This window comes from Acinetobacter sp. V102_4 (assembly GCF_031799005.1).
Taxonomy (GTDB): Bacteria; Pseudomonadota; Gammaproteobacteria; order Pseudomonadales; family Moraxellaceae; genus Acinetobacter; species Acinetobacter calcoaceticus.
On the sequence record NZ_JAVQNR010000032.1, the window covers coordinates 1 to 56,233 of the forward strand.

Here is a 56,233-nt window from a genome sequence, read left to right on the forward strand (position 1 = left end):
GGTGGCGAGACCCAGGATCGAACTGGGGACACACGGATTTTCAATCCGTTGCTCTACCTACTGAGCTATCACGCCGATGGCCTGTATTAAGCCGTATCTCAGAACAATAGTCAACTATTATCCTGAGTTTTTGATTTAAATGAGTATTTTTTATACTCAAAAAAAATCCCTGATGGGATCAGGGATTGAAAACACATATAATGGTGGCGAGACCCAGGATCGAACTGGGGACACACGGATTTTCAATCCGTTGCTCTACCTACTGAGCTATCACGCCGAAGTGGGCGTATTAAACAATGTTTATATGATCACGTCAAGCAACTTCCGCGTTTTTTGTAACAAGTGATTATTTTTAAATCACCATTACATACGAACTGGACTTTTAATGATGTAATTTACCAATATGAGCCAAACAACGATGAATAGCGCCACAACCCGGCTCAAAAATTTTCACGCCTTTTGACTCTTCTATACGACAAGCTTCTTCAACTAAACGCTCTGCTACCCCACGCCCCCGGTTGGCAGGGTGCACAACAATATATTCAAGAACCTTGCTTTCGCCTTGTCCTGAAGACCACATTGCCCCTATAATTTTGGTGTTAAATTCGGCAGTGTATAGCGTGGTATACTGTTGTAAATCTTGTTCAAGTTGTTCAATCGCATCGTGCCCGTCACCAAACTCCGGACTTGTATCATACAGTCGCTCAAGCTGATCGCGAATCTCTGAATTATCTAGAGAACTATAAGCATGTACGGTAATAGGCATTGATTAACCCTCCTGAGCAAACTATGATGCTGTCACGAATTCGTCACAGCGAAATTATCGTTACATCCAATCATTTTTGACGTTTTTTGAGGAACGTGTCCATGACGCAACGTATCAGTGAAGTGGTTAGAAATACCAATGAAACCAAAATTCGAGTTCGATTAAATCTCGACGGTACTGGTCAAGGCACACTAAACACTGGAGTTCCATTTTTAGACCATATGATTGATCAAATCAAGCGACATGGCTTATTTGATATCGATATTCATTGTGACGGAGACCTCGATATTGACGATCACCACACCGTAGAAGACTGTGGAATCACGCTTGGACAAGCTTTTGCACAAGCTTTAGGCGATAAAAAAGGTTTAAAACGCTATGGTCATTTTTATGCACCATTAGACGAAGCTTTGTCTCGTGTTGTTGTAGATTTATCTGGTCGTCCGGGTTTATTTATGGATATTCCATTTACCCGCGCACGTATCGGTACGTTTGATGTCGATTTATTTTCTGAGTTTTTCCAAGGTTTCGTAAACCATGCGCTTATGACCTTACACATCGATAATTTGAAAGGTAAAAATAGCCATCATCAAATTGAAAGTGTGTTCAAAGCGCTAGCTCGTGCTTTACGTATGGCATGTGAAGTTGATCCACGTGCCGAAAACACGATTGCATCGACAAAAGGTAGCCTCTAATGACACGTATCGCGTTACTTGATTATGGCATGGGCAATCTACACTCAGCAGCTAAAGCACTTGAGTATGTGGGCGCTACAGTCGATGTGACCAATGATCCAAAATTAATTGCACAAGCCGACAAAATTGTTTTTCCAGGTGTTGGGGCAATGCGCGACTGTATGCAAGGCATGCGCGAAGCAGGCATTGATGAAGTCGTACGTAAAGCTGCTTTTAATAAACCTGTTCTTGCAATTTGTGTCGGCATGCAAGCATTACTACAAAGTTCTGAAGAAAATGGCGGTGTAGACGCACTAGGTATTTTTGACGGCGTAGTAAAACACTTCCCTCAAATGGAAGGGTTAAAAGTGCCTCATATGGGTTGGAATCAGGTTCATCAATTGGACCCAAGCCACCCAATGTGGAACAACATCGAACAAGATGCACGTTTCTACTTTGTACATAGTTATTATGTCGAGCCAAAAGATGAAAGCGTTGTGGCTGCGACCTGTGACTATGGTGTGAACTTCTGCACAGCAATTCACAAAGATAATTTATTTGCGACTCAATTCCACCCAGAGAAAAGTCATACTGCCGGTTTGCAGTTACTTAAAAACTTTGTGGAATGGAATATTTAATTTCCTTTAAAAAATAAAATAGATCAGGTCGAGATGGCCTGATCTATTTTTTTATTTATAATAACAACCAATCATTTACAGAATTATATTTTATTCAACAAAATATTGAATATTTATACTTTTAAATAAAACCAAATGATCAGGAAAACAAAATGAATTCCCCTTTTGAAAATCAGCCACTTCAACAAGATTCACCCTTTAAAGCTAGTGGTCGTTTTGGACGACTCTCTTATGCAGCATGGTTACTGCTTTATGCTATTATTTTCACTAGTGCTTTTGCAGTGATTGGTATGTCTGCTGGTCTGGTAGCTGAACCCAGCAGTAATGTACCTGTCACGGTTGGGTTCATTTTATTATTTATTCTTTATATCGCATATTTCTATTCTACTTTTATACTTATGATTCGTCGTTTACATGATCGAAATCATAGTGGTTGGCTGTCACTACTTCTACTCGTACCCTTGGTAAATATTGGCCTTATGATTTATCTTTTTGCAGCTAAAGGCGATGAAGGTACTAACGACTACGGTCCAGCGCGGGCAACGCCAAGTTGGGAGCGTATATTGGGTTGGATTTATATTGTCATTATTCCAATCCTCTTTATTGTTGCCATTATTGCAATAGCAGTCCCAAGCTATCAAACTTACATTGAAAAAAGTCAACAAATTAAAATTAGCTCAACAACCCAACCATAAACATTGTTAAATCATTGATAAAGCCTAGTTCTCTAGGCTTTATTCATATATAAAGCTAATAGCTCAATTCTTTTGTATGCTGTTAAATATGTCCGAAGCCTCTCCCCTTCTTGATAAAGCCTCTATTCAGCAGCTCCCTCCTTTTGAAAATCTTAATCATCAAAATATTGTGGTGATTGAAAATATTGAGCAATGCAAAACTATTGAAGAAGAATTAAAAAACGCTGAAATTTTGGGATTTGATTCCGAATCAAAACCCACGTTTCGAGTGGGCGAAGTCTCGACAGGCCCACATCTGATTCAGTTAGCGACTGAACAAAAAGCATATCTGTTTCATGTAAATTCATTCACTTTAAAATTTCTGCTGCCCATTTTATCTAACCCCAAACAAATTAAAGTCGGTTTTGGCCTCAAAAACGATAAGCATATTTTTCATAAAAAAGGGATTGAACTCGAAGGTTGTGTCGACCTCGCAAAAGGCTTTAGCCATTTTGGTTTTAAACAGCAACTGGGGGTACAAAAAGCAGTGGCGCTGTTATTTGAGCAATATCTTGCAAAGTCGAAAAAAATCGGAACGTCAAACTGGGCACGAAAGCCACTTAGCTCTCAGCAAATCAGTTACGCTGCTGCCGATGCATATGCTGCTTTATTGGTATTTCAAGAGCTCAGAAAACAAAAACTATTACCCGCTCACATTTCTCAAACTATTCAAACCGCACTTCAAGCGTAAAGTTATAAAAGTCTTTTCTAAGGCTTAGCGATTGATCAATACTTTGCTAAGATGTGCACAATTTCATAATCATGATGAAGCAAGGAGCGGAAGCATGCTAATCATTCCTGCAATTGACCTGAAAGATGGTAAATGTGTGCGTTTAAAACAAGGGCGTATGGAAGACGATACAGTTTTCTCTGACGATCCAGTTGCAACTGCCCAGCATTGGGTAAATGAAGGCGCACGTCGTTTGCATTTGGTCGATTTGAATGGCGCTTTCGCAGGCACTCCAATTCATAAACCTATTGTTGAAGCAATTGCTAAAGCTCAGCCAGAATTACCAATTCAAATTGGTGGTGGTATTCGCTCTTTAGAAACAATTGAGCACTATTTAGAAGCTGGCGTGACTTTTGTCATTATTGGCACTAAAGCAGTTCAAGAGCCTGAATTTGTAGAAGAAGCTTGTAAGCGCTTTGCTGGCCACATCATTGTTGGTATTGATGCCATGAATGGCATGGTTGCTACTGACGGTTGGGCTAATGTAACTGACGTTAAAGCAACTGATTTAGCAAAACGTTTTGCTGATGCAGGCGTGTCTAGCATTGTCTATACCGATATTGCTCGTGATGGCATGATGCAAGGTGTAAACGTTGAGCAAACTGTAAACTTGGCTCAATACTCAGGCTTACCAGTAATTGCTTCAGGTGGTGTAACTAACCTTGATGACGTTCGCAACTTAATAGGCCAACCGGGCATTTTAGGTGCGATTACAGGCCGTGCAATTTATGAAGGCACACTGAGCCTTCGTGAAGCTCAGCTTTTGTTAGATGAAAATCGTCTTTAATTTTTTAAGATCTAAAAAAGAGCCTGTTTAGGCTCTTTTTTTATTTTTTGATTATCTTTAGTTTAATAACTTTTCTAAATCTATTACCTCATCTGCAAGCTCCATTGCGTAGGGTGAATGTGTAATCATAATTACGGATGGAACGACTTGCTGAATATATTCAAGTATATTTTTTGCAGTATCTACATCCAAGGCGGCAGTCGGTTCGTCTAGGATGATGAGTTGAGGGCGAGCTAAAAGTCCTCTAAGAATGCAAATTCTTTGCTTTTCTCCTCCTGAAAAATTCTTATAAATTTCAGTTAAATCATCATCAAGTGTCAGTTGATGCTTTTTCAAAATATGTAACAGGTTAAATTGATCAAGCATCTGAAGTAAGTAAGAATCCTCATATATATGCGAGGAGTTATAAACTAAATTATCTCTAAGGGAATAAGGGAAAATAACTGGTTGCTGTGCAACGTAAACAACCTCATCAAAAATATGCTTAGAAAAATTTTGGCTAATATCAATATTTTTATACAAAAGCTGTCCTGATTGAATCTGATATACCCCCATTAAATAATTCATCAGAGAAGTTTTACCCAAACCTGTTGGGCCAATCACGACATACGTTTTATTGGCTCGTATTGTTAAATTAAAATGATCTACTGCTCTTTTTCCTAATAAAAATTTAGCATTTATAAATTGGAAGAGATCTTCAGAATGTTGAATGGCAGAAGACGTATATTGTTCTTTCTTTAGATTAAAGTACTGCCGATATTTTGCTAACGCGACAAAATTTCCATTTAAACGCATCAAGCTTTGGGAAACTGCCAGAAATGGATTGGTGAGTTGAATAATATAGGTACTTATCAATACAAAAGCACCCGGTGTAAGCTGCTTTTCAGTTGAAAGAAACACTGTAAATAACATAAAAACGAGTAAAAATAGAAAGATCAGGAACAATTGAGAAATCATCAATAACCCTATTTTCTTGTTCCTATCTTTAGCTGTTGTAATGGATAAATTGAGTGTTTCATTAAATTTTGATAACTGAAACGGTACTGCATTCTTTACTTTAATTTCATATGAATTTGAAATCTGATGTATCAAATGACTATTCGCCTGATTATCTTTTTGATACATCGCATCGAATAGTGAACTACTTGTTTTATTTATATGAAAGGAAACTAAAAAAATAATGATAGCTATTAATAAAAAGCTAATACTAAAGACTAGGCTAATGGTCGTAAATAGAACTGCAAAAATCATCGCCAATTGAAAAATAATTGGCCCCAAATGAAGAAGTAACGTTAAATTAATCTCACCAAAAGCAGAACTTCCTCTTGCAAGATCACTGATTACTGTTCCAGCTTCAATTTGATCTTGTTCATCTTTTTTAAGATTTAAATAATTTTTTAAGCCTGCAAAAATTAATGCTCCTTTGAAATCAACCATCAAATAAGCACTAAAAATATTTTGCGTCCAATGACATAACTCATTCACCAACCATGCAGTCGCGTAGGCAAGTACAAGTAGATATAAAAAATTAAATGGGAGTTGAATATTGAGGAAAAAGTTATATTCGTGTGCAGAGTAATCAATAATAATTTTCAGCAGGTATGGCAACAATGTTGTAAAGAATGCTGAAAACATCACTAATAAAAACATGAGAAACATACTACCCTTCTGTTTCTTATAATTTTCTTTAGAAACTTTCCATAAAAATTTATAGTTTTGAATATCTTGCGAACTTAATAAAAACTTCATTTCTGTATCTTTTTTCTATTAAAACAATTTAAAAATAATTTCATTACACAAGAAATATTATAACTTGCCTTATTTATTATTATTCATGTTTTTTTAATTAAAATTACAAGTTTTTAAATAATAAAAATTCTATATATAAAACTTAATAACTCATGTGATTTTAAAAAGACTTTAAAGTTAATACACCACATTTCGAATAAATTTAAGCACTTGTTTACCACTATTGATATAGGTATAAGTCACTGAACTTTCAAAACTAAAAGATGAACCAGCAGGAATAATTTTAATGCTGTCGGTAAATTGTATGGTCAACTCACCTTCTAATACATAAATCAATTCTTGCCATCCTTCCGCATCTGCTTCAGCAATATAAGATTCACCCACAGCCAATGACCATGTCCACAGCTCAACTTGAGACCGAGACGGAACTGAAGCCAGTAAAGTTGCTTTGCTTTCTTCTTTGTCTCCCTGCCAAGCAAGTACATTCACTAAGGCTTGTTCTTTGAGCTCAGGTGCACTCACAATCGTTCTAAAATCTACGCCCAAAACTACCGCAATTGCGTCGAGTTTAGCCAAGCTAATATTGACTTGCCCCGTTTCTAAAGCAGCGATTGTCCGTCTACTCACACCAGCCTGATCGGCTAAATCCTGCTGGCTTAAACCTCGCTCATCTCTTAATGAACGAATATTTGTGCCGACGTGCTGTAAAACGGTGCTGGACTGGGTCATAAAATAAATAGCAAAGAAAATATGAGCAATATATTGCACAAAACATAGGAATACTGCAATATGTGCAGTATATTGCACAATTTCTCCTGATCAGATATGTCACCAATTTCTCTGAGCTCAAGCAAAGCCCCACTGTTAGCTCTTATCCTAATTACCATTATTTGGGGTGGAACATTCCTTACTGTGCAGTATGCACTGAATTTTTCGTCACCTATGTTTTTTGTGGGCTGTCGCTTTGCTGTAGCAGCGCTTACTTTACTGCTTATTTCATTAAAGAGTATGAATGGCATAACGTTAAAAGATTTAGGTGCAGGGAGTGCGATTGGCCTTGTAATTGCGGCAGGCTATGGTACACAGACGATTGGTCTTCAAACTATTCCAAGTAGTGAATCCGCGTTTTTAACATCACTTTATGTGCCGCTTGTCCCTCTTTTAATGTGGCTTATCTTTAGAAAAGTTCCACACATCATGACTTGGGTGGGAGCAGCTCTGGCTTTCGCTGGTCTTGTTTTGTTGACAGGCAATGGTTTTAAGCAGATTTCATTAAGTTTTGGACAGCTTTTAACAGTGCTTGGCGCATTTGCGATTGCTTTAGAGATTATTTTTATTAGCTACTTTGCTGGAAAAGTAAATTTACGCCGTGTCACTATCATTCAACTCGGGGTTGCCTCTCTAATTTCTTTTGCCATTATGCCTGTGGTTGGCGAGCATGCGATTCCAGCATTCTCATGGCCTCTTGTGATGATTGCTGTTGCATTAGGCTTAGCCAGTGCACTCATTCAATTTGTGATGAACTGGGCTCAACGTGTGGTTGACCCTTCACGGGCTGCAATTATTTATGCAGGAGAACCCGTTTGGGCGGGCATTATTGGTCGAATTGCTGGTGAGCGTTTACCAGTCATTGCTCTTTTGGGTGGTGCTTTAGTGGTATTAGGTGTTTTAGTGAGTGAGTTAAAAATTAAGCTTCCAACCAAAAAAATCAAAGGAATTCGAGAATAAAAAAGAGAGCGTAATGCTCTCTTTTTTATCTATTATTTTTTCTTTAATAGCATGCAGGGTTGATAATACTCAACTGTCGGCATTGGATCATAAAATGGATGGAGCAATGCCTTCCACTCCTGATAAGCCTCAGACTTTCTAAACCCTTCGGTATGATTTTCAATCTCATCCCAAAAAATAATTAAAATATAATGATGTGGGTCAGTTGCATGCCTAATGAGTTGGACAGCATTAAAGCCTTCCATTGGATAGACAATATGTTTGGCCTGCTCGAATGCCTCAAGAAACGCCTCACTTTGCCCAGCCTTTATACTCAAATGCACATGTTCAATAATCATGGTTTATTGATACATCGGGCGATTATCATTTAAAGCAATCAAGCCACGAATTGCACGATATACAATCCAAATCCACGCAGCAGCAATTACGCCTACGCAGAATACGGTCGATGAGACTGCAACCCCTGCAAACAGATCAGGATTTTCACCCGTAAAGAACAAGAAAATAAACGGCAAAAAGGCGATAATATTCCAAGCCAGATACCACCAGAATGTTCTGATTTGCCATGTAAAGTGGCTCTCAAAAATTGAACCTTGTACATCAGAACGTTTCACGTAGTTAATAATTAGAGCAATAACCGCAAGTAAGCCACCTGTAAAAATGGCAACAATATAAAGTACATATAAAATAAGCGTTAAAGTACGATTTGAATCTTGGTCGATAGAACTATTCATTTTTATACCTCTCGAGTTTAATAAAACGATTTACTTTTATGAACCCCGCAATACGTTTAAGGGAGAAATTAGCCACAAAATCAAAAGTAAATGAAGGAATATGGTACAAAAATAAATCTTACGAAAGGGTTGTTTTTGTGTTTTATGTCTCAGTTTTTGTTGTGCCCACCATGCAGCAGGCCAGCCCCCTAAAAAGCTGACAATATGCAATGTTTGTTCAGGCACACGGCGATTACCCAATTGTGCCGCTTCTTTGTCTTGTGAATAGAGCCAATAACTCAGCACATTCATCATTAAAACAAACAACAAGGCGTAAGCTGGCAAAGTATGCATAAAGCTCATAATGCCCATTAAAACAAAATAAAATACGATCCCCATTTGCATGGCAGACCATGGTTTGGTTTGAAAAGAAGATTCTGTTTTTGCTGGCTTTGGAGCTTTACGAGTTTGAGATGCCTTTAAATAGGTCACCTGCTGGGCACGAAAGCGACCACGTTCATCAAGGATAATCAGATATTCCAGTGCACAGCCAATAATTGGCCGAGGACCGGGGCGTGCAAAATCTTTGATATGCAAAAAGACTCGCTCTTTTTCAGCATCATCTGGCTGAATAAAGCCATAACCTTTTTCGTCGAACCATTCGACTAATCGCCCCTGATCTCGCATCTTTATTCCTTATCCTTTTACATGGCTTAAACGGTCTTGCATCATTGCTCGCATTTCTTGCGGATCTTTTTGCAAAATGTCGTCGCCTGTACGTCCTTCTTCTTTATTTTTTTGAGCAACTTGCAAACGCATCGACCAAAAACGGCACGCTGCCATTGCTAAGAATACATCTAAACATTCAAGTTCATCTGAAGTAAGCGCACGAACTTTTTGGTATGCCTCTAAGTAAGCCGCTACTTTGTCTGAGTTTAAATGCGCTGCTGGATATTCGGTACAAAAATCATTGATGGTAATCGCAATATCAAACAGTAACTCGTCTTGATTGAGCTCGTAAAAATCTAAAATACCTTGTAATTGCTCGCCTTCAAACAAGGTATTGTCGCGGAACAAATCTGAGTGAATAAAACCTGTTGGTCGATTTGAATACTGCGCTGTTTTAGCATTAAAAGCTTGATAGACCTGTTCAAGTAAATTTTGGTCATCTTGAGACATGTTTGGTTTAAGCTGCTCTGCAACACCTGTCCAATATTGATGATCACGTCTATATTCACGCTCAAGCGGAAAATCTTGTAAAGCAACATGCAGTTTCGCCTGTGCGTCCGCAATCGCGGCAACTTGCGCTACTGTCGTTTGCATGGGATGGTGACCCATAAGACGTGGTGCAATCTGTGCAGGTTTTTCTGCAATAACATGAACCGCTTGTCCGCTATGTTTTAACGGCACAGCAACGGGTACATCATGAGTCCCCAATTGTTCAAGAACAGGAATCAGCTCGCCTGCTCCTTGTGCATCTAACTCTTCAAATACGGTGAGTACATATTGTTTACGGTTTACATCAACCAGAAAATAATTGGTGTTTTGAATACCTCCCTGAATTGGGTTCAGCTCCAACACCTCTAATCCATAAGGTGCAGCAAAGGCGCGAACTTCATCTAAACTCAACGGGGTATAAACCGACATGGAAAACCTGCAAAAAACATCTGTGAAGTTTGATAGAATACCTCTTCCCTTCATGAAGGTGTAGCGCCTGTGTAGGAACTTTCACCAACGGCGATTATTTTTGGAAAAAGCTATGCTTGCTAAACGTATTATTCCTTGCCTAGACGTTGATAACGGACGCGTAGTTAAAGGCGTTCAATTCCTCGATATTCGTGATGCTGGCGACCCTGTTGAAGTGGCACGTCGCTATAACGAACAAGGTGCAGATGAAATTACTTTCTTAGACATTACCGCTACACATCATGGACGCGATACCACTTACCGTACTGTTGAGCGTATGGCCGAGACTGTATTTGTGCCATTAACTGTCGGTGGTGGTGTACGTAAAGTTGAAGATATCCGTTCGTTATTAAATGCAGGTGCGGATAAAGTGAGTATTAACTCAGCAGCCGTATTTAATCCTGAATTTGTTCAAGAAGCTTCACAGCACTTTGGCGCGCAATGTATTGTGGTTGCGATTGATGCCAAAAAGACTGGCGACAACAAATGGGAAATCTTTACCCACGGTGGCCGTAAACCAACCGGTATCGATGCGATTGAATGGGCTGTAAAAATGGCTGACTTCGGTGCGGGTGAGTTACTCATTACCAGTATGGATGCCGACGGTACTAAAGCAGGTTACGATATTGCTTTAATGCGCGCTATTAATGACCGCGTTACCGTTCCAACAATTGCTTCAGGCGGTGTAGGTAACTTACAACACCTTGCAGACGGTATTTTACAAGGTGGCGCCGATGCAGTATTGGCAGCAAGTATTTTCCACTTTGGGCAATATACAATTCCAGAAGCTAAACAATATTTAGCTGAACAAGGCATCGAAATGCGCTTGTAAGTTTATTGATATTTAAAGGGGCGATATGCCCCTTTATTTTTTATGCCGCACCGTCTACAACATTCAGATCACCGATGAGTTTAGGCTTTTCTTTTTTCTCGACCCATTTTGCAGGAAAGATTTTTTCTATAGCTTGAGATAAAGGTTTAGCAATCACTGTCGGTAACCGTATGCCCAAAGGATTTTGTTCTTTTAAATCTGCCGAAGACACCACACGTGTTCCCATCACATAATCAAACCAAGGCTTGGTCACACACCAATTGGCATCTTGATTAGAGTTCATGTGGTGGTCGTAATGCCACGGAATTTTACGCTTTGCCCATTCAGGCTCCAGATGTGCACGGCGATGAATATAATAATAATTTCCAGCACTGTACCAAGCTGCGAGTGCCATACCTTTTGAAAACGGGTAAAAAATAGCGCTTGAAACAGTTGCCACCACTGCTAGTGAAATTAACTCATTTTTAGTCCGCCAATTTCCAACACCTTCCACATAACAATCATCATGAAATTGCTGTTTGCGTACTTCACGATGATGTGCCCAATGTGACTCCATGCTTTTTGGCACAGGGCTATATCTCGGTTGTCCAGCACGATGTACCCCATGCAAAATATATTTATGAGCTACCCATTCAAATGCGTTGGCAACTGCAATTCCGGCAATAAACCCTTTTAACATCGCTTTACTCCTTTTTCTTTTTATTCAGAATATAAAATTCGATATGCTATGTATTGACCAGAATTTATGGTTTCATTGACAAATCACGACAAGAAAGAGGTGGTCAGGGATGCCACAACTAAAAAATTATACGGGTTCAGTCTATGGAGGACTCGGACACCTACTAAAAGCTTACTGCGAAGCCAATCAGTTAGCTATTCCTGAGCAATTAGAACAAATTCAAAATCTGGAACGCTTTGACTATGTGATTTGGCGCGACCTATTAGAAGTGATTTATAAATTAAACCCCAAGCCGGGTTTAGGTCTAGAAATTGCCAAATATGTACAACCCAAACACTTAGGAATTATTGCCTACCTTGCACTCTCTTGCGATAACTTAGGTGAAGCGTTAATTCGCTATCATGATTTTCACCGCCTAATTTATGACGGAAGTCCTTTAGTGGTTGAGCTATATGGGCAATATGCTTCTATTCGCTGGGAAGCTACAGAACTGCATCCCACCCAACTTACCGATGAAATTGCCATTGCTCTGGTGATCCAATTTTTACGCCTTTTTATGTCTCACCAAGATGTGCATTTGCATGAAGTACATTTTTTAAATGCCCCACCTAAAAACATCAGGGTCTATGAACAATACTTTCAATGTCCGGTTCGTTTTAGCCAGCCCCGTACCCAATTACTCATTCCAATTACTGAAATTAATAAGCCTCTGAGCAGTGCTGACCACACTTTACAACAATTACTGGTTCAACAAGCCCAAGCACTTTTAGAACAATTACCAAATTCGACACAACTTGATCAACGCTTACAACACTCAATTTTGACTGGGCTACAAAAGAATCAATATCAAATTGAATATATTGCAGCTCAACTAGGCCTTTCTGTTCGACAGCTTCAGCGCCACTTACAACAACAAAACACCACATTTCAGGAACGTGTTCAGCAAGTACGGTTTATGCTCGCAACCGAGTATTTAAAAGATCCGCATTTAAGCTTACAAGAGATTGCTCTTTTGCTTTGTTATTCAGAACAAAGTGCTTTTCAAAGAGCATTTAAACATTGGACCAATCAAACACCACAACAATGGCGAGATCAATTTTTAGACAAAGAATAACCAACCAAAACTTACAAATCTTTTCTTGATTAAAACAACACTGAAAACAAAAATTTCATATAGTCACATGCTTCAAATTTATGTGACGTAATTCACATTAATTAAAATAGATTAAATAAATGAGTAATCAGAATGAATAAATATTTTGCTGAATTTCTAGGTACGTTTTGGCTAGTCTTTGGTGGTTGTGGTAGCGCAGTATTAGCCGCAGCTTTCCCTGAACTTGGTATTGGCTTTGCAGGTGTAGCCCTTGCCTTTGGTTTAACCGTACTCACAGGTGCTTATGCTCTAGGGCATATCTCAGGTGGACATTTTAACCCCGCGGTAAGTGTTGGCCTTTGGGTCGGCGGCCGCTTCGATGTTAAAGATCTCATTCCCTATATTGTTGCTCAAGTGGTCGGTGCGACTGCTGCTGCATTTGTTCTCTACATTATTGCTCAAGGCCAAGCGGGCTTTAGCGGTGTTGGTGGTTTTGCTTCAAATGGTTTCGGTGATTTATCACCAAACAAGTTTGGCTTAGGTTCTGCTTTCATTATTGAAGTGGTACTTACAGCTTTCTTCTTAATCATTATTTTAGGCGCAACTGACCGCCGCGCACCTGCCGGCTTCGCCCCTATTGCGATTGGTTTAGGCTTAACGCTCATTCACTTAATCAGTATTCCAGTCACGAACACTTCTGTGAACCCTGCACGTAGTACAGGTGTCGCGTTCTTTGCTGAAACTGCTGCTTTAAGTCAGTTGTGGTTGTTCTGGGTGGCGCCGATTTTGGGTGCTGTGATTGGTGCGCTTATTTATAAGGTGGTTGCTGGGGATAAGGATTAACACGATGAAGCTCTACTTCGTAAAATCGAAAGTAATCAGCTAATTCTCATTACTTTTGTTTCGGCAAAAGTAACCAAAACCATTGCCATTCACAAAACCTGTTCTCTGGGATCATTTATCTGATCCCACACAGTAACAATCCTGATCTTAAAATGGGCAGGTTGTGAATGGCTTTATCACGAATCAGATTTCACGCATTATTCAATAACCATAGAACTTTGACCAGATCAAACTCTATTAATGAATCATCTATAAAAACGGATTATTAATTTCTTGTTCAGCTGGACGTTCAATTTTCTCAGGCAATTCTTCTTTTTCCAAAGCCGCAACTACATCGTTTAAAAAGCTCTGTAAAGCCTTCGCTTGTTCTAACCCGACCTTGTCTTTAGTGATTTGTAAGTTGCCATAAATGCTGACGCAATCGACATCATTTTCTAATGTTAAATCTTCAATTGATGAAGACTCTGTACCCTTTTCAAATGGCTTAAACATAGGTGTTATCTCGTTGTTATATCTTCACAGTGTAATACGACCAATTTAAAAAAAATCAATCAAAATTAAAAGTGCCGATAAAATTAAAAAGGCTCCCATCAGGATATTAAAATATTTCAAACGGTTGCCTTGGTTAAGTACCACCGAAAATTTATCGCCACATAGCCCCCAAAAGAACAAACACGCATAGCAAGTGAAAAAATAAATAATGATAAAGATGGGTAAAGACTGCGGATTTTCAATGCTTGTAAACATGGTAATACCAGACACACAAGCCAACCATGCTTTCGGATTGAGCCACTGTAACAAGAAACCATCTTTAAAATTGGGAATAATCATCTGTTCTACAGGAGCACTTGAAATAGAAATGTTGGTAGCCGAGAGAATAATTTTTATACCGATATAACAAACAAATAACGTTCCACAAATCGCAAGAATTTTTAATACAACAGGAAACTGAGTTAATAAACTCTGAAGCCCAAATGCCATAAAAATCAAAAGTAAGGTAAAACCAATCGTGGCGCCTGAAATATAGGGAAGCGATCTTTTTAAACCATGATTTAAACTGGTCGATAAAATTACGGTATTTACGGGACCGGGGGTAATAGACATTGCAAATGAAAAAAGAAACATCGAGGCAAACATTGTTATTGTCCTTATTAAAATAGAATCCATAGACAGATCTGTCTATGGATTCTATTTTAAATAATTACGGTGTTGCAATAACAATCAAAAAAACTGCTTATTTCATTATTTGCAAGAAATAGTTCACCAATGCTTCAACCAGTTGCTTCACAATGGCTTGGCGTGTTTCTTCATCAATGCTTGGAACTTTTGCTTCCATCGCTTCTGAAGAGCCACTTTTTTGCTTTTTAAACTGGTCTTGTAACACGTTAATTTGATCAGCATTTAAGTCCTGCTCACATTGGCTTTCCCCATCCCAATGTAAATAGTCTAGCTTCTGATTTGGCTTAACCGAGGCTGCCGTTAAAGGTAGACGATAGACATTACGCTTTTGCTGCTCAGTTAACTGTGGAAACAGGTTAACACCTAAGCGTTCCTCAAGGTAACAAACACTCACCACTTTCACTTGCAGAGAGTTATTGTTAGGTGCGTAGTAAGCCCCAATAGCGCCAGTTTTTGGCATATACACCGCTTTATAAATTGCGGTTGGAACGATTACACCTTTCCCAATAGTTTTAAGGCGTTTGCCCTCAAAAACAGGGCCAGTAACAACATATACATCTTGTTTTTGCTTGGTCGCAATGGCGCGTGTGGCTTCTTCGAGTTTACGCCAAACTTCCTGATTATTTTTAGGGGCTTGCGGCACCATATTGCTTAACGAGAAGCTATCAGACTGTGAGTTTTTATTTGGCATATCGCCATTCGGTGCCATATGACCACGGTCATAACCTGAACCACGATAGTCACTTAACAGTGCCCGATGCTTTTGATCAACACGAGTTTCTTCATGAAAGTTATCTTCACGCTTAATTTTGACACTCAAACGTTCTGCATTTAAATGCTCAGCCGACCATAACGGCGTTTTAGAGATTCCTGAATACAAAACGTTAAAGCCATTAAAGCACAGCGGATAACTGTCTTTTTTTAAGCTTTCTTTATTTAAAGCAGGAGGAACTTCACGATAGAACTGATTTAAACAAGTCGAGTTAGTACTTAAAGGCGAAAACCACTGCGAAATCTTTTCACTACCAAAAGCAATTGCAAAACTTCCCGCAGCAATACAAGCAAGAATAATCTTGCCAAAATGCTCACTTAGAGAAAAAGAGTTTGTACCTTTACTACGTTTTTTACTTGCCATGTTTCTATCAATACCACTGTCCACACGCAGCTTAACAACCCTGCTTTTTTAAGTATATCTCTTATCTTTCAAATGGTTAAAACATGGTCATCTTTTTTGTAACTCCACTCCCCATTACGTAACAATCTGTTGGAATTATGAGAGGCTTTGGCTATTGAATTACGTCAATTGCGTATCTTTCGTTGAAAAACACTGATTGCTTATGACATGGTTAGCTCCACAAATTTGGATAAAAATATAATCGGAGTCCACTTAATGATCCATTCAAAGATTATTGGTATTGGCGTAATCACAGGATTGTGTAGTATGGCAGCTTTGGCTGAACCAGCAGTCCAGCCAGGAGATACTTTAGAAAGTTTGTCTAAAGTAAAAGTTACTACAACGGTAAATGGCCAACCTGGTTCTATTAGCGATTTAGTCAATAGCGGACAAGTACAACAAGTTTCTGCTGCACCGACAAATGCTGCTCCTACAGGCGCTCCTATTCCGGCAGACGTTCCACCAGCACCTCCAGCAGGCGGTGAAATGGCACCTCCGGCTGCACCAACTGATACAATACCACCTGCACCAGACCAAGCGTCTCCAGCGCCACAAGATCCGAATGCTGCACCATCTGCGGCAGATTCAAGTCAGTCGGCAGACCCGATGGCAAAAGATGGTGCTTTGCCAGCAGATGCACCTGTTCAAGCTCAATAATTTGAGCCATAAAAAAACCAAGACATTTGTCTTGGTTTTTTTATACATCAATATTTTATATCTCGATTTGACTACCTAACTCAACCACACGGTTGGTTGGAATTTGATAGAAATCACTCACCGGACTGGTATTACGCTGCATAGAGATAAACAGTTTCTCTCTCCATGGAGACATACCGTCGCCCACCGAATGAACAATACGATCGCGGGAAATAAAGAAGCTAATATGCATTAAGTCATATTCAAGACCTAACTGCTCGTAAGCTTGCATGAGTGCTTTTGGTACATTCATTTCATCTTTAAAGCCGTAGAAAATCTTAATACGGAAGAAATGTTCAGCTAAAGTTTCTGTTGAAATACGATCTTCTGGTTCAACAAAAGGTACATCTTCAATCACTACAGTAACCAAGATATTGCGCTGATGCAGCACTTTATTGTGCTTGATGTTATGCAGCATGGCATGTGGTACAACGTTCGGTGTACCTGTCATAAAGACGGCATCACCCGGAACCCAGTGCACGCTATTACCAATACTTTTCACAAACAAATCGAGTGATAACGTATCGTGTTCGAGCTTGGCAAAAGTGAGCTCACGACCACGTTTCCATGTCATTAAGATAGTCACTGCAATCGCACCAATCAGTAATGGCACCCAACCGCCCGACAAGATTTTAAGTGAAGTTGCACCCACCAATACCGACTCTAAAACAAAGAATGGAATAATGAGGAGTAGCACTTTTGGCATGCTCCACTTCCAAGCTGAATAGATGAACACAGCAACCAAAATCGTGTCACATAGCATCGTCAAGGTTACAGCGAGACCATAAGCACTTGCCAAGTTTGAGCTGGTTTTGAAAATCAAAATTAAGATAATAATTGCGATTAAAAGCAACCAGTTTAAGAAAGGAACATAAATCTGGCCTTCTTCAGACTCAGAGGTATGTTTAATACTTAAACGCGGTAAATAACCCAATTGAATCGCTTGACGTGCAAGTGAAAACACCCCAGAAATTACGGCTTGAGAGGCAATTACGGTTGCCATGGTCGCCATAATAATCATTGGGTAAAGTGCCCACTGTGGCACCAATAAATAGAACGGGTTTTGAATCGCCGCTGGGTCTCTGAGCAACAATGCACCCTGTCCTGCGTAGTTTAAAACCAAACACGGCAACACCACAAAGAACCATGCTAGACGAATCGGAATTGGTCCGAAATGTCCCATATCGGCATAAAGCGCTTCACCACCAGTAACTGTTAACACCACAGCACCCATCACGAAAAAGGTCATTAGGGGTTGGTGGTAGATAAACTGAATCGCCCAATGCGGACTAAACATGCCTAACACCACAGGGGTTTGAATGACGCTGTGAAGACCTAATAATCCTAAAGATAAGAACCACACCATCGTAATCGGGCCAAAAAACTTACCGACAAAGGCCGTACCGTGTTTTTGTACCAAAAACAACGCGATGATAATGGTAATCGCAATTGGCATGATGAACGGGTCAAACACATCGGTTGCAATAGACAAACCTTCGACTGCCGAGAGTACCGAAATGGCTGGGGTAATAATACCGTCACCAAAAAACAGCGATGCACCAATAAAGCCAATGGCAATCATGTAGATTTTTTTGTTATCGGCAATTTTGGCTTTACGTAAGTTCAATGCGAGTAAGGCCATAATTCCGCCTTCGCCATTGTTGTCTGCACGCATGACGATGGCGACATACTTAATACTGATGATCAGCATTAAGCACCAAAAAATAATGGATAAAATTCCTAATACGTTTTCAGGCTTAATTCCCAACCCATGCGCTGCATGGAAGGACTCTTTTAAGGCGTAGAGTGGACTTGTTCCAATATCTCCAAAGACCACCCCAAGAGCTGCCAAAGCCGTGGCAGGCAAGGTTGCTTTTTTGGCCGTATTTTGCATTGTGTAATTAAACCAACATGATTTTTATCGCAATCTTATCACCTCTATTATTTTTTTTCTGTAAAGCTCATCTTAAATCTTGGCAGAACAAGATTTTTTAGTTACTATCGCACGCCTTGGTGAGGTGTCCGAGTGGCTTAAGGAGCACGCCTGGAAAGTGTGTATACGTTTGCGCGTATCGAGGGTTCGAATCCCTCTCTCACCGCCAGAATTGAAATTTAAAGAGGCTTAAATCTAATGGGTTTAAGCTTTTTTATTAGCCAAAATATTAAAAAACAGTCAGAAAAGCCGATAATTTTCTCACCTTATTTAAGCCCCAGATTAAATTAAATATTTCAACTCAATGAAAAATCTCACTTCTTTAGCTAAGAAAGCAATTCACTCCCATAACAATTTAAATTTACCCTTTTCAATTTATTCAGCTTATAAAGAACAAAAAATTAGAAATGTTCCAATTACGAAACCGTTATTCATCGCTATTTTAAGTGGCATTAAAGAGTTAGGGAAAACTGAAAACATTGTATGTGGAACTGGTTCTTTTATATTTTTATCAAATAGTGCCAGCATTGATATGCGCAATATTCCAAATCAAGAAGAATATTTTGCGCTCCTCATCGAGTTCGACTTTGATGACTTTAAAGACCTCCCTACCTCTTCAGGAACTCCTAAAAAGTTTGTACAAGGCCAACTCAACTCCTTACTCGAAAATGCACTTTCTCAATTTATAGATTTTTCTCTCATTGCCCCGTCTTCTGTTTTTAAATTTAGAAGAAGAGAACTTTTAGAGCTTATTTATCATTCTGGTTATACCGATATCTCTAGCCTAAATATGACTACAAGCTTGAGTGAAAAAGTTCAGGCATTAATTTCTGATCATTTATCTACAGAACTCACAGCTGAATTTATTGCTTCCCAACTTTTCATGAGTTCATCGACGTTAAGAAGAAAGCTAAAAAGTGAGGGAAACCGTATTCAAGACATTCGTAATAGAGTAAGACTGGGGCATGGATTGCACTTAATTCAAACCACCAATAACAGCATTGGAAATATTGCATTTGAGTGTGGCTATCAATCTCAATCTAGATTTACTGAACAGTTTAAAAATTTGTTTGGGATCACCCCTCGTGAACTACGCAAAACCAAAATGCTTACTTGAGGCGAAATTATGGCAAATCTGCGTATAAAAAAATTTAAGAAGAAAACTTAAGATCTTTTGCACACTAAAATAGGGTCTTAAGAAAGCAGATGAAAAAAGTAGCGGTGATTTTATCGGGTTGTGGTTATTTAGATGGTTCTGAAATTAGAGAATCTGTTTTAACCCTCTTAGCTTTAGACACAGCAAATATTGAATATCAAATTTTTGCACCCGATGAGCCTTTGTTTCATGTCATCGACCATGTGAGTGGAGAAATAAGCGAAGGTGAAAGCAGAAATATTTTACAAGAAGCAGGACGAATTGCCCGAGGTAAAATTTTCACACTCGATAAACTTGATGAAAATGAATTTGATGGACTTATTATTCCCGGTGGGTTTGGCGTCGCAAAAAATTTATCAACTTTTGCCTTTAAAGGAGCAGAAGCAAGCGTACATTCTACAGTCACCTCAATTCTAAAAGCGTTTCATCAAAGTAAGAAACCAATCGGGGCAATTTGCATCTCCCCTGCACTATTGGCACTGACTTTTGGAGACTTACACCCAAATATCACTTTAGGCTCTGACACCAACATTGCTAAGGAAATTGAAAAAACTGGTGCGATTCATCATGTCTGCCAAACTTCAGAGATCGCGGTAGATAACCAGAATTTATTTGTTACTACGCCTGCCTATATGGATGACCAAGCTGGTTTAAAGGATATCTTTTTAGGAATTACAAGTTTAATTACTGCCATGACAATTTTGGCAAATTAAAATGTTTTATGAGGGATAGAGATTACTATCCCCCTATTTGATTGTCTTCATTCATTGTTCCTAGGTAATCCGCACTAGTGATGGGCCTTTACAGTGACAGAGAAAACTAGCTGAGGTACTTTCCCCTTTCAATTCTAAAGACTATTGGTCTTTGTTTTATTAATGTTATAGCTTAAAAGTTAGTAATAATATGTGAATGTTACAGTATTAAAATAATTATAATATGTGACTGCTGAATTAATTTGAGATGGATTTAATACTTAATATGTTTTGAGTATTTTACTCTATGTCAAATTGCTAAAAGCAACATTACTATCTTGTGCTATTAAAAAACCAACTACTAATTTCTACTTTATAAAAAAGGTGCCATTATGGGTTATCTGCGTAAAAAAAGTTTCATGTTCTTTCTTGATGCTGACGCTCCAGCAACAAATAAAACGTTAAGCAAAAATGAAATTGAAGAGATTGAGTTAAAACATAACGAAAATAAGACGCAAAGGATTGAAAATCTGATCAAATCCTATGCACAACAGCTTGGGCAGACAAATGAAGACCGGCTTCGAGAAGTGGCGAATATAGTGAAGGAGTTAGACAATAATACAAACGTACTCCATGAGTACATTCGTGAAACCTTCCGTTCAACAAATGAAATGCCCTGGCGTACATTCTGTCATGAAATTCACAAAATTGCGCACTCGCAAGCCGAGTTACCAGATAACAGCTATAAACCTAGCCGCTCTAGTGGAGATACTGTCCGTTTCAGACAAGATGGATATCTGGGTGTCGACGTTGCACCGGCAGGTACCAGTTATGATTCAAAGAAGGGTGAATATTATGATAACGGTGAAAGAAGTGCTTCTCTGTGGGTAACCGTCGATGAAGGGTGGGAAAAAGACGGTAACTGGGGAGGTTATCTTCGAATCACATGTGCCACGCACAAAAATAAATACATAGATTCCAAGGATGGATGGGTATTACCTGTCTCTTCGAAGGCTGATAAGGTTACATTTTACGATATGGGTAACTACTACGAAATCTGGCAGAAAGATCGTGATTCGGGGCGCCCACTGACAGTAGAAGGCAATACCTTACGATTCGGAGACAGAGCCAATCCAGGGAAGTGGAATATTCAGGATGCAACTTGGGACTAATTAACCTGAACATCTGATTTAACTCACATGCGACCCGGTGACATTAGTATCGCCGGGTTTTTCTGGATAAATGAGTCCACTATCCCAATATGTTTAAGCCTCTATCCCTTATCCCTCTTTATTATGTTCTTTGTATGGATCTAATCAACGATAAGTAACTTCGCACCATTCAGGCTAAAAGACTGATGTGGTTCTGAATTATCCCCTACCTGATAACTCATTCCCGAAGTTAAAATAAATGTTCGCCCATCCTTCAATCTACTTTCTAGCTCGCCTTCTAGGCAAAATAATATGTGACCTTTTTCACACCAATGGTCTGCCAAGTAGTTTGCTGAGTACTCGACATGTCTCACTCTAATTTTATTTTTTTCTTCACCAAAAAAATTGAGTTTTCCAATAAGCTTTTCCAGTTTCACCGCTATATTCAGTGACTTCAATTTCTGCCCAATTTGTAATTTGAAATGGAAAAGGCGCGATATTCATAATTTTTCCAAAGACGTATTATTGTATTTTCAACTTATAGACAAATTTGATTTTTGCAAATGATTTAAAAATATTATTTCTCAAGCCCCACTGCCCAGCTCAGTAACGAGCCAATTAGATTTTGGATCCTTTTTTACAACAGTTACAAACACAATATAGGTTCCAGCAGGGTTACCAGCAAGATCCGCATGTACTGTTTTTATCTTTATGACGAGTAAAATCATTTTATAAAATTGTTGATAATAATCAGGTCTATTTTTTGCTGATTCGTAACGAACTTTTAGCACTTCTAGAACTTTTGAATCTTTATAAATTTGGGGTATTTCAGCATTTCGAATATTTAAGTTCTCGCCTAACCAAACATATTTATATGCTGTAGCTGCGTCTCCATTAGAAAGTGAATTAAAAAAGGAAATAGCAGCTCGACTTGCTTGTTCTTTTTCAACGTTAGCGTTTTTCTCGTATGATTTAAAGGCTGCAAACAAACATAATCCAGCAAGAAGTAGTCCGATAGTTATAAAAATTCTAGACTTTGGCATTTGGCTTCCTTTCTAATTTTTTAAAATGTCATGTTAAAAAATAGTCAGATCAAAATTAAGTTATAGAAAGACCCAAATCGTTTTGATTTAGGCCTTTTTTATTTGAAATAAAATTTAGACTTCTCTAAACCACCTTAATCTAAAATGAACATTTCTAATGACTCTACATAAGGCAAAATAAGATATTCATGCTTAGATAAATGCTGTTCTAATTGGGTATGAGTCGATTGATTGAATTGATAAAATTCACTCAATTCTTTAAACAATTGAGTAGTTTTATTTGCATCGAATTTTGGCGTTTTAATGAAGAATAATAAGCTTGCACCTAAACCAACATACTCTAAGCCATAGTTCTGATCTAAATGCTGAATTAAGCTAAAAGACTCAAACGGATTTAAATCACAAGTAAAATATCCATTGAGGCATGCTGCAAATTTTCGAGTTTCACTTTCACTGTTTACTAACTTTACTTGAATAACTTCATCTAAAATTTTTTCGGGTTCAGCATTGATCTGTAGCAGAGTCGCTTGGTCTTCATCACAATACTCAAGTTTTTTAGGTAAGTTATTAAAGTCTATATAATTTTCTGGCTTTAATAATTGTTCAATATGATGTTGAAGTTCTAAAGGTCGAGTATTATCCCAACTTGCTTCACTGTCATCGTCAACGAGTTCTGAAGTATCGAAGTAAAGCCCATCTCCCATTGAAGCATGCATGGAAGTGTATTGGCATTGTCCAATATCTTCTAAAAGTAATAATACTTTTTTAGGTAAATGCTTCTGCTTAATTTCTGAATATAGGTTAACAACATCCTTCCATGAGTTTACTTTACTCATTGTTGCGTAGCATATTAATTCATGAGCATCATCAGTTATAAGGGAATTTTCTTTTTCTTTAATACGAAGAATAGTCATAAGTTTTTAAATTAGATCTATATTTAGCCAATATTTATATCATAAATAAATCGTATATTTAACTTAAAAACCCTAACCCAAATCTTTAAAAAATATTCAATATTAAAGACCCAAACTCTCACGTTCAGGCCTCCCTCTTTTTAAACTTACTCAGACAACGCTAACAACTTCTGAACATACTGAATCGCATTATTGTCTATGTCTTGGTGAGTCGGAACATCATCGTCTTCTGAAGGGTTTGTGTCTAAACCATAAAATGCATGAAGCGGTTGATAGACTGCCCCAACATATAAAGCTGTTAGTTCAAATGGTGTAAAAATCTTCTCTAAAGAAATTTGATAATCACCATTTTCTGAATAAACTTGTTCTTGCCCACCAGCAGATAAAGCCAGCATAAACTTTTTATTTTTGAGCTTGTCGCCTGTTGAGCCGTAAGCCCATCCATACGCCAAAACTTCATCTAACCATTGTTTTAATAGCGGTGGGCAGTTAAACCAATACACAGGAAATTGAAAGACTAAATTTTCATGTTCTTCGACAAGTGCTTGCTCTTTGGCAACATCAATCACCCCGTCTGGATAAGCTTGATAAATTTGGTGAACCGTAAATTGATCGGGATGCTTTTCTAGTTCCTCAATCCATCTTTTATTTACAACAGACTGGTCTATGTGGGGATGAGTAACAATGACTAATGTCTTTTTCATTATGAAAACACTCTTATCGAAAAGTAGATAAATCGATTATAGAAGTGTGCTTTCCTAAATATAAGTACGGTAATTTATGTTATATACTATACTAAAAGATAGTATGGATTTTAAAAATGGACGACTGCATTCCAACTTATACGCCATTAGAAGACACGGGTTTTGGCTACACCCTTTCTTTGATTAACGGCAAATATAAGATGATTATTATGTATTGGCTTTATGGAAAAACCGTCATGCGTTTTAACGAGCTACAACGCTGCATTGGCAATATTTCGTTTAGAACACTTAGCAATACACTCAAAGAATTAGAAAGAGATGGACTGATTCATCGTAAGGAATATCCTCAAATTCCACCAAAAGTTGAGTACCGTCTTTCAGAAAGAGGACAGTCTTTGATTCCTTTGTTAGATATGATGTGTGCTTGGGGCGAGCACAATAAGCCGTCTTAGTTTTATAGACTTGAAGTGATACTAAATATGAGAAATGAATTAAGAGAAATTTTTATTAAGGGATGCGACGATAAAATTGAAAAGAAGGGAGACAATGTCGGTCTATCTTTTTATGCTTTTTTTAAAAATAAGAATGATAACCCTGAGCTACTTATGGAAGCAGCGCATTGGTGGATTATGGAGCATAAGCTAGATCACTTTGAGAAGGCAGTTAAGATTAAAGAGTTAGTCTTAAGTAAGCAGTAAAATTAGAGTTATTCGAAAAGGCTTAAATTTAAGCCTTTTCATTATTTTAAAATTAGAAATTAATTATTTAACATATGGCCAAACATCAGGATCTGTATATTCCTCATCAATATGATAGCCTTCAGCCTTAGCTTTTATCTCTTCCTTTTCCCTATATTTTTTATTTTCAATTAATCTCTTTTTAAACGCTTGCTCGAATTCACTAGGTGTCATTTTATCAGAGTCAGGAATTGAGTCTCTTTCATTGTATCGGACACTCTGAAAGCTAAATCTAAGCATATATTGTTCTTCATTCCGCTCATTCTTAGCTGTTCTTTTTAAACTGATATCTAAAATAACCCCATTAGCATATAACCTATAACCCAATGATTTTGTAGGGCTATTGTTTATTATATTTTTCCACTCTTCAAAACTAAAAATATAACTTGGGTCAATGACATCACGACTTTTCGATAGATGTTTAATATTATCTTCTTTAGCTATACGCGGAGCATCTGTGAAGAAATAGTTTTTCCAGCCAGCCTGATTAATACGTTTCATTAAAGCTACATAGCTTTGATAAACCTGCTCTGGGGTAGCAAATTCTTCTTTTGTGAGGCCAGCATCAATATCTAAAACTTGGATCCCTTCATTTTTATCATATTGAGTTCCTAATACAGAGAAAACATGCTCAATCGATAAACTGTTAGGACCATTATCTATAGTTAATTTTCCTAAGTTAGGAGGAGAAAATTGAAGTTCTCTAAAGCTAACGCCAGCTGGATGATTATCGACATTGCCATCACTATATTTTGAAAAATCTTGAATACCTTGTTCACCCATATGCAAAGTGTAGGCTTGCTGATTCAGACTCAAATTCTCATTATGCTTTGCAGTTGGCTGACAAGCGGCAAGTAGTAATCCAAAAATAAAAATTAAGAAATATTGTCTAAATTTTACCGTCATTACTAACTTCTCTACTTTGCTATTTCCCGACTCTGCGATAATTTTTAATCTTGGACAATAAAGCTATATGTCTTGTCAATTTCAGCACCACCACCTGCATAGAAATCAGCTCTTATATGGATTCTATATTCTCCTTTGTGCTTAGGAGTGCCTTTGATTTGTATAACATTGTAGCCATCTGAATCATTAACAGGTTTAACTGTCACACCTAAGGCTTCTGGAATATTTGTTTCTAATTCAGCATATTTATCAATAACTTTTCCACCAGAGATCTTAATAATTTGTTGATATTCTTGATTAATATGGGCAACTGGCAAGTCCTCTGGAGTAATCTTATATTTTTTACCGCAACCTGTAATTATGAGAATAATGGAGAAAATAAATATTAATTTATGCTTCATTAGAACCTTTACTTATCGGGGAATAAGACTAAAAATATTTTGCATCTATTTTAAAATACATTAGAAATTTCATATTTCTAATGCTAAATCTTTCGAATATTTGAACAGCTGTTCCAAAGTGACCGTTGCCCCTCCACACACGATAACTAAAACATTATCAGTAGGAGAAAAGGATAATTTTTTATTGTACAAAGTGGATAAAGTCGCACCGCAAGCTGGCTCAACTAATGTTCTATGATCATCTAAAAAATTAAAACAAGCTGCTAGAGCTTCTTCATCAGAAACAGTCAAACTAATAACCTGTTCAGCCTGCGAAACTCTAAAAGCATTTTCACATACTTGTTTAGCAGCGAGTGTTGTGGCAATTCCAGTTACTTCATCCAACTTCGCATGCTGACCAGTCTTTATAGAAGTATTTAGAGAAGCTGTTCCCTCTGTTTCTACAGCATAGATAGGAATATTAAGTAAATTTTTTATTAAACCTTGGCTAATTCCTGAGAGTAAACTTCCACCGCCAACAGATAAAATGACAGCATCTGGTCTCACCCCATCTGAAATTACTTCATCAATAATATGAGCAACACCGTCCCATAAATATTGGTCATCAAAAGGATGAATGTATACAGCTTCCGAATTAACATAAGTTAGAGCAAGATCATTAGCTTCAACCCAAGATTTCCCATAAACAATAACCTCTGCATTTTCTTGCTGCATCAGATTTATGGCTTGTGATGAAGTTGTCTCAGGAACAACAACAGTTACAGGAATACTTAATTTATTTCCCATGTAAGCAGCTGAAATCCCAGCATTCCCCCCAGAAGAACTAATAAATTTTTTTGCACCTCTTTTTGCATATTGCTGACAAGCATTACCAATACTTCTTTGCTTAAAAGAACCAGTTGGCTGTGAAGATTCCATTTTTAGCCATACATTACAATTATTTAGTTCACTTAATTTATTTGATTTAATACAAGGAATTTTTGTGTTCATATTTAATAAATTTTATTGAAAAATAGAGATTAACTTCCTTTTTTTACCACTTATTTTATTCATTAGCAAAAATAGTTGAGTAATTATATTATTATTCATTTTGTGATCAAAAATAGATTTTCAACCATTATTCATCAAAAAAAACCATTCCTTCATAAGGATTTTTTTTTACAGCTCTCCAAACGACTAGATAGATTACCTACATGTACCTCTAATTTATGACCATCAGGATCTAAAAAGTATATAGATTCTCCTTCACTTTGATTATTTTTCCACTCACGTATATTCAGCAATTTAATTTGCTGGCGGAATTCATCTATATGCTCTTCACTAATACTAAAACAGTAATGTGTATAGTCTGAACTTATACTAACCTCATCAAGTGATAGACAAAGCCATAACTCTCCAAGGCTCAAATAAGCGCCTTTATTCCACTTGGCTCTGGGAGTAAAACCTAGAACATCTTTATAAAAACTAAAACTACGATCAACATTCTCTACGGAAATAGTTAGATGATTCAATCCACTTAATTTCATAGATGTTTTTCTCTTTTTAAAAGGATTTTATTTATATTAAAAAATTATTGATTTCACATAAGTCTATAATTTTTATTAAAGATAAAGAAATATGAAATTCTTAGTAAGAATATAATTTTTAATATAAAAGCCCAACTCTCGTCAGGCCTCTCTCCATCAAACCCGACTTAAAAAATAGTCGAGTAATGCATCCCTTTCATCGGTGTTATTGGTTCCCAAAAGCTGAACCATTGCGCCATCAATCACAAATAAAAACATGTGCGCATCTTCAACTGTAGCAGTTGCTTTTACAGTTAAAAGGAGTTTATGAATTTCTTTAATGAACCATTTTCGGTAGTCAATAACGAGTTTATAAGCTGCTGGATAGATCTTTTCAATTTCAAAAATCGCTTTAAATGGCAACCGATAAAAGCCATCTAAGTTTGCATGTAAAAGGTAAATTTTCTTGAGTTTATCGAATGCCATGAGTTCGCGGTACGAATGAATAATAGAAAACACCTCATGTTTTAATGCATCTATTTGAAAAGTTAAGCTCATCTGAATGAGCCTTTCTTTGGAGTGAAAATAGTTATAAAAAGTGGCTTTAGGGATTTTGGCTTCCTCAATAATCCGATCTATCCCGATGTAAAACCCATTTTGATTAAATAAATCTTTTGCTGCGTGGAGCACGCTTAATGCTCTAAATGATGCTTCTAAATTTGGCATTTCTATACCGTTTAAAATAATTTTTTGTTATGTGTGAAAGAGATAAAAATGCCGTCACTCTTAAATTGAGCGCTAAAAACAGGCATGCAAAAGCCGCACAAAAATGGTGTGCTCGCCTATCTCTGGTTTTATTGTTGCTATGATTTTTTAGTCGTAATGACCTATGGCTTAAAACCTAGAGTCGGTTAAACCTTTTTAAAGACCAGTGCGATATAGACGTAAAGATTTTGGCAAAGGTTGCCAATGAGAGAGATGAAATAGTACGCATATGACGGATTCCTGTACAAATAAGGATTCTGCCTATCTCTGCTAAAAGATGGTGGCAGAACGAAAGGGGGTTAGCAGACTGGGTACAGAACCAGCACACCCGAAGGTGTCCCCCCTCCGCCCTACCATAACGTAACGTCAGGGAGACGAGTGGAATACAAGCAGATTCCATCCTCAGAAGGATTAAATCTGATGCACTGTACCGCGGTCTGCTAAAACCGGCTGGCAATGTAGGCCAGCAGGCAAAGGATAATCCGCGCATTTTTGAGTGTCAATGTAAGGTTGAATAGAAATTGGTTAAATAATTATTGTTGTTTATTCAATTAGATATTTAAGCTAAACAGTCATTCAACTTAAATTTAAAAATATCATGATAATAGTAAAAATGTAGGATAGTGAATTATGATTGAGTTCATCATTTGAATAGGTAATTAATAATGATAATAAAGGGACCTCCCACCAGTTTAGAAGAATATAAAATTATCTTTCAATGGCTTGATGAACGGTTTTATTATTCTATTGGGGCTATGGCCTTTCTTGATCAAACGCAGGTTATCGATGCCGAATGGCAACTCTTACGGTTGTATGACCCACATAACGCCGAGCAACTGCTAGGAGTCGCGGTCATTCTTGCTGGAGGCACCTGTTTCTGGGTTCCATCAAAGACATCTTCATCTGGATCATTGCTCTGCACTTCAATTTTGCAGCTTCAACCGCGTCGGATTGCAACGACCGCAATCGGGCGTGATTTATTACATGCCCAGATCAAACAAAAAGGACGTATTTTACGAGAGTATGATCAATGGATCATGGTTTGCTCACGCCAATTTTCTCAAGCTCAAGGCCGCTTGGCTGAACTCTCGGACATTGCCCGTCTTAACGAATATCAACATCAATACAATGATGAGCGCTCAGTGAATGAAACACCTGATTGGGAATCTCTAATTCAACAAGAAAAAATTATTGTGCTTGAAGCAGACGAACAAATCGTTTCGATTGTGCGTTTAGGCATAGAAACCGATCGTCTGGTTTCTATTGGCGGCACATATACCTTCCCTGCTTATCGCCGAAAAGGTTTTGCCGAACGCGTCTTAAAATTTGCAGTTAATCGGATTGTTGCAACTGGACATATTGCTCACTTAATTGTCGACGTTGATAACACCCCAGCGGTTACACTGTATCGGCAAATGGGCTTCGAATGCGTAGAGTCTTCTTACATTGCTTACCCAGAGTATTTATAAAAAATCATTCATTTTCAAAACTGCTTAAATGAACCAATTGATCGCGCCATAAATAAAAGCTACAGTAAATAAAGTTTGAATTTTATAACTTTAAATAAATTAATAATGCATGCAGGCAAAGACATGGAAACCATACATGATTTTTATCGCCGCTTTTCTTTAACCAGAGATAGCGATTACTCGGTTCCATCGACTTCGTTTGGACATTTTAATGTGTTCCAACGCGATGCCTGCTCGTTTCTCACGCCTTATAGCCGCCGCGATTATTATAAAATTTCACTGGTTTTAGGCACAGGCGAACTTCACTACGCCAACCGCTGGATTCGGGTAGACCGCCCTGCTTTGCTGTTTTCAAACCCGATGGTTCCCTACGCTTGGGAAATTAATTCGCCCGAACAGGCAGGCTGGTTTTGTCTATTTACCGAAGAATTTGTAAACCAAGAATCAAGACAAAGCTTTTTAAAAGACTCACCGCTGTTTAAAGTCGACGGCGACCCGTTGTATTTTTTAAACGACCAACAGGTTGATGAAATTTCATTTATTTTCAAAAAGATGATGACTGAAATAAATTCAGATTATATTCACAAATACAATGTTTTAAGAAACTATTTGCACCTGATTGTGCACGAAGCTATGAAAATGCAACCGACCCAACAGTTTGAAAAACATAGCAATGCTGCGGTTCGGATTTGCCATTTGTTCTTTGAATTATTAGAGCGCCAGTTCCCAATCGACTCGCCACATTTTCAGCTTAAACTCAAAACGGCAAATGACTATGCCTATGGTCTGTCAGTGCATGTGAACCATTTAAACCGAGCTGTAAAAGAAGCCACAGGTAAAACCACCTCTGAACATATTAGCTCGCGTATTACGCAAGAAGCCAAAGCGCTGTTACAACACACCAGTTGGAATATTTCTGAAATTGCCTATAGCTTAGGCTTTGAATATTCAGCGTATTTCACCAACTTCTTTAAGAAAAATACGGGTTTTTCACCTAAAAAGTTTCGCGAAGACTGTGTGGCCTAAAAACAGATTGTTTGAATTTTATAATTATTGGTTTGAATGTTATACGTCAGTTTGAGCCAAAGCATTTTATAGTTTTTCTACTCAAGTGATTTTGCAAAAAAGAGTATGAAAAATGAAATATAGAACTTTAGGACAAACAGGCGAAAAAGTATCAGCACTTGGTTTAGGTTGCATGGGAATGAGCTTTGCCTATGGTGCCTCAGACGACACACAAAGCATTGCAACCCTAGAAAAAGCCTTAGACCTCGGCATTAACTTTTGGGACACCGCCGACATGTACGGCAACGGCGCAAACGAAGTTTTGCTCTCAAAAGTTTTAGAGAAACACCGCGACAAAGTATTCTTGGCGACCAAATTTGGCTTCCGCTACAAAGAAGATAACCTCAACCCACAAAACTCTTTAGAGTCTTATATCGACGGTTCTCCAGAGTGGATTAAAGTTGCGGTCGAAAACAGTTTAAAACGCTTAAATACAGACGTAATTGATTTGTATTATGCACACCGCATTGACCCGAATATTCCAGTTGAAGACACGATTGGCGCCATGGCTGACTTGGTCCAACAAGGTAAAGTTCGCTATTTAGGACTCAGTGAAGCGTCGGCTGAAACCATTCGTAAAGCACATGCGATTCACCCGATTGCAGCGGTTCAACATGAATATTCGCTACTTACCCGTGAGTTTGAGCAAACCCATTTGCAAACTATTCGCGAGTTAGGCATTAGCCTTGTGCCGTATTCACCATTATCACGTGGTTTAATCACCAATACACTCGATGTCGGCAACCTAGAAGAAAACGATTTCCGTCGCCAGTTACCACGTTATCAGGGCGATAACTGGAAAAATAACCAAAGTTTGGCGCAAGCATTTAGCAAATTTGCACAAAGCAAAAATGCGACAGCGGCTCAACTGGCTTTGGCTTGGATCTTGGCGCAAGGTGAAGACATTATTCCAATTCCGGGTACGCGTAAAATCGAGCGACTTGTAGAAAATGCTGGCGCTGTAGACCTTGATTTAACAGCGGCAGATTTGGCAGAAATCGACGCAATTATTGCGAGATATCCAAACATGGGCGCACGCTATAACGCTGAGCAACTTGCTGCGGTAAACCATTAAAATATGAGCTATAAAAAAGTCCGACTTAGTGTCGGACTTTTTTATTTAGTCTTTGCTATAACTGCCCTGCTGGCGTCCATCGTTCCAAGTTACGTCTAACGATTTTTCAGAAATCGTCAGGCTTTCTGGAAATATACTTAAATTCTTTTTAAATTTAGAGTCTGGTTTTAAACCAATACAGTTGCCATTTTTCCACCATGTCCCTTCGGCATATTGGTCTAAAGCGCCATAAGCTAGCATCCATTTAAACTTACCGTCTGGCTGAAGTAAAAGTTCCGAACCAACTTCCATCACACCATTTAAATAATAGTGCCCACTCCAAGCTTGATCGGCTTTTTGAAATTTCACTTCTTTGCATGTGCTGGTTGGCTCGGCATAAATTTGAGATGAAATGGCAATCGTAGAAAGTAATAGCAACCGTGCAATCATATTTGTCATTATTTAATTTCCTTTAAAAATCAATAAACTTCTTTTTAATCAAGTTATTAGTTAGTTTTAATCCAGCTCTGTCTTAGAGAACAAGTAAGTAGGATTCTCAAGTTTTTATATATTCCTCATAAGAAGAGACTACTGTTACATCATTTGCTAGGAAATCAGGATACTTTTCTCTTAGTAATTCAACACATTCTTGACTTGCGGTTACTACAACCAATGGATCACTCGGATAGGTAACAAACATGGGGAAATCACTAATGAGTTTAAAAACTGCTCTCTCCATTTTTTCTGATCCGCATGGCCTAAAAATAGTTAAGCCTTCTACACTCGAGTTATCCTTACCGAAAGTTATGGAAAAATGACAGTGTACACCTGCCATCTGGCCTTCATATAACTCTACGCCATAATCTAAAAAGTAATAATTGTCATCTATTTCAGTCCAATAGGGACTAAAAATATCTAATATTTCCTCTTTAGTTGCAGAATCATCCATTGAAAAAATAAAGTATTCAATACCCATGTTTTCTCTCTTATCTACTATATCTCATCATTCAATTACTACTATCCAACATAACCATAAATCAGGCCAACTACACCAATACATAATAGAATGATAAAAGTTATATTTTCTGTCTCAGACTTATTTTTACGTTTTTTACCGTATAGCCCAACAATTACTGCAATTATAATTATCAAAATACTAGCGAGCATTACAAAGCCCATCATAATACCATGGCCAATATTTGCCGAACTTAACATCCAAGTTTCCTTTTTTAAATCTTAGAAAAGAACAGTAAGGAATTTACTATTTCCCAGACTCAACTTTTAAATAAGTTCCGTCTGCATACACGTTGTGTCCAAAGCCACAACCCGAGTTACCTTCATTTTGTTTGACCTGAATGAAGTTTCCTAATTTCGTATTGGTTTTAAAATCGAGCTGAATGCGGCAGTCTTCATTTTTATAAACCGTTTGCTTTTTATTGCTCGGCATTTTGGTGTCAAACTCACCCATATTCGGGCCATAAATTAAGCTTCTAAGGCCCATATATAAACCAGCATAGCTGATCGCATATTGCCCCTTCTCACGACTTACCGTGATGTGGTCCCACTCACCAAAACCTGAGTAACGCACATATTCACCAGACAAGTCATTTGATGCTTTAGGTGCAGGTAATTGCTTAAGGTTAAATTGGCTCGATTTTGATTTGTCATCAAGCATAAACCATGATCTTGCCCAAAGTGGCTGACCCAGTTTGGCATAGGCTAAACCCACGTTATTGTTAGCAACTTCAATATCTCGGTCAGTAAATTTAACGGTGGTTTCATCTGCATTGGCTTTACAAAATGCAGTCCAAGAGGCTTGATTCTGAAAATTTTCCAGGGCTTTTTTATATTGTTTTTGGTCGTAGTTTTTCTTACCTAAACTCGCGTATTGCTTCACTTTATTACAGCTTTGTTGTAGCTCTTGTGCAAAAGAAAATTCTGCATGGGTAACCGACAAAGCCGAAAGTGTCAGAACCGCGCAACCTGAAATAATAGATTTAATCATTTTTAAAATTCTTTAATAATTAACTAATTATATAATATGAGCTAGTTCGATAAATCACAATTCTCTGCAACAAAAGTCCATTACAATGCTGGTTAGCTTAGGCTCTTTCATCATGTCATATAAAAAGGCCTGAACGTTTAAGCTCAAGCCTTTTTGATTTTTAGATTTTAGCCAAATCTCAACTAAGAAGACTCACTTAGACTCAAACTAGAATGATGATTTTGACAAATTGCGCTTTGCAAAATTTTCATACTATTTTTAATCGCATCTTCCACCTGTATTTGGCTCTCTCCCATGAAATGAATTTTTGCAGGAATATTTTCATAACTAAAATTGTTATGGTCGCCGCTTTCTTGAATTAACTGATAGGTAATCGTTTCATTCTCTAATTCTTTAATGCCATTAAATAAAAAACCAGAACTATAGGGATTCGGCATCATCAGAAAACCAGTGATTTTCGTATTCACTGGCTCTAACGGAATATTCATTGCCGCCTTAATCCACATTTCATATAAGTCGACTGACTCATTACGTAATGTAATGAACGGAATTTCCCCTCCACCGACTCGCCCGCCAACCTCTAAAAAGACCAACTCACCTTTAGACTCAATAAATTCGAGATGAATCGCCTGATCTTTTAATTTTAAGAATTTACATACGTCTAAAGTAAATCTTTCTACTTTTTGAATAAACTCAGAATTATCAATCGTGACTGAACCTAATGGCGCACCGTTTCTGAAGTCTAAACAGGTATTAATATATTTTGAGACTTTAAAGTAAGGCATTTTATTGTCAGAAATAATCGCATCAACGTGATAGATATCTCCTTCAATAAACTCCTCTACTTCATAACCCGCATAGGAAGACAATCGTGGTATATCAGCCAACTCACTGATTTTTATTACGCCTTCAGAAGCTGCACCTACTTGAGGTTTTAAAATAATCGCTGAGCCACTTTCTTGCAGAAATTTCTCAATGTCTTGGTATGAAGACACTTCTGCATATTTAGGGTAACGGACAGTAGAATGAGCTAAAGCATCCTTCATTTTTTTCTTGTTACGGCACAACAAATTGTCTTCAACCGTTGCACCCACAATATTCAATTCAGTTCGAATGCGAGCGGCAGCGTCCAGATCATATTCCGAGATGGCAATAACGTAATCTATTGGCTTTTTTTCATAGATTTTTACAGCTTCTTTTAATACATCCTCTTCATTTAATTGTTCTAAACCCGCTATGTAGTAACAGTTTGAAGAGGTGATATAGCGCATCGTTTCTGTTAATGAAATATAAGAGACATGGACAGCATCGTGATCTATATATTTATTAAAGTCAGACAATTCATCGTCATATCTATTGATGATTAATACATGTTTCATATGACTTTCACCTGCTCATGTATATGTGTGACTAAACTACGGATCTTATTTTCACTTTCAGAACGGAGAATGATGTAGCCTAATCGCGAGGTCCAATCATGGTTACAAGCGAGTTCATCGTCTGCTTCGTAGTAAAAGTGATGGTGTACACATTCAGGCGCTTCTAACAGTTGCTCTAAACCACTAAAACCTTTAAAAAGACGGTGGTTTCCTTGCGGAATAAAGGCAATTGCAGAGACCATATTTTTCTCTATTGAAGGTGAATATGGCAGGTCGAGGTATTCGCTCAGTACAGCTTGTGCGAGGTCAAAATTAGTCGCCAGTTTAATTAACTCAACAATATTATCGCCCGGTAAACGTGCAGCTAACTCGATCGCTACGGCTTTTCCCTGAGGCGTTACTCTCAGTTCTAGGTGAAAAGGTCCGATGTTTAATTCTAAGGTTTGAATGACTTTTGCGGCATAATCAAAAACGTGTTCAGAAAATTGACCGTCATATTGATTACCCACAATATGCCCAATTTCGACAAAGTAAGGTTCTGGGCCTAATAGCTTCTCTGTCAGTGAAGCGAAGGTTATTTTTCCATCTGTATGAACAATTCCTTCAACACTGTATTCCTTCCCTACAATGTATTCTTCAACAATTAAATCACCACTTGCATAGAAGCCAATATCATTCGGTTTAGATTTCCAGATCGCTTCAACTGTTCGTAAAAGCTCCTCAAAATCTGCAACTTTTTTAACAGACATACTGCCCGCCATATCAACCGGCTTCACTACAGCAGGAAACTTAAAATCTTGAGGTAAGCGGATCTCTTTACCCTGTGAAATCAAGGCATATTTAATATCGCTTAAGCCTGACTTGGTTAGCTTGTCACGAAATTTGAATTTATTTCGAACCGTTTGAGCTGTCGTATATTCAAGAGAGTTTTTGGCAAATGAATTGCCTAGCTGTGCTGCCATAGGTACAGCATATTCAACCCCCGGTAATATCGCTCTTACTGTCTTTAACTCATTAATTTTAGAGAGTTGGCTATGAAAATCACTGGTATCTATTTTTATTATCTCTTTTGCTTTTTGTCGCATTGTTCCATCAATGCTGCACTCTCCTTCGTCAGTAGAAAAAACATATAAATCTATACCTAATTCTTGAGCGGCATTTAAATAAGTGATGCCCGAAGAAATAGGTTCTATAACTACTACAGTCATTGTTACAGTCTCCGTTAGGGACCAAAACTTTCCAACTCACACAGAGGCTGATTTAAAATTTTATTAATTATTGGGGTAGAACCGACACCCACTGTTAACTCGTGAGAGTCCAAATAATTTGAAAAATCAAATCCATTATTCGTCCACGTACAAAACGGGATATTTATAATATTGACCTCAGCTTCAACCTGCTCTCGAAAAACATTGACACAATGTTGATGGTAATGACTTAAAACTGACCGATTAATCGCATAGATATTCACTTTAGAAATAGGATTTTTTCGGATGAGATCCAATCCCCGAGTAAGTGCAGCACCCATACCACTTCCACCGCTTACAATATTAAGTGTAGATATGGCCTTTTCGTATTCAGGTTCTATATGATTATTCAGGTTATATTCTAATTGGTCACCAATCGCTAGCTTTTGAAATAAGTTAGAAAATATTCCATTTGGTCTTAATTTTATGTGCAAAACAAAAAAATCATAATTTTTCACACCCAGTGAAACCACAGAGTAACTTCGAATTAAAGATTCTGATGGGTGTTTGATATTTACAATTGCTTTAGAACTAAAGAAGGTCCTTTTAATTTTAAATGTAAGCTCAACAATATTTTCAGAAAGAAAATTTCGAGTTATTAATTGAGCCACACTAAAATTATTAACCAATGGTGCGATTTCGACATCGCTCTGAGCATAGCTAATACAAGGTAAGAACTCTTTATCTATGGCAACTTGGTTTCCCAATTCATATACGACTCCACCTTTTAGTTTACATCGACAAACTCGGCACACACCTTTTAAACAGCCTTTCATCACCGTGCTATCAGGCACTGCATTGATAAGAGGCTGCTCAGAATCAGCAATGAAAATATGCTCTTTAATACGAACATTCACCATTGGCATATTCTAATTCCATTGCTATGAAAGGGTTTCAGCACGCACAGCCTGAAAATACTCTCCTACCATCGGAACAAAACTATTGATATGCTTGATTGCAAGATCAAAGTCTTCTTGTGTTTTAATTACAGAAGAAAGCATATCTGTCATCATGCCGCTATGGTCTTCAGCTTCATCAAATGCAACATGCGAAGCTGCACCCGATACAGCTTGATTCCCCATATGGACACCCGCTTTTTGCGTAATAAAATTATTAAATTTGTCGCCATAATATTCGAGGAACCAGTCCCAAACGACTGCTGGCAATGCACCAAATTTCTCTACACAAAAGTTTAAATACCCCATCAGTTTCCATGTTTCAGGAAATGCATTTTTTGAAATAATCTGATCTGAAGAATATCCATATTTAGTCAAGTCTTGACCAAACATTTCATCGTGTCCAAATTCATCATATAAATAATATGAAAGCTGTTTTGCAGCAGAGATATTATTGATTGCAGCAACGCGTACAGCATTTGCATCTAACTCATTATTCATATGAATGCGAATAACGCACTCTAAAATATGTCGTTTATAATATTTTTCATCGAACCAGTCTTCATTATGAAATTTATGCATAATTTCATCTTTTTTAAACTCGCTATGCATAGCTTGATCAACCGCACTTTCTAATTTTTTCAGACTTTCCTGTGAAAAAAACACGTTTTATCTCCGTTATATTTAAATTATTATCCAAGTATTAAATACTTATTTAGCTAGAATTAAGATTGTTATTAATTAAACTTAAAACAAGCAAATATTATGTTTAAATATATTTTATAAAATGTCAACAAAATATTATTTTTTAGAATTTCTAACTAAAAGAAGTATTATTAATCAAAAATAAAAGTAATAAATTTAATTAACAATTAAGCAACAATATTTTTTAAACAAAAAAATTAATTCCAATTAATATTCACCACCAACAAAATTTAAATAACTTACACTTCATGGAAAAGAAGGAATTTAACAGGGCTATATTATTACAAAAAATAATGTAGAATCCTTGTGGCTAAATATATGGAAGTATTATAAAAGTGAATAATTTAATTATCGGAACCCTATTTGCGCTCTGTGCAGCTGCACTCAATGCCTCTATTGGTGTGATTAGTAAATTACTCATGCATAGTGGTTTAAACCCACAAGATATTGCCTTTTTAAAAACCATTATTGCCTTTTTCTTTTTAAGTGTTTTTCTATTTAAAGTCCCTGTTAGCCAGAAGATTGCATACATAAGTAGCACTCCAAGCAAGCTCAGTGTTTTTGCTCAAATTGCGATATGTGCCTTTTTAGGCATTTTCTCTCTATTCTTTTTCGAGACCATTGCCTACAACCACGGTGCTGCGGCCAATGTGGTCGTGGTATTAATGGCTTCAGCAGCTATTTCAGCTTTATTTTTTGGCAGATTAGTTTTAAAAGAAAGTATTTATATTCATTCAATTATTGGAACATTATTAGCTGTAACGGGTATTAGTGTAATTTCATGGAAAGGTGAAAATAGTTTATTAATGCTTATCAATGCTTCTATTGCAGGTATTGGATATGGTTTATTTTCAGTATTAATTAAAAAATTCAGATTAAATGGTGGTTTATTTCTAACTAAGTACTTATTACTTTTTGGTAGTGTTTATCTTGCTGTTCCCTTTCTAATCAACTTTCATAGCATAAACTTTAATACTGATATTATTTTAGGTTTGGTTGGCTTAGCAGTCTTGCCAACCATTCTAGGCTTTTTCTGTACCACCAAAGCTTTGTCTTATATGAGTGCGGCAAAAGTACAAGTGACTGAGCTTTCTGAGCCAATTTTTGCGGCTCTCATGGCTTGGGTCTTCATTCATGAGCAACCGACTTTATCTTTTTTATATGGCGCAATTTTCATTATTTCAGGCATCTTTTTAATGAATAGAGCGCCTAAAGCATAATTTGGCTAATTTCATTTATATTGCTCTGCATGATGGCAAGCCACTTGCACCACACTGGCAAAATTAATTGCCATTTGTGAAGGGGCATGTTTTTTATATGCAAGCGCTAAACCCACCGTAGGTACTGGCGCTTGCAACGACCGATAAGCCACACCCTGTATTTGCAATTGTTTGGTCGACTCTGGAACCAAAGATACCCCCAAGTTTGCAGACACTAACGATAAAATTGACACAATTTGCGGCGCATTTTGTCCAATTTTAGGTTCAAAGCCACAGTTTTGGCAGGCTTGTCTAATCGCATCAAAAAGTCCTGCACTAATTGAAGGGGGAGAGACAATAAAATCAAGCTCTCGCAGGGAAGCTAAATCAATTTCTTTTGATGACTCGTCTAGTTTAAAAGACTCTGAAGGCAAGGCTGCAATTAAAGGTTCAGCCAATAATTCTTGAACGATTAAGCTCTCTGGAATGTGACTTGGAGGCCGAATAATCGCGACATCTAAACGATCTTCAAGCAGTAAATCAATGAGCAGCAAAGTATTAGCCTCTTCAAGCTTTAAATTCACTTTAGGATATTGCTGCTGAAAATAGCGAACGCATTTAGGAATTAGAGGATTCAACATTGAAGTGCCTGTAAAACCTAATCGCAATTGGCCAACTTCGCCATTTGTCACTTGTTTGACTAAGTTCGCTGCATCTTCTACACGTTGCTGTATAGGCTGAATGGCATTTAAAAAGGCAAGCCCAGCTTCGGTCAGTTCCACCCCATGTGGTGAACGAATAAATAAATCCGCGCCGAGTTCTTCTTCTAAGTCTCTTATTTGCATGCTTAAAGGTGGCTGGCTCATGTTTAAGCGATGCGCCGCTCTGGTAAAGTTTTTTTCTTCTGCTACTGCTAAAAAGTAGCGTATATGTCTGAGTTCCATCGCTATATATAAAACATATCATGACCTATTGTTAAATATATTAGAAAAATACCATCTAAATTGCTAATTTTAATTTATCGAATTTTCTCGATGAAGCACGCCGAAAGGCGCTGCACCTCTTTTCTGTCATGGTCATGATATGAGCTCTTCATCTACACCCAGTACCTTAAGCACTGAAGCAACTTCTGTTCTTTCCCGCGAGTGGATTCACAAAGGTACTAAAGCCTATAAGCACGCTGGTTTCGCTTTATTCCTCGTAGGCTTTGCTAGTTTTTCTCTGATTTATTGCGTACAGCCGCTTCTGCCAGCGTTTAGCCAAAGCTTCCAGATTAGCCCTGCAAGCAGCTCTTTAGCCTTGTCTTTAACGACCGCCTTTTTAGCGATTTCAATTGTACTATCGAGCGCTTTTTCACAAGCGATTGGCCGTCGTGGTGTGATCTTCAGCTCAATGCTGTGTGCAGCTATTCTTAATATTGTGGCGATGTTTACACCTAACTGGCACAGTTTACTGATAGCTCGAGCACTAGAAGGTCTGTTACTCGGTGGAGTACCCGCTGTAACCATGGCTTGGATTGCTGAAGAAATCGCACCTGAACACCTTGGTAAAACCATGGGTTTATATATTGCAGGTACAGCCTTTGGTGGAATGATGGGCCGTGTTGGCATGGGCGTTTTGATTGAATATTTTTCTTGGCGCACTGCTTTAGGCTTACTTGGGGCAATCTGTTTGATTTGCTCAATTGCTTTTTTGAATTTACTTCCTGCTTCGCGTAATTTCGTCCAGAAAAAAGGTTTGAATTTAGATTTTCACATACAAATGTGGCGTACCCATTTAAGTAATTTCAAATTGCTACGTCTGTTTGCAATTGGATTTTGCTGACCAGTGTATTTGTGACTTTATTTAACTACGCTACTTTCCGTTTAAGCGGTGCGCCTTATTCACTAAGTCAAACTCAAATTAGCCTTATTTTCTTGTCGTATAGCTTTGGTATGGTGTCTTCCTCATTAGCAGGTGGCCTAGCCGACCGCTTCGGTAAAAAAACCATGATGATGAGTGGCTTTGCCTTAATGATTGTGGGCAGCCTCATGACGCTGCTCACCTCTCTTTTCGGCATTATTATCGGTATTGCATTTATTACATCGGGTTTCTTTATTACCCACTCACTCACAAGCAGTTCAGTGGGTGCTGAAAGCAAACAAGCCAAAGCCCACGCCAGTTCACTGTACTTACTGTTTTACTATATGGGTTCGAGCATTGTTGGCTCGGCAGGTGGCTGGTTCTGGTTACACGGCGGATGGAGCGCCATAGTCGGTTTAACTGTTGTGCTTTCATTACTTGGAATATTTTTAGCGGTTTCTACCTCACACGCAAAAGCTCATTAATTTTTAATTTAAAGGAACCTCACATGTCGAGTTTATTTGTTTATGGCACTTTAGGCCCAGGCCGACCTAACGCTCATATCCTTGAAAATATTGGCGGGCAATGGGCAGAAGGCTGGGTAAAGGGAACCTTACGTAACGAAGGTTGGGGTGCTAATTTAGGCTATCCGGGAATTGTGCTCGATGATGCTGCTAATCAAGTTCAAGGTTTTGTTTTTAGCTCGGAACATTTAGATTCGAACTGGAAATTGCTTGATGATTTTGAAGGCGAAGAATATGAAAGAGTGCCTGTTCAGGTCACTTTAAATAGTGGCGAACGTGTTGATTCGTTTATCTATGTGTTGAAAACCTAAGTCATTTTCAAACTAAACTACATAAGCACTTAAAAATAGAACGAAAAAATTCAAATGCTCATTTTTTGGCTTGTATTTTTTTTAAGAAACTGTAAAATTCATTCCACATCGCCGGCATAGCTCAGTTGGTAGAGCAACTGACTTGTAATCAGTAGGTCCACAGTTCGAATCCGTGTGCCGGCACCATCATTAAACCTCATGAATATTTGATTTATGGGGTTTTTTGTTGCCTGTAGATTTTATAATACTCAAAAATTTATAGGTATTACCAAAAAATTGAGTGCAGATCTATTGATCTACACCCTTCAAATTATTTTTCGTATTTCTCCAATTCAGTAACCATCTCTTTTGCTGCTGCTATAATTTTAGGCATAGCGTCTTTAGTCAAATCTTGACCCAACTTCATGCTTTGCTCCATCACTAGAGGCATTTTGTTTATGGCAGCTTGACCGACTGGTGATTTATAAAAATTAATTAATCCATCGATTTCTTCTTGAGTAAAATTTGTCACATAAATACGCGTAAATTCAGGCTCAAGTTTTTCCCAACCCATATCTTCTATAGTAATTTTAGAGAATTTTTTTGCAAAATTTGCTACCACTTGTTTTTGTTGAGAATTAAGGGGTTTACCTTGTTGCATTTCAACTTCAGAGATCGTTTTTGAAATCATCTGCTCAATGTACGAGCCCATTTGTTTATATAAATCTTGAGATTTTGTGACCTTCATTAATTCTTTTACAGACTCACTAGAAGCAGGCTGTGCAAAGGATGGATTTGTTAAACATAAACCAACAACTAAAGTAGATAATATTTTCTTCATCATAATTAATAACATATTAATAATATTTTTAAGGATAATAGTTGGGATAGACAGTTTTTGTCAAAAACTTTGTTTTTTTAAATTCGATAAACACTTATTATAAATCTAAACTTCAAAATAACTTTCTAAAACCAATTTATTCTTTTAAAAGCGAAATATGATGCTGCTACTTTATTAAAAAATATAGGATTAAAATAAGAAATATTAAAAAGATAAGATTATAATGCGCCCCCAAATAAGGTCATGTTAATAAGACCTATTTTATAAACTTTAATTCATTAAGATACCAACAAGGAAAAATATGAAACTCCGTTTTATTTTACCTGCTTTATTTCTAACGTTGCCTTTAACAACATATGCCCAAGACACCACATCTCAAATTCAAAACGTTGCAAACCCACCAATTTGCTTAATTGAGGGTACTCCTTCAGCAGAACACTATAAATCTATTAAACGTATTAAAGCCGCGAAAGGAACATATGGTGGTTTTGAAGAAATAAAACCTAAATTAGCCATTGTTGCCCGTAAATACGGTGCAGATGTGGTGATTAATTATCATCAAAGCCAAAGATTTGGTTTCTGGCCGTGGCGTATTGTTCGTCCAGTACTCACAGGAACTGCTGTGAAATGGAATACACCTGTTGATTGTGCAGCCTTAGGTGGAAAAGAAATTCGTTAATACAAAATGAAAAAAGCCCAACATCCTGTTGGGCTTTTTTCGTATTTCGTTACTAGGTACACTTCCTGTAATACCTCACGTCCTGATGCTTAAACTTATTGTTGTTGTTTTACGTTTTGGAACTTCCTGTTCCCGTTAAGTGCATCATAGGTAATTTATGAGGTCATAGAAAGACGCAAATTTCCCGAATGAATGTACGAAAAAGCGTACACCTCATTTTTTTCTAGCCAAATATTTACTAATCCAAAGCCATTAATTCATCATTCTCATCATAAGATTAGGGTCGGATATATCAAGAACCTGTTTTACTACTCCATTTGGGCTTTGGAGAATTGCTTGTTGATGGGTATAAATTTTTCCATTTTTATCTATTGCGTTCAACTTTTCAGGGGGAATGAATAACCATGCTTCTTGCTTAGCTAAAGGACGAACCAGTAAATTGAATTCAGTACCTTTAGGATACTTAATATTGCCTATTTTTAAATCTTCTTCCAATCTTGCATTTTCAATACCTACTAAATTCTTATCATGGTCAAAATAAATATCAGCCCAACTCATCGAAATATTTTTATATTTTATAGAAGCACTTTTAATTTCCCAGTAATCCTTTGAAACAAAGCCATCTGGATATTTCTGGTCTTTTGAACGCTCGATACTAGCTACTGGCTGAATTTCCAGATGATTCAACCGAATTAAATGCGCAAGCGAACAGTATTCCAGTCCGTTAATTTTGGCATCTTTATCTAGGTAAACTTTTATATAAACAGAAACCTTACATGGCCATCCTTCAACCCGATCTGTACCCTCTCCTTCTAAAGTAATAGACCTGTCATTGAATAGCTCAAGTTCATATCCTCTCGCAATTTCAATAGAACTGATGTTGAAATTTCCGAAATGAATAGGTTGAGGGAAAGTCGCACTTCTAAATGAATCAAACTGATCAGGTTGATATAGCTCAAGTTGAGTACCTTTAGGCATCTGAATACCTAAAACTTTTTCTTCTTTTACAAGTACTTTATTTAAAGCCGCATGTTCTTTTTTTACACTATCCTCACTGATGAGTAATAGCACATTTAAACCGATATTTAACAAGAAACATAAGAAGCTCATTAAGAAAATGAGCCCGCTCAATATATTTCCATTCCTAATTGCAGAGCGTAATTTAGAACTAAAAATTATGCCCACTGCAAATAGAAAAAAAACGAAACTCCCTAAGGAAGCAATTAAGAAAATCCAGAGATAGTTAAAAGAAAAAGGAATCATAATTTTTGACGATATTTATTAACCTTCTTTTCTCTTCTCTATCATTTTTTCAAAATGTCTAAGGTTTGGGTTGAGCGTATCCCAATTATAGGCTTGGCTCACAAAGACTTCCGCCCTAGGCTGATAGAGACTTGGGTCATCTAAAGTGCCTGCACGTATTGAAATCATTTCAGGGGCAATTTCAGGCAAGCCAAAAAGCTGAGAACCACAAGTCGGGCAAAACGCTCTTTTAATGGAACGACCAGAAGAACCTAAAGTCTCAAAATATTTAAGCTCGCCACTCACTGTTAATTCAGATTGATGAAAAAAAGCAATTGGCGCATAGGCCGAACCTGTCGCCTTCTGGCAATCTCGACAATGGCAATTAAAGCTATAACGTGGCTCTGCTTCGCTTTGGTAGCTCACTGCTCCACACAAACACGATCCCTGATATTTAGCTGACATAGCTCATCCTATTTTTTTATTGCTGTAATTTGAATATAACGTACATATCCAGCCTGATAGAGTTGTTGGCATAACTTTGCAGTCATTTGAATTTTAAAATTTGCCAACCCACGGCTTTGGTTTTGGTCTTGTTGATTTTGAATATATTGCGAAAAACCGAGTAATACAGGTTCTGATAAATCTTCAATTTGAATATCGACAAAACCTTGTTGTTCTAAGGCATTTCTTAGCGTTTTCTCGTTTGGCACATTGTCCCAAACCACGTCTGCTGCTTTAAGCAGATAGCGATACTTTTGTTCTTGTAAGACTGTCATATTTTGACATGAATCAGCTTTCATTAAGTAATGAAAACCTAATCGGCCTTTTGAATTTAAAACTGGAGTGACTGAATCTAGAAATGAATTTAAATTGCTGTGATAAGCCGCGTCGATACACAACACCACATCGAAGCGTTGTTTAAATTCAAATTGTTTTAAATTTAAAAATGAACCACAGAAAATCTGGTTTATTTCAGGAATAAGTTTTTGAATTTTATTAACACATTTAGATTGTAGTTCAACTGCACTAAGGCTTTTGGGCTGATAGTGTTGTAACCAGTGCATTAAACTTGCACCCTGTCCACAGCCTAAATCTAAGAGATAATCTTTTGAATTTAAATTGACAGCTTGTGCCAAATGGTCAGCCAATTGGCAACAAGCTTCACGATAGTTTTGAGTATTTTTCCAAAAGCCCAAATTTGTCCAAGCAAGCTCTCCATCATCTCCCAAGCTTGATGCATCGATTGCATATTTATGAGGAATGAGTTTAGAAAGAGCTGCTCGAACTTTTGTTTTCACAATTTTAGTAACCGAGCTCAGGAGCAACTTCAACCTGAGGTTTTAAACCTACAAATGGTAAAGGTGCGCCTAAAATTTCAGCAATGTGCATTGCAGAAGTAACGGCTGACTCTAAAATTGGCAAGCCATCACATGACCATGAACCACAGTAGAATACTTTACGGTTTAAGTCTAAATGACGTTGTTGCAATTCTTTATTTAAAGCAATTGTTTGCGAGTCAACTACTGCACGCGTTAAGGTCACTTTTGAAATAACTTTTTTAGGGTCAATATCAGTGACTGGACGCCAAGTCTGGAATACAGGATTTTTACCAACCAGTGTTGGTTCAACTGCATTCATCCAAACTGTGAATTGCTGACGCGTAAACTTACGATCCATCATATAGCTAAGCACCGACCAGTCTTTACGGCGTGGTGGCATTACTGTGGCATCTGTATGAATCACAAGATCGCCTTGCTCAAAACGGAATTGCTTCAGCAGCTTCATATCTTCAGCAAATTGTTCAGGGTTTAAAAACTCATCGATTTTAGATGTTGGTGTTGCAACAATCACGCGATCAAATAAATTCTGTTCACCTTGGCTATTTTCAACCAGTACTTTTTCGCCTTGTAATTCAACTTTTTTAATAGCCGATCCGCTATGGATGTCGATATCTTTAATTAAGCTATCTACAAATGCAGGTGTACCACCTTTCATACGTAACAGCATGTCGCCATCAGTTAAGTGACGTAAAAACTCAAGTAGATTTTTTGCAGGCCAGTCGCCAATTGTTTTTGGGTTACAAGTACAAATGGTATATAGCACTGGCATTACCACACCATGCCAGAATACTTCTTCTATATCGTTCTGATTAATAAATTCAGCGAGCGTAATATCTTGATTTTTAGATTTGAAAAACTGGTGGATTGCTGTTTTTAATTGCAACATCCCTTTCACAAGACGCCAGCCATATTGCTGGATACCTTTACGGTTATTGATAATTGGGAAATTACCAATACGGCTACGAGATGTGGTTAACCATGTTTCAGTACGGTCTTCAAATAACCAGCTACATGACATATAAGTACGAACTGGAAAGGTTTTAATGCCTAAATGAGCAGCAAGGCTGAGTGTGTTTTTCCACAAATGTGGATTCATAACACGCAGTGGTGCATCAATAATTCCACCATCGAACTCAATACTATGGCTATCCATTCCTCGGCCAGGAAGTGCTTCAAATATCGTGATCGTATGTCCTGCATCTTTCAGAATTCTTGCTGCCGCAAGACCTGCCATTCCACTGCCAATAATTGCGATATTCAAAATGATGTCCCATTTTTCGAGAATTTTTTTGATTATCACTCATACCCTAAAAAAACACCGTATTAAAAACTACCAGATTTTTATTTTTTGCATCAATTTATATACAAAATATTTAGTTTCTTACTCATCTCTTTTTTTATATTTTCTTACAAAACCAAATAAGCACATAAAACCTTATATTCTTTGAAAATTTAAAAAAATCTTTTAAATAAATAAGATAATTTAACTATATTTATATCATTTGTTTTACAACTATCTTTTTTTGGGATATCATGAGATCACAATAATGAGAACCCAATCACACAAAACAATGCCGAAACAACAATGCCAACCATCATAAAAACAGAACCTTTACAGCGAAAAAGCCCGCTATTCACACTTGATAGCGGGCTTTTTATTACTTTGCTTTAACGGTTAATCGCGAGCGATTTATCCTTCTTGCATGATTGAACCGAATTTTCCACGATTAAAATCATTAATCGCTTCCATAATCTCAGCTTTGGTATTCATGACAAATGGACCATAACCTTCAATTGGCTCATTAAGCGGTTGACCTGTTAACACCAAAAATTTAGTGTCTTCTTCTGCATTTAGGGTGAACTCAACGCCTTCACGAGATAAAATCGCAACGGTTTTACCTTCAAGACGGTTTGAGTCATTAACCACAACGGCCCCTTCTAACACCACAACAAGCGTCGTATGACCTTCAGGCACATAAAGGGTATGTTTTTGGCCTTTAACCAGTTTGCCATCCCATACATTTAGTGGACTAAATGTAGTTGCAGCACCTTGTTCATCTGCATATTCACCTGCAATCACACGCAAGTGACTACCATGCTCGTCTAGTGCAATATCTGGAATATCTTTGGCTTCAATCGCTTGGTATTTTCCAGGAGTCATTTTTGAATTGGCAGGTAAATTTACCCACAATTGCACCATCTCAAAAAGACCGCCATGCTCTGCAAATTCAGGAGAATGAAACTCTTCATGTAACACGCCTGCACCCGCAGTCATCCATTGCACATCACCAGTTTTAATAGTTCCGCCACCGCCGCTTGAGTCTTTATGCGTCACTTCACCTTGGTAGGCAATCGTTACGGTTTCAAAACCACGGTGAGGATGCGAACCTACACCTTGCTGCTCGGTCGTAGGTGAGAAGGTATAAGGTGCTGCATAATCCAGTAACAAAAATGGGCTTAGGGTTTGGCCTAAACGGTCATAAGAGAACAGGTTATATACAGGGAAACCGTCACCCACCCAATGCATCTGGTTATTTTGATATGCACCAAGAAATTTCTTCATCTGATCTCTCCTATATATGTAGGATTTTCTTGAACTAGGATTGATTTTACGCCTCAATAATTGCAGTTTATAGATCAGGATTAGCAACACATTATTTCATCTATGAGACAATCGTGCCTTTTCAGAATATGTTCTGGCTATCGTCCTATTTTTAAAATTCTTAATCCTATTTTTTAGACTTAATCACAACATAAAACTCAACTAGCATAATTTTAGGCAATGATGACCTACTCAATAATTTTTCATCATTCATTTTGATAACATGAGGAAATAAAAAATGGCTCAAGATTACGTGCGTTTAGACAAGGATAATGCTGCAGTTCTTTTAGTTGACCACCAAGCAGGTTTACTTTCTTTAGTTCGAGATATCGATCCAGATAAATTTAAAAACAATGTATTAGCACTTGCAGATGCTGCGAAATATTTCAATTTACCTACTATTCTTACCACAAGTTTTGAAAACGGTCCAAATGGTCCTTTAGTTCCAGAATTAAAAGAGCTTTTTCCAGATGCACCATTTATTCCACGTCCTGGTCAAATCAATGCATGGGACAATGAAGACTTCGTAAAAGCTGTAAAAGCGACAGGTAAAAAACAACTGATTATTGCAGGTGTAGTGACTGAGGTTTGTGTAGCATTCCCAGCTTTAGCTGCACTCGCAGAAGGTTTTGAAGTGTTTGTGATTACCGATGCTTCTGGTACTTTCAATGAATTAACACGTGACGCTGCTTGGGACCGTATGTCAAAAGCAGGTGCTCAGCTCATGACTTGGTTCGGTATGGCATGTGAGTTACATCGTGACTGGCGTAATGATGTAGAAGGTTTAGGTGCATTATTCTCAAATCATATTCCTGATTATCGTAACCTGATGACCAGCTATAGTTTTAATACATCGCAAAAATAATGACATAACCAAGATTAGAGTGCTTAAGCATTCTAATCTTGCATTTAAATGGATTGATCTGAAATTGATAAGCTCTTTTGATGATTTTTATTATTTCTATTTGGTCGTAAAACACGGCGGCTTTAGTGCGGCCAGCGACGCCGAAAATATTAGTAAGTCAAAGCTCAGCAGACGTATTATTGACCTTGAAAATAAATTTAATGTCAGCCTGATTCAAAGAACAACCCGCCATTTTAAAGTGACCGATTTGGGCCAAGAGTTTTATGAAGAATGCTGCAAAGTTATTGCTCAAGTTGAGTGTGCAGAAAACGTTTTGTTAAAGCAAAAAAGTGAACCCCAAGGGTTGGTAAAAGTGAGTTGCCCACCTCTGATGATGCATTTTCAAATTAGAAAAATTTTAAATCAGTTTTTAAAAACCTACCCTAAAGTTGAAATATCACTCGAGCTTACAAGCCGTCGAGTTGATATTTTGCATGATGACATCGACCTCGCGATTCGGACCAATTTCGAACCCAATGAAGATTCGAATTTAATTGTTCGTGATGTGATTAAAACCGATCATTGCTTAGTTGCCGCGCCTGAATTACTTCAAGGTCGCACCATTGAACATTATTCAGAATTACACGATTTTCCAAGTATTAGTTTGGGAACCCAAAAGCAAAGTTATATTTGGCATTTATGCAATATTCGTAATGGCGAATCGGTTGATGTGCCTTACCAACCACGAATAAAAAGTAATGACCTGGCAGGTGTCTACTATGCCGTGATGGATGGTTTAGGTATTGCCGACCTTCCCTTTTTAACCGTTGAATCTGAAATTCGTAAAGGCAAACTTATTCATATTCTTCCTGACTGGAAGTCAAATATTGGTATGCTACAACTGGTTTATGTGTCCAGAAAAGGCCAACGTCTTGTGGTCGAAAAACTCATTGAAACGCTGATTGAAGAACTGCGACGTTTGCCAGAAAGTGCTCAAGGTTATTCATTTTCATAATGCATTGAGTACTTCTTTTAGTAGAGAACAGATGCATTCTGTTTAAGTTCTTTAAACTTTTCTACAAGAAAATCAATTAACAACTTTACTGAAGGCAACAATCCGCGCCTGCTTGTATACACCAAATGAATCATTTCAGGAGGAAATTGCCATTCAGGCAGTACGTTCACGAGTGTTCCTTTAGCAAGATCTTCATAGACCACAAGTTCTGGTAATTTTGCTACCCCTAATCCTTGTAACGTGGCGTTTCTTAAAGCGGTTAAATCCGTAGTGGTGAACCGAGGGTAGCATTTTACTGTGGCCTCTTGTTGGTCTTGAGAATAAAGATGCCATGCATATTCGGGTGCAAAAGATTCCATCATTAAAATAGGCCAATCGGCTAATTGCTCAGGTCTTGAGATTGAAAAATATCGACTGGTTAAATTCGGACTAGCAACAACAAACTGCCGAGCCAAAGCCAGCTCACGAACAATAGAATCACTATCAGGCAAAGGTAAAGGCCGAATTCGAATGGCCAGATCAAACCTTTCATCAATCAGGTCGACTCTTCGGTTTGTCGCCTCTACATGTAGTTTAATTTTAGGATAAAGCGCCAGAAATTCATTGAGCATTTCACTCACATTAATGTGCAGTAAGTTTGTGGGACAAGATAATTTAATTAGGCCACGTGGTTCCGATGTTAAATATTCAATCGCCTCTTCTGCTGCCTCTGCTTCAATCAGCATTGCCTTACAGTGTTGGTAATAAATCTTGCCCACCTCAGTAATTGAAACTTGGCGGGTTGTTCTATTGAGTAACTTCACACCAAGCCGATTTTCTAGTTCTGCCATACGTCGGCTTAATAAAGACTTGGTCACCATCAACTCGTGACTTGCAGCCGAAAAACCGCCGCAATCAATAATCTTTACGAAAAAAAAGAGGTCATTTAAGTCTTTCATCTGGTCATCCTGACATATCACATATTAATCACAGTGTATTTTTCAGCAAGCTGAATATAAAACATACCATATTGTTCTTCATGCATGACAATGATTTCTATTTTAGATATTTTTCGATATTTATCCTATTTGTAATATGAATTACACCCTCACCCAACAGAGCATATAACAATGACAACTCCAGCAAACTTCAATGGTCAGCGTCCAGTTATCGATCCAGATGATTCAGTCATGCTTTTGATCGATCATCAAAGTGGTCTATTTCAAACTGTAGCAGACATGCCAATGACCGAATTACGTGCCCGTGCAGCAGCATTGGCTAAAATCGCAAGCTTGTCGAATATTCCAGTGATTACAACCGCTTCTGTCCCACAAGGTCCAAATGGCCCCCTTATTCCAGAAATTCACGCAAATGCACCTCATGCACAATATGTCGCCCGTAAAGGTGAAATCAATGCTTGGGACAATCCTGAATTTGTAGCCGCAGTAAAGGCTACTGGCCGTAAGACTCTTATTATTGCAGGGACAATTACCAGCGTTTGTATGGCTTTTCCAGCAATTAGCGCGGTTGCAGAAGGATATAAAGTTTTTGCAGTGGTTGATGCTTCAGGAACTTATAGCAAAATGGCGGAAGAAATTACGTTAGCGCGTGTTGTTCAAGCTGGTGTAGTTCCTATGGATACGGCAGCAGTTGCTTCTGAAATTCAAAAAACATGGAATCGAGATGACGCACTTGAATGGGCACAAGTTTATACTCAAATTTTCCCTGCTTATCAGCTACTGATTGAAAGCTATACCAAAGCTCAAGAAGTGATTAAAAATAGCGAAGTTTTAGACTCAGCACGCTAAGTCCAGATCTTATCTAAAAAAAACCGGTCATGAATGGGCATGACCGGTTTTTGTGAAACATCACATACAGCATAACTGCATGTTTTCGTTAAGAACAAAACGAACTTGCTTTGCTCCTTACTCAGATAAGTCTACGCAGAGGTATTTCATTTCAACATATTCTTCAATGCCGAATTTTGAACCTTCACGGCCTAGACCTGACTGTTTTACGCCACCAAACGGAGCAACTTCATTTGAAATTGCGCCCGTGTTAATGCCGACCATACCGTACTCAAGTGCTTCGCCTACTCGCCATTGACGAGCTGTGCTTTGTGTAAACAAATAAGCAGCTAAACCAAACTCGGTATCGTTCGCCATTGCTACGGCTTCATCTTCAGTTTTAAAGCGGAACAGTGGTGCAAGCGGACCAAAGGTTTCTTCTTTAGACACTTTCATGTCTTGCGTTACGCCAGTTAAAACTGTTGGTTCAAAGAATGTGCCACCAAGTGCCGAGCGTTGACCACCAATACGAATTGTTGCGCCTTTCTCAGTTGCATCTGCAATATGAGACTGAACTTTTGCAATCGCATCTTCATCAATTAAAGGCCCTTGAGTTGAACCTTCTTGGCGTCCATCACCGACTTTAAGCTTAGACACAGCTTCAACCAGACGCTCTGCCAAAGCATCGTAAATACCATCTTGGACATAAATACGGTTAGCACAAACGCATGTTTGACCGCTGTTGCGATATTTACTTGACATAATGCCCTGAACTGCTTGTTCAAGATTGGCATCGTCAAATACTACAACTGGTGCGTTACCACCTAGCTCGAGTGAAAGCTTTTTAATGGTTGGCGCACATTGTTGCATCAAGATACGACCAACTTGTGTTGAACCTGTAAAGCTTAATTTACGAACGATATCGCTTTCACATAAGGTTTTGCCCACTTCAACCGCATCACCGCTAATGTTAATTAAAACATCAGCTGGTAAGCCTGCTTGTAATGCCAAAACTTCAAGTGCATAGGCAGTTAACGGCGTTTGCTCTGCTGGCTTAACCAACATTGAACAACCCGCAGCAATAGCTGGACCTGCTTTACGCGTAATCATGGCAGCCGGGAAATTCCACGGCGTAATTGCAGCAGTGACACCAATCGCTTGTTTAATCACTAAAAGACGTTGGTTTGGCAAGGTTGGTGTTAACACTTCACCATCCACACGACGAGCTTGCTCGGCAAACCAGCGGATGAATGATGCTGCATAACCAATTTCACCGCGTGCTTCTGCCAATGGTTTACCTTGCTCAGCAGTTAAAATCTGTGCCAGATTTTCTTTGTGCTCAAGCATGAGGTTGTACCATGCCAATAACACATCAGCGCGAGCCAAGGCAGTTTGCTTTTTCCAAGCAGCTTGCGCTTTTGCTGAACGGTTAATTGCGGCTTCAACCCCTGCACGGTCATAGGTTTTCACCCATGCCAAAGTTTCACCCGTAGCAGCATCATTTACCTCGATATAATCATTTGATGCAGGCGCTTCTAATGAAATATCAGGATGTTTTAATAAATACTGCAAATTGTTTTGAATCATGCAGATTGCTCCATCGCTTTTGCACTACCTGCTTTGAGTGTCGCAAAACCTTGTTTCAGGATATCAAGGCCTTGACGGAATTGCTCAGCAGGAATGGTTAATGGATATAAGAAACGAATTACATTACCGTATTTACCACAAGTAAGAAGTAACAACCCGTTTTCCATTGCATAGTTTTGTACAACTTTTGCTTGCTCAGCAGTTTCTAGTTCTACTGCAACCATTGAACCTAATGCACGAATATCAGTCACTACATTGCCTGTTGCTTGCTGAATGTCTTTAAGCGAAACAACCAACTCAGCGCCTAGCTCATTTGCACGGTCGCATAAGTTTTCTTCTTCAATCGCATCAATCACTGCGTGCGCAGCAGCAACCGCAATCGGACTACCTGCGTAAGTACCACCTAATCCACCTGGATTTGGTGCATCCATCACTTCTGCACGACCAACTACACCCGAAATTGGGAAACCACCACCTAAGCTTTTCGCCATGGTGATCAAGTCAGCTTTAGTCTCGTAATGGTTCATTGCAAACAATTTACCAGTACGTGCAAAACCAGACTGAACTTCATCTGCTACCAATAAAATACCGTGCTTATCGCAAATAGCACGTAAACGTTTTAAGAACTCGGCTGGTACAACATGGAAACCACCTTCCCCTTGTACTGGCTCAAGCACAATCGCTGCAACATCATGCGGTGCAATATCTTCACTGAAAATATCTTCAACACTTTCAATTGCCGCGTCTACTGAAATACCTTTTGCAGGCACAGGGTAACGTGCGTGGAACACACCAGCTGGCATAACACCGAAATCACGTTTGTAAGGCGCAGTTTTACCTGTCATTGCCATCGTCATGAATGAACGACCGTGGAAACCGTTACCAAAAGTGATAATGCCGTGACGACCAGTGTAACAACGGGCAATCTTCACCGCATTTTCAACTGCTTCTGCACCTGTTGTGAAAAAAGCAGACTTGGCAGGTCCTGCAATTGGTGCACGCTCATTAATACGCTCAGCTAAAGCGACATAGCTCTCATAAGGTGTAACTTGATAGGCAGTATGAGTAAATTTAGTTAATTGTTCAGTTACCGCTGCAATTACTTTAGGGTGGCGATGGCCTGTATTTAAAACCGCAATACCACCAGCAAAGTCGATAAATTGGTTACCTTCCTTGTCCCAAAGCGTGGCATTTTCAGCTTTTTCAGCGTACCACTGACACATCACGCCTACGCCACGTGGAGTTGCTTGCTGTTTACGTGCGTTAAGTGCAGAATGTTGATTATCCATTTGATTCCCTCATATTTTCATCATCAGTTGCAGCTTTGGTTTTTACATCCTGTGCTTAATTTTCAGGGTGCTTTACAACAACTGCCTATGCATGTAATTTCGCTCGTCTAGCGGCAACTGACGAGAGCCATTTTTTAACTGTAGGAGAGAGCCAATTGCGTAGTTTACTTGGAGATCATTTGTTACAACGGCTCCAACAGGACATCGAGGGTAAACTCCATCAGCGACTTTTTCGTTGTCTACGCGCTGCCATTATTGATGGAGTGGTTCAACCAAAAACGCGCTTGCCCGCTTCACGGGATTTGGCCAGTGAAATTCATGTTTCGAGAAATACAGTTCTTACTGCCTACGAACAACTACAAGCTGAAGGCTATTTAGAAGCACGTACAGGCCATGGCACATGGGTTGCAGAGAAACTACCCGAAAGCTTTTTAAATACAAAGAATGAAAAAAAGAAAACTAATATTCATAAGGTTCAAAACTCTTATGCACTATCACAGCGTGGTTCAAATTTATTAGGCTATGCAGCAGCGTCTCCACATCAATGGGGTGCATTTGTACCAGGAGCTCCGGACGTTACCGAGTTTCCACATCATATTTTTAGCCGTATTCAAGCAAAATTAAGCCGTGAGCCAGACATTAACCGCCTTATCTATAGCAACGCGGGCGGATGTATTGAACTCCGAAGTGCCTTGGCAGACTACTTACGGGTTGCCCGTTCAGTCCAGTGCGATGCTGACCA

The 56,233-nt window shown here is 38.1% G+C and carries 62 protein-coding genes, 4 tRNA genes and 3 pseudogenes (1 of these 69 cut by a window edge); 28 read left to right on the plus strand and 41 right to left on the minus strand.

Annotation, left to right across the window (positions count from 1 at the left end; translation table 11 throughout):
* Positions 1–2: 2 nt before the first annotated feature.
* From RMB13_RS02515 to RMB13_RS02525, 3 genes are all read right to left on the minus strand, one after another.
* Positions 3–75, minus strand: a tRNA-Phe gene (locus RMB13_RS02515).
* Positions 76–201: 126 nt separating this feature from the next.
* Positions 202–277: transfer RNA gene (locus RMB13_RS02520), tRNA-Phe, on the minus strand.
* Positions 278–382: 105 nt separating this feature from the next.
* Positions 383–766, minus strand: coding sequence for a GNAT family N-acetyltransferase (locus RMB13_RS02525; RefSeq protein WP_003653877.1), 384 nt, complete (start codon positions 764–766; stop codon positions 383–385).
* Positions 767–867: 101 nt separating this feature from the next.
* On the opposite strand from RMB13_RS02525, the gene hisB reads away from it, so the two are divergent.
* The 5 genes from hisB (at position 868) to hisA (ending at position 4,329) form a co-directional block, all read left to right on the plus strand.
* Entirely contained in the window at positions 868–1,461 is a 594-nt protein-coding gene (gene hisB / locus RMB13_RS02530) for an imidazoleglycerol-phosphate dehydratase HisB (RefSeq protein ID WP_004639787.1), read from the plus strand.
* The gene (hisH, locus tag RMB13_RS02535; RefSeq protein ID WP_003653881.1) at positions 1,461–2,078 is read left to right on the plus strand and encodes an imidazole glycerol phosphate synthase subunit HisH; all 618 of its coding nucleotides are present in this window, start codon (positions 1,461–1,463) and stop codon (positions 2,076–2,078) included. The genes hisB and hisH overlap by 1 nt, the downstream gene beginning before the upstream one ends.
* Before the next feature lie 152 nt (positions 2,079–2,230).
* Positions 2,231–2,773 carry a DUF805 domain-containing protein gene (locus tag RMB13_RS02540; RefSeq protein WP_311084337.1) on the plus strand — a complete coding sequence of 181 codons (543 nt, stop codon included), beginning with the start codon at positions 2,231–2,233 and terminating at the stop codon, positions 2,771–2,773.
* A gap of 88 nt (positions 2,774–2,861) precedes the next feature.
* Entirely contained in the window at positions 2,862–3,503 is a 642-nt protein-coding gene (locus tag RMB13_RS02545) for a 3'-5' exonuclease (protein WP_080027906.1), read from the plus strand.
* Positions 3,504–3,597: 94 nt separating this feature from the next.
* Positions 3,598–4,329 (plus strand): 1-(5-phosphoribosyl)-5-[(5-phosphoribosylamino)methylideneamino]imidazole-4-carboxamide isomerase, encoded by a 732-nt coding sequence (hisA, locus tag RMB13_RS02550; protein WP_004639792.1) that lies wholly within the window; start codon positions 3,598–3,600, stop codon positions 4,327–4,329.
* A 57-nt stretch (positions 4,330–4,386) separates the two neighbouring features.
* Here the strand turns inward: hisA and RMB13_RS02555 are convergent, their stop codons facing one another.
* On the minus strand, positions 4,387–6,078 hold the full coding sequence (locus tag RMB13_RS02555) for an ABC transporter ATP-binding protein (protein WP_311084338.1): 1,692 nt from the start codon (positions 6,076–6,078) through the stop codon (positions 4,387–4,389).
* 177 nt (positions 6,079–6,255) lie between these two features.
* Positions 6,256–6,807 carry an XRE family transcriptional regulator gene (locus RMB13_RS02560; protein WP_311084454.1) on the minus strand — a complete coding sequence of 184 codons (552 nt, stop codon included), beginning with the start codon at positions 6,805–6,807 and terminating at the stop codon, positions 6,256–6,258.
* A 96-nt stretch (positions 6,808–6,903) separates the two neighbouring features.
* Here RMB13_RS02560 and RMB13_RS02565 point away from each other — a divergent pair, with 96 nt between their 5' ends.
* Positions 6,904–7,806 carry a DMT family transporter gene (locus RMB13_RS02565; RefSeq protein WP_311084339.1) on the plus strand — a complete coding sequence of 301 codons (903 nt, stop codon included), beginning with the start codon at positions 6,904–6,906 and terminating at the stop codon, positions 7,804–7,806.
* A gap of 32 nt (positions 7,807–7,838) precedes the next feature.
* On the opposite strand, the gene RMB13_RS02570 is transcribed toward RMB13_RS02565, so the two are convergent.
* From RMB13_RS02570 to RMB13_RS02585, 4 genes are read right to left on the minus strand one after another with little or no spacing between them, the layout of a single operon-like run.
* Positions 7,839–8,144, minus strand: a complete 306-nt coding sequence (locus RMB13_RS02570; RefSeq protein WP_205468423.1) for an antibiotic biosynthesis monooxygenase — start codon at positions 8,142–8,144, stop codon at positions 7,839–7,841.
* A gap of 3 nt (positions 8,145–8,147) precedes the next feature.
* Positions 8,148–8,540 carry a hypothetical protein gene (locus RMB13_RS02575; protein WP_005038196.1) on the minus strand — a complete coding sequence of 131 codons (393 nt, stop codon included), beginning with the start codon at positions 8,538–8,540 and terminating at the stop codon, positions 8,148–8,150.
* Between the two features lie 36 nt (positions 8,541–8,576).
* Entirely contained in the window at positions 8,577–9,206 is a 630-nt protein-coding gene (locus tag RMB13_RS02580) for a DUF1294 domain-containing protein (RefSeq protein ID WP_281835939.1), read from the minus strand.
* Positions 9,207–9,215: 9 nt separating this feature from the next.
* Positions 9,216–10,166, minus strand: coding sequence for a homoserine kinase (locus tag RMB13_RS02585; RefSeq protein WP_311084340.1), 951 nt, complete (start codon positions 10,164–10,166; stop codon positions 9,216–9,218).
* Between the two features lie 112 nt (positions 10,167–10,278).
* On the opposite strand from RMB13_RS02585, the gene hisF reads away from it, so the two are divergent.
* Complete coding sequence (hisF, locus tag RMB13_RS02590; protein ID WP_005038191.1) at positions 10,279–11,037, plus strand: imidazole glycerol phosphate synthase subunit HisF; 759 nt, start codon at positions 10,279–10,281, stop codon at positions 11,035–11,037.
* A 40-nt stretch (positions 11,038–11,077) separates the two neighbouring features.
* On the opposite strand, the gene RMB13_RS02595 is transcribed toward hisF, so the two are convergent.
* Positions 11,078–11,716 carry a hypothetical protein gene (locus tag RMB13_RS02595; protein WP_311084341.1) on the minus strand — a complete coding sequence of 213 codons (639 nt, stop codon included), beginning with the start codon at positions 11,714–11,716 and terminating at the stop codon, positions 11,078–11,080.
* A gap of 109 nt (positions 11,717–11,825) precedes the next feature.
* Here RMB13_RS02595 and RMB13_RS02600 point away from each other — a divergent pair, with 109 nt between their 5' ends.
* Both RMB13_RS02600 and aqpZ read left to right on the plus strand, forming a co-directional pair.
* On the plus strand, positions 11,826–12,830 hold the full coding sequence (locus RMB13_RS02600; protein WP_311084342.1) for an AraC family transcriptional regulator ligand-binding domain-containing protein: 1,005 nt from the start codon (positions 11,826–11,828) through the stop codon (positions 12,828–12,830).
* Between the two features lie 132 nt (positions 12,831–12,962).
* A complete protein-coding gene (gene aqpZ / locus RMB13_RS02605) occupies positions 12,963–13,652 on the plus strand; it encodes an aquaporin Z (protein WP_003653910.1) in 690 nt (229 codons plus the stop codon).
* Between the two features lie 249 nt (positions 13,653–13,901).
* Here aqpZ and RMB13_RS02610 read toward each other — a convergent pair whose 3' ends face one another.
* The 3 genes from RMB13_RS02610 to RMB13_RS02620 all read right to left on the minus strand — a co-directional run bounded on the left by RMB13_RS02610 (position 13,902) and on the right by RMB13_RS02620 (position 15,966).
* Positions 13,902–14,144 carry a hypothetical protein gene (locus RMB13_RS02610; protein WP_000476055.1) on the minus strand — a complete coding sequence of 81 codons (243 nt, stop codon included), beginning with the start codon at positions 14,142–14,144 and terminating at the stop codon, positions 13,902–13,904.
* A 45-nt stretch (positions 14,145–14,189) separates the two neighbouring features.
* Positions 14,190–14,789: a LysE family translocator gene (locus tag RMB13_RS02615; protein ID WP_311084343.1), complete on the minus strand. Its 600-nt coding sequence runs from the start codon at positions 14,787–14,789 to the stop codon at positions 14,190–14,192.
* A gap of 97 nt (positions 14,790–14,886) precedes the next feature.
* Positions 14,887–15,966, minus strand: coding sequence for a DNA/RNA non-specific endonuclease (locus tag RMB13_RS02620; RefSeq protein ID WP_311084344.1), 1,080 nt, complete (start codon positions 15,964–15,966; stop codon positions 14,887–14,889).
* Between the two features lie 255 nt (positions 15,967–16,221).
* Here RMB13_RS02620 and RMB13_RS02625 point away from each other — a divergent pair, with 255 nt between their 5' ends.
* Positions 16,222–16,662 (plus strand): hypothetical protein, encoded by a 441-nt coding sequence (locus RMB13_RS02625; RefSeq protein WP_311084345.1) that lies wholly within the window; start codon positions 16,222–16,224, stop codon positions 16,660–16,662.
* A gap of 55 nt (positions 16,663–16,717) precedes the next feature.
* On the opposite strand, the gene RMB13_RS02630 is transcribed toward RMB13_RS02625, so the two are convergent.
* Positions 16,718–18,595 (minus strand): potassium transporter Kup, encoded by a 1,878-nt coding sequence (locus RMB13_RS02630; protein ID WP_017390917.1) that lies wholly within the window; start codon positions 18,593–18,595, stop codon positions 16,718–16,720.
* Between the two features lie 118 nt (positions 18,596–18,713).
* Here RMB13_RS02630 and RMB13_RS02635 point away from each other — a divergent pair.
* The 4 genes from RMB13_RS02635 (at position 18,714) to RMB13_RS02650 (ending at position 21,654) form a co-directional block, all read left to right on the plus strand.
* Positions 18,714–18,803, plus strand: a tRNA-Ser gene (locus tag RMB13_RS02635).
* Between the two features lie 135 nt (positions 18,804–18,938).
* Entirely contained in the window at positions 18,939–19,751 is an 813-nt protein-coding gene (locus RMB13_RS02640) for an AraC family transcriptional regulator (RefSeq protein ID WP_311084346.1), read from the plus strand.
* Positions 19,752–19,840: 89 nt separating this feature from the next.
* Positions 19,841–20,503: an isoprenoid biosynthesis glyoxalase ElbB gene (gene elbB / locus RMB13_RS02645; RefSeq protein WP_311084347.1), complete on the plus strand. Its 663-nt coding sequence runs from the start codon at positions 19,841–19,843 to the stop codon at positions 20,501–20,503.
* Between the two features lie 371 nt (positions 20,504–20,874).
* Positions 20,875–21,654 carry a hypothetical protein gene (locus tag RMB13_RS02650; RefSeq protein WP_311074521.1) on the plus strand — a complete coding sequence of 260 codons (780 nt, stop codon included), beginning with the start codon at positions 20,875–20,877 and terminating at the stop codon, positions 21,652–21,654.
* A gap of 140 nt (positions 21,655–21,794) precedes the next feature.
* Here RMB13_RS02650 and RMB13_RS02655 read toward each other — a convergent pair.
* The 4 genes and pseudogenes from RMB13_RS02655 to RMB13_RS02670 form a co-directional block, all read right to left on the minus strand.
* Positions 21,795–22,137: pseudogene (locus RMB13_RS02655) on the minus strand (DHCW motif cupin fold protein).
* 80 nt (positions 22,138–22,217) lie between these two features.
* Complete coding sequence (locus RMB13_RS02660; RefSeq protein ID WP_311084348.1) at positions 22,218–22,676, minus strand: hypothetical protein; 459 nt, start codon at positions 22,674–22,676, stop codon at positions 22,218–22,220.
* A gap of 134 nt (positions 22,677–22,810) precedes the next feature.
* Positions 22,811–23,590 (minus strand): hypothetical protein, encoded by a 780-nt coding sequence (locus tag RMB13_RS02665; protein WP_311084349.1) that lies wholly within the window; start codon positions 23,588–23,590, stop codon positions 22,811–22,813.
* A 146-nt stretch (positions 23,591–23,736) separates the two neighbouring features.
* Positions 23,737–24,294: an NAD(P)H-dependent oxidoreductase gene (locus tag RMB13_RS02670; RefSeq protein WP_311084350.1), complete on the minus strand. Its 558-nt coding sequence runs from the start codon at positions 24,292–24,294 to the stop codon at positions 23,737–23,739.
* A 116-nt stretch (positions 24,295–24,410) separates the two neighbouring features.
* Between RMB13_RS02670 and RMB13_RS02675 the strand changes: the two genes are divergently transcribed.
* Complete coding sequence (locus tag RMB13_RS02675) at positions 24,411–24,746, plus strand: helix-turn-helix domain-containing protein (RefSeq protein WP_003653931.1); 336 nt, start codon at positions 24,411–24,413, stop codon at positions 24,744–24,746.
* Positions 24,747–24,773: 27 nt separating this feature from the next.
* Positions 24,774–24,992, plus strand: coding sequence for a DUF6500 family protein (locus tag RMB13_RS02680; RefSeq protein ID WP_262473152.1), 219 nt, complete (start codon positions 24,774–24,776; stop codon positions 24,990–24,992).
* 63 nt (positions 24,993–25,055) lie between these two features.
* On the opposite strand, the gene RMB13_RS02685 is transcribed toward RMB13_RS02680, so the two are convergent.
* From RMB13_RS02685 to RMB13_RS02705, 5 genes and pseudogenes are all read right to left on the minus strand, one after another.
* On the minus strand, positions 25,056–25,937 hold the full coding sequence (locus RMB13_RS02685; protein WP_311084351.1) for a hypothetical protein: 882 nt from the start codon (positions 25,935–25,937) through the stop codon (positions 25,056–25,058).
* Between the two features lie 44 nt (positions 25,938–25,981).
* Positions 25,982–26,338 carry a hypothetical protein gene (locus tag RMB13_RS02690; RefSeq protein WP_311084352.1) on the minus strand — a complete coding sequence of 119 codons (357 nt, stop codon included), beginning with the start codon at positions 26,336–26,338 and terminating at the stop codon, positions 25,982–25,984.
* 69 nt (positions 26,339–26,407) lie between these two features.
* A complete protein-coding gene (locus RMB13_RS02695; RefSeq protein WP_311084354.1) occupies positions 26,408–27,328 on the minus strand; it encodes a pyridoxal-phosphate dependent enzyme in 921 nt (306 codons plus the stop codon).
* A gap of 127 nt (positions 27,329–27,455) precedes the next feature.
* Positions 27,456–27,864: pseudogene (fosLL, locus tag RMB13_RS02700) on the minus strand (fosfomycin resistance glutathione transferase FosLL).
* Positions 27,865–28,020: 156 nt separating this feature from the next.
* Positions 28,021–28,569 carry a TetR/AcrR family transcriptional regulator gene (locus RMB13_RS02705; protein ID WP_311084355.1) on the minus strand — a complete coding sequence of 183 codons (549 nt, stop codon included), beginning with the start codon at positions 28,567–28,569 and terminating at the stop codon, positions 28,021–28,023.
* Positions 28,570–29,273: 704 nt separating this feature from the next.
* Here RMB13_RS02705 and RMB13_RS02710 point away from each other — a divergent pair.
* From RMB13_RS02710 to RMB13_RS02720, 3 genes are all read left to right on the plus strand, one after another.
* Positions 29,274–30,077 carry a GNAT family N-acetyltransferase gene (locus RMB13_RS02710; RefSeq protein WP_311084356.1) on the plus strand — a complete coding sequence of 268 codons (804 nt, stop codon included), beginning with the start codon at positions 29,274–29,276 and terminating at the stop codon, positions 30,075–30,077.
* Between the two features lie 123 nt (positions 30,078–30,200).
* Entirely contained in the window at positions 30,201–31,103 is a 903-nt protein-coding gene (locus tag RMB13_RS02715; protein ID WP_209831760.1) for an AraC family transcriptional regulator, read from the plus strand.
* Between the two features lie 112 nt (positions 31,104–31,215).
* Positions 31,216–32,217 (plus strand): aldo/keto reductase, encoded by a 1,002-nt coding sequence (locus RMB13_RS02720; RefSeq protein ID WP_311084357.1) that lies wholly within the window; start codon positions 31,216–31,218, stop codon positions 32,215–32,217.
* 45 nt (positions 32,218–32,262) lie between these two features.
* Here RMB13_RS02720 and RMB13_RS02725 read toward each other — a convergent pair whose 3' ends face one another.
* The 8 genes from RMB13_RS02725 to RMB13_RS02760 all read right to left on the minus strand — a co-directional run bounded on the left by RMB13_RS02725 (position 32,263) and on the right by RMB13_RS02760 (position 38,389).
* The gene (locus tag RMB13_RS02725) at positions 32,263–32,655 is read right to left on the minus strand and encodes a hypothetical protein (RefSeq protein ID WP_311084358.1); all 393 of its coding nucleotides are present in this window, start codon (positions 32,653–32,655) and stop codon (positions 32,263–32,265) included.
* 97 nt (positions 32,656–32,752) lie between these two features.
* Positions 32,753–33,172, minus strand: a complete 420-nt coding sequence (locus RMB13_RS02730; protein WP_056482271.1) for a hypothetical protein — start codon at positions 33,170–33,172, stop codon at positions 32,753–32,755.
* A gap of 41 nt (positions 33,173–33,213) precedes the next feature.
* Entirely contained in the window at positions 33,214–33,411 is a 198-nt protein-coding gene (locus RMB13_RS02735) for a hypothetical protein (RefSeq protein WP_056482268.1), read from the minus strand.
* Positions 33,412–33,457: 46 nt separating this feature from the next.
* Positions 33,458–34,201 carry a hypothetical protein gene (locus RMB13_RS02740; protein ID WP_311084359.1) on the minus strand — a complete coding sequence of 248 codons (744 nt, stop codon included), beginning with the start codon at positions 34,199–34,201 and terminating at the stop codon, positions 33,458–33,460.
* Positions 34,202–34,383: 182 nt separating this feature from the next.
* The gene (locus tag RMB13_RS02745; RefSeq protein ID WP_311084360.1) at positions 34,384–35,580 is read right to left on the minus strand and encodes an ATP-grasp domain-containing protein; all 1,197 of its coding nucleotides are present in this window, start codon (positions 35,578–35,580) and stop codon (positions 34,384–34,386) included.
* The gene (locus tag RMB13_RS02750) at positions 35,577–36,788 is read right to left on the minus strand and encodes an ATP-grasp domain-containing protein (RefSeq protein WP_311084361.1); all 1,212 of its coding nucleotides are present in this window, start codon (positions 36,786–36,788) and stop codon (positions 35,577–35,579) included. Before RMB13_RS02750 ends, RMB13_RS02745 begins: the two co-directional genes overlap by 4 nt.
* 14 nt (positions 36,789–36,802) lie before the next feature.
* Entirely contained in the window at positions 36,803–37,693 is an 891-nt protein-coding gene (locus tag RMB13_RS02755; protein ID WP_311084362.1) for a 2Fe-2S iron-sulfur cluster binding domain-containing protein, read from the minus strand.
* A 15-nt stretch (positions 37,694–37,708) separates the two neighbouring features.
* On the minus strand, positions 37,709–38,389 hold the full coding sequence (locus tag RMB13_RS02760) for a hypothetical protein (protein ID WP_005038137.1): 681 nt from the start codon (positions 38,387–38,389) through the stop codon (positions 37,709–37,711).
* A gap of 374 nt (positions 38,390–38,763) precedes the next feature.
* On the opposite strand from RMB13_RS02760, the gene RMB13_RS02765 reads away from it, so the two are divergent.
* Positions 38,764–39,648 (plus strand): DMT family transporter, encoded by an 885-nt coding sequence (locus tag RMB13_RS02765; RefSeq protein WP_270903294.1) that lies wholly within the window; start codon positions 38,764–38,766, stop codon positions 39,646–39,648.
* A gap of 11 nt (positions 39,649–39,659) precedes the next feature.
* On the opposite strand, the gene RMB13_RS02770 is transcribed toward RMB13_RS02765, so the two are convergent.
* Positions 39,660–40,571 carry a LysR family transcriptional regulator gene (locus tag RMB13_RS02770; RefSeq protein ID WP_311084363.1) on the minus strand — a complete coding sequence of 304 codons (912 nt, stop codon included), beginning with the start codon at positions 40,569–40,571 and terminating at the stop codon, positions 39,660–39,662.
* Positions 40,572–40,710: 139 nt separating this feature from the next.
* Here RMB13_RS02770 and RMB13_RS02775 point away from each other — a divergent pair.
* The 3 genes and pseudogenes from RMB13_RS02775 (at position 40,711) to RMB13_RS02785 (ending at position 42,490) form a co-directional block, all read left to right on the plus strand.
* Positions 40,711–41,954, plus strand: a pseudogene (locus tag RMB13_RS02775) (MFS transporter).
* Positions 41,955–41,977: 23 nt separating this feature from the next.
* On the plus strand, positions 41,978–42,304 hold the full coding sequence (locus RMB13_RS02780) for a gamma-glutamylcyclotransferase family protein (RefSeq protein WP_311084364.1): 327 nt from the start codon (positions 41,978–41,980) through the stop codon (positions 42,302–42,304).
* A gap of 110 nt (positions 42,305–42,414) precedes the next feature.
* Positions 42,415–42,490, plus strand: a tRNA-Thr gene (locus RMB13_RS02785).
* 124 nt (positions 42,491–42,614) lie between these two features.
* On the opposite strand, the gene RMB13_RS02790 is transcribed toward RMB13_RS02785, so the two are convergent.
* Positions 42,615–43,127 carry a DUF2059 domain-containing protein gene (locus RMB13_RS02790; protein ID WP_017391011.1) on the minus strand — a complete coding sequence of 171 codons (513 nt, stop codon included), beginning with the start codon at positions 43,125–43,127 and terminating at the stop codon, positions 42,615–42,617.
* A gap of 298 nt (positions 43,128–43,425) precedes the next feature.
* Between RMB13_RS02790 and RMB13_RS02795 the strand changes: the two genes are divergently transcribed.
* Entirely contained in the window at positions 43,426–43,803 is a 378-nt protein-coding gene (locus RMB13_RS02795) for a hypothetical protein (RefSeq protein ID WP_003653970.1), read from the plus strand.
* Between the two features lie 252 nt (positions 43,804–44,055).
* Here RMB13_RS02795 and RMB13_RS02800 read toward each other — a convergent pair whose 3' ends face one another.
* The 5 genes from RMB13_RS02800 to RMB13_RS02820 form a co-directional block, all read right to left on the minus strand.
* Positions 44,056–45,066: a hypothetical protein gene (locus RMB13_RS02800; RefSeq protein WP_311084365.1), complete on the minus strand. Its 1,011-nt coding sequence runs from the start codon at positions 45,064–45,066 to the stop codon at positions 44,056–44,058.
* Between the two features lie 18 nt (positions 45,067–45,084).
* Positions 45,085–45,510 carry a GFA family protein gene (locus RMB13_RS02805; protein ID WP_213074632.1) on the minus strand — a complete coding sequence of 142 codons (426 nt, stop codon included), beginning with the start codon at positions 45,508–45,510 and terminating at the stop codon, positions 45,085–45,087.
* 8 nt (positions 45,511–45,518) lie between these two features.
* Complete coding sequence (locus tag RMB13_RS02810) at positions 45,519–46,346, minus strand: class I SAM-dependent methyltransferase (protein ID WP_311084366.1); 828 nt, start codon at positions 46,344–46,346, stop codon at positions 45,519–45,521.
* A 4-nt stretch (positions 46,347–46,350) separates the two neighbouring features.
* Positions 46,351–47,649, minus strand: coding sequence for an FAD-dependent oxidoreductase (locus RMB13_RS02815; protein ID WP_044425777.1), 1,299 nt, complete (start codon positions 47,647–47,649; stop codon positions 46,351–46,353).
* Positions 47,650–48,078: 429 nt separating this feature from the next.
* Complete coding sequence (locus RMB13_RS02820; RefSeq protein WP_311074483.1) at positions 48,079–48,951, minus strand: pirin family protein; 873 nt, start codon at positions 48,949–48,951, stop codon at positions 48,079–48,081.
* A 277-nt stretch (positions 48,952–49,228) separates the two neighbouring features.
* Here RMB13_RS02820 and ycaC point away from each other — a divergent pair, with 277 nt between their 5' ends.
* Positions 49,229–49,855, plus strand: coding sequence for an isochorismate family cysteine hydrolase YcaC (ycaC, locus tag RMB13_RS02825; RefSeq protein WP_003653981.1), 627 nt, complete (start codon positions 49,229–49,231; stop codon positions 49,853–49,855).
* A 19-nt stretch (positions 49,856–49,874) separates the two neighbouring features.
* A complete protein-coding gene (locus RMB13_RS02830) occupies positions 49,875–50,849 on the plus strand; it encodes a LysR substrate-binding domain-containing protein (RefSeq protein ID WP_311084367.1) in 975 nt (324 codons plus the stop codon).
* A gap of 17 nt (positions 50,850–50,866) precedes the next feature.
* Here RMB13_RS02830 and RMB13_RS02835 read toward each other — a convergent pair whose 3' ends face one another.
* Positions 50,867–51,787, minus strand: coding sequence for a LysR substrate-binding domain-containing protein (locus RMB13_RS02835; RefSeq protein WP_080027954.1), 921 nt, complete (start codon positions 51,785–51,787; stop codon positions 50,867–50,869).
* 171 nt (positions 51,788–51,958) lie between these two features.
* Here RMB13_RS02835 and RMB13_RS02840 point away from each other — a divergent pair, with 171 nt between their 5' ends.
* Complete coding sequence (locus RMB13_RS02840) at positions 51,959–52,636, plus strand: isochorismatase family protein (protein ID WP_003653987.1); 678 nt, start codon at positions 51,959–51,961, stop codon at positions 52,634–52,636.
* Positions 52,637–52,753: 117 nt separating this feature from the next.
* Here RMB13_RS02840 and RMB13_RS02845 read toward each other — a convergent pair whose 3' ends face one another.
* Positions 52,754–54,202: an NAD-dependent succinate-semialdehyde dehydrogenase gene (locus RMB13_RS02845; protein ID WP_311084368.1), complete on the minus strand. Its 1,449-nt coding sequence runs from the start codon at positions 54,200–54,202 to the stop codon at positions 52,754–52,756.
* Positions 54,199–55,491 (minus strand): 4-aminobutyrate--2-oxoglutarate transaminase, encoded by a 1,293-nt coding sequence (gene gabT / locus RMB13_RS02850; RefSeq protein ID WP_017391017.1) that lies wholly within the window; start codon positions 55,489–55,491, stop codon positions 54,199–54,201. Before gabT ends, RMB13_RS02845 begins: the two co-directional genes overlap by 4 nt.
* 155 nt (positions 55,492–55,646) lie before the next feature.
* On the opposite strand from gabT, the gene RMB13_RS02855 reads away from it, so the two are divergent.
* A protein-coding gene (locus RMB13_RS02855; RefSeq protein ID WP_198078417.1) for a PLP-dependent aminotransferase family protein crosses the window boundary here: on the plus strand, positions 55,647–56,233 show its beginning. 913 nt of this gene lie beyond the right edge of the window; only the first 587 of its 1,500 coding nucleotides appear in the window; it begins with the start codon at positions 55,647–55,649; its stop codon lies off the right edge, out of view.

Bases quoted from the DNA above. Each gene is read 5' to 3' on its own strand.
- RMB13_RS02525 (WP_003653877.1), bottom strand. From the start codon at position 766: ATGCCTATTACCGTACATGCTTATAGTTCTCTAGATAATTCAGAGATT.
- hisB (WP_004639787.1), top strand. From the start codon at position 868: ATGACGCAACGTATCAGTGAAGTGGTTAGAAATACCAATGAAACCAAA.
- hisH (WP_003653881.1), top strand. From the start codon at position 1,461: ATGACACGTATCGCGTTACTTGATTATGGCATGGGCAATCTACACTCA.
- RMB13_RS02540 (WP_311084337.1), top strand. From the start codon at position 2,231: ATGAATTCCCCTTTTGAAAATCAGCCACTTCAACAAGATTCACCCTTT.
- RMB13_RS02545 (WP_080027906.1), top strand. From the start codon at position 2,862: ATGTCCGAAGCCTCTCCCCTTCTTGATAAAGCCTCTATTCAGCAGCTC.
- hisA (WP_004639792.1), top strand. From the start codon at position 3,598: ATGCTAATCATTCCTGCAATTGACCTGAAAGATGGTAAATGTGTGCGT.
- RMB13_RS02555 (WP_311084338.1), bottom strand. From the start codon at position 6,078: ATGAAGTTTTTATTAAGTTCGCAAGATATTCAAAACTATAAATTTTTA.
- RMB13_RS02560 (WP_311084454.1), bottom strand. From the start codon at position 6,807: ATGACCCAGTCCAGCACCGTTTTACAGCACGTCGGCACAAATATTCGT.
- RMB13_RS02565 (WP_311084339.1), top strand. From the start codon at position 6,904: ATGTCACCAATTTCTCTGAGCTCAAGCAAAGCCCCACTGTTAGCTCTT.
- RMB13_RS02570 (WP_205468423.1), bottom strand. From the start codon at position 8,144: ATGATTATTGAACATGTGCATTTGAGTATAAAGGCTGGGCAAAGTGAG.
- RMB13_RS02575 (WP_005038196.1), bottom strand. From the start codon at position 8,540: ATGAATAGTTCTATCGACCAAGATTCAAATCGTACTTTAACGCTTATT.
- RMB13_RS02580 (WP_281835939.1), bottom strand. From the start codon at position 9,206: ATGCGAGATCAGGGGCGATTAGTCGAATGGTTCGACGAAAAAGGTTAT.
- RMB13_RS02585 (WP_311084340.1), bottom strand. From the start codon at position 10,166: ATGTCGGTTTATACCCCGTTGAGTTTAGATGAAGTTCGCGCCTTTGCT.
- hisF (WP_005038191.1), top strand. From the start codon at position 10,279: ATGCTTGCTAAACGTATTATTCCTTGCCTAGACGTTGATAACGGACGC.
- RMB13_RS02595 (WP_311084341.1), bottom strand. From the start codon at position 11,716: ATGTTAAAAGGGTTTATTGCCGGAATTGCAGTTGCCAACGCATTTGAA.
- RMB13_RS02600 (WP_311084342.1), top strand. From the start codon at position 11,826: ATGCCACAACTAAAAAATTATACGGGTTCAGTCTATGGAGGACTCGGA.
- aqpZ (WP_003653910.1), top strand. From the start codon at position 12,963: ATGAATAAATATTTTGCTGAATTTCTAGGTACGTTTTGGCTAGTCTTT.
- RMB13_RS02610 (WP_000476055.1), bottom strand. From the start codon at position 14,144: ATGTTTAAGCCATTTGAAAAGGGTACAGAGTCTTCATCAATTGAAGAT.
- RMB13_RS02615 (WP_311084343.1), bottom strand. From the start codon at position 14,789: ATGTTTGCCTCGATGTTTCTTTTTTCATTTGCAATGTCTATTACCCCC.
- RMB13_RS02620 (WP_311084344.1), bottom strand. From the start codon at position 15,966: ATGGCAAGTAAAAAACGTAGTAAAGGTACAAACTCTTTTTCTCTAAGT.
- RMB13_RS02625 (WP_311084345.1), top strand. From the start codon at position 16,222: ATGATCCATTCAAAGATTATTGGTATTGGCGTAATCACAGGATTGTGT.
- RMB13_RS02630 (WP_017390917.1), bottom strand. From the start codon at position 18,595: ATGCAAAATACGGCCAAAAAAGCAACCTTGCCTGCCACGGCTTTGGCA.
- RMB13_RS02640 (WP_311084346.1), top strand. From the start codon at position 18,939: ATGAAAAATCTCACTTCTTTAGCTAAGAAAGCAATTCACTCCCATAAC.
- elbB (WP_311084347.1), top strand. From the start codon at position 19,841: ATGAAAAAAGTAGCGGTGATTTTATCGGGTTGTGGTTATTTAGATGGT.
- RMB13_RS02650 (WP_311074521.1), top strand. From the start codon at position 20,875: ATGGGTTATCTGCGTAAAAAAAGTTTCATGTTCTTTCTTGATGCTGAC.
- RMB13_RS02660 (WP_311084348.1), bottom strand. From the start codon at position 22,676: ATGCCAAAGTCTAGAATTTTTATAACTATCGGACTACTTCTTGCTGGA.
- RMB13_RS02665 (WP_311084349.1), bottom strand. From the start codon at position 23,590: ATGACTATTCTTCGTATTAAAGAAAAAGAAAATTCCCTTATAACTGAT.
- RMB13_RS02670 (WP_311084350.1), bottom strand. From the start codon at position 24,294: ATGAAAAAGACATTAGTCATTGTTACTCATCCCCACATAGACCAGTCT.
- RMB13_RS02675 (WP_003653931.1), top strand. From the start codon at position 24,411: ATGGACGACTGCATTCCAACTTATACGCCATTAGAAGACACGGGTTTT.
- RMB13_RS02680 (WP_262473152.1), top strand. From the start codon at position 24,774: ATGAGAAATGAATTAAGAGAAATTTTTATTAAGGGATGCGACGATAAA.
- RMB13_RS02685 (WP_311084351.1), bottom strand. From the start codon at position 25,937: ATGACGGTAAAATTTAGACAATATTTCTTAATTTTTATTTTTGGATTA.
- RMB13_RS02690 (WP_311084352.1), bottom strand. From the start codon at position 26,338: ATGAAGCATAAATTAATATTTATTTTCTCCATTATTCTCATAATTACA.
- RMB13_RS02695 (WP_311084354.1), bottom strand. From the start codon at position 27,328: ATGAACACAAAAATTCCTTGTATTAAATCAAATAAATTAAGTGAACTA.
- RMB13_RS02705 (WP_311084355.1), bottom strand. From the start codon at position 28,569: ATGCCAAATTTAGAAGCATCATTTAGAGCATTAAGCGTGCTCCACGCA.
- RMB13_RS02710 (WP_311084356.1), top strand. From the start codon at position 29,274: ATGATAATAAAGGGACCTCCCACCAGTTTAGAAGAATATAAAATTATC.
- RMB13_RS02715 (WP_209831760.1), top strand. From the start codon at position 30,201: ATGGAAACCATACATGATTTTTATCGCCGCTTTTCTTTAACCAGAGAT.
- RMB13_RS02720 (WP_311084357.1), top strand. From the start codon at position 31,216: ATGAAATATAGAACTTTAGGACAAACAGGCGAAAAAGTATCAGCACTT.
- RMB13_RS02725 (WP_311084358.1), bottom strand. From the start codon at position 32,655: ATGACAAATATGATTGCACGGTTGCTATTACTTTCTACGATTGCCATT.
- RMB13_RS02730 (WP_056482271.1), bottom strand. From the start codon at position 33,172: ATGGGTATTGAATACTTTATTTTTTCAATGGATGATTCTGCAACTAAA.
- RMB13_RS02735 (WP_056482268.1), bottom strand. From the start codon at position 33,411: ATGTTAAGTTCGGCAAATATTGGCCATGGTATTATGATGGGCTTTGTA.
- RMB13_RS02740 (WP_311084359.1), bottom strand. From the start codon at position 34,201: ATGATTAAATCTATTATTTCAGGTTGCGCGGTTCTGACACTTTCGGCT.
- RMB13_RS02745 (WP_311084360.1), bottom strand. From the start codon at position 35,580: ATGAAACATGTATTAATCATCAATAGATATGACGATGAATTGTCTGAC.
- RMB13_RS02750 (WP_311084361.1), bottom strand. From the start codon at position 36,788: ATGACTGTAGTAGTTATAGAACCTATTTCTTCGGGCATCACTTATTTA.
- RMB13_RS02755 (WP_311084362.1), bottom strand. From the start codon at position 37,693: ATGCCAATGGTGAATGTTCGTATTAAAGAGCATATTTTCATTGCTGAT.
- RMB13_RS02770 (WP_311084363.1), bottom strand. From the start codon at position 40,571: ATGGAACTCAGACATATACGCTACTTTTTAGCAGTAGCAGAAGAAAAA.
- RMB13_RS02780 (WP_311084364.1), top strand. From the start codon at position 41,978: ATGTCGAGTTTATTTGTTTATGGCACTTTAGGCCCAGGCCGACCTAAC.
- RMB13_RS02790 (WP_017391011.1), bottom strand. From the start codon at position 43,127: ATGATGAAGAAAATATTATCTACTTTAGTTGTTGGTTTATGTTTAACA.
- RMB13_RS02795 (WP_003653970.1), top strand. From the start codon at position 43,426: ATGAAACTCCGTTTTATTTTACCTGCTTTATTTCTAACGTTGCCTTTA.
- RMB13_RS02800 (WP_311084365.1), bottom strand. From the start codon at position 45,066: ATGATTCCTTTTTCTTTTAACTATCTCTGGATTTTCTTAATTGCTTCC.
- RMB13_RS02805 (WP_213074632.1), bottom strand. From the start codon at position 45,510: ATGTCAGCTAAATATCAGGGATCGTGTTTGTGTGGAGCAGTGAGCTAC.
- RMB13_RS02820 (WP_311074483.1), bottom strand. From the start codon at position 48,951: ATGAAGAAATTTCTTGGTGCATATCAAAATAACCAGATGCATTGGGTG.
- ycaC (WP_003653981.1), top strand. From the start codon at position 49,229: ATGGCTCAAGATTACGTGCGTTTAGACAAGGATAATGCTGCAGTTCTT.
- RMB13_RS02835 (WP_080027954.1), bottom strand. From the start codon at position 51,787: ATGAAAGACTTAAATGACCTCTTTTTTTTCGTAAAGATTATTGATTGC.
- RMB13_RS02840 (WP_003653987.1), top strand. From the start codon at position 51,959: ATGACAACTCCAGCAAACTTCAATGGTCAGCGTCCAGTTATCGATCCA.
- RMB13_RS02845 (WP_311084368.1), bottom strand. From the start codon at position 54,202: ATGATTCAAAACAATTTGCAGTATTTATTAAAACATCCTGATATTTCA.
- gabT (WP_017391017.1), bottom strand. From the start codon at position 55,491: ATGGATAATCAACATTCTGCACTTAACGCACGTAAACAGCAAGCAACT.